The sequence below is a fragment of the Sphingomonas sp. AC449 genome, assembly GCF_979253475.1.
The window spans coordinates 1-55887 of sequence record NZ_CEEDCZ010000005.1 but is presented as its reverse complement, the minus strand read 5'-3'; the positions used below and the strand labels follow the sequence as shown (position 1 = coordinate 55887).

Below are 55887 nucleotides of genomic sequence, written 5' to 3'. Positions count from 1 at the left end.
GAGCGCGACATGCACCTGCCCCGCGGTGTCGCGCACTGCCGACACGCTCACCGCGGGAATCGCGACCTCGTCCTTGTGATACCAGGGCGAGGTCAGTTCGACCGGCAGGGCGGTCGCGCCCTGCCACGGCTTGTACAGGTCGAACACCCAATAGGTCGGCGTCTTCACCATCCGCGGCCCGTCGGTCAGCAGCATCGCCTGGAGCACGTTCACCATCTGCGCGATCGCCGCCATCCGCACGCGGTCGGCATGACGCGCGAAGATGTTGATGTTGAGCGCGGCGACGACCGCATCGCGCAACGAGTTCTGCTGTTCGAGGAAACCGGGGTTGCTGCCGGGCGTGGGATCGTACCACGTCCCCCATTCGTCGACCGCGAGCATCACGCGCTTGGCGGGGTCGTGCTTGTCCATGATCGCCGAATGCTTGGTGAGGAACTCCTCCATCCGCAGCGTGTGCGCCATCGTCGTCGCCCATTCGCGTTCGGGAAAGCCCAGTGCCGGGCCCTTGTCGTTCCAGTCGCCCTCGCGCGGCCGCGTGTAGTAATGCAGCGCGAGCCCGTCGATGTTCTTGCCCGCGATGCGCATCATCGCCTCGGTCCACTCATAGTTCGAGTCGCTCGGCCCGCTCGCGATCTTGAGCATCGGACCGTTGCCGGACTTGGCGAACAGCGCGTAGCGGTTGGTCAGGTCGGCGGCATATTCGGCGCGCATGTTGCCGCCACAGCCCCAGAGTTCGTTGCCGATGCCAAGATACCGGACCTTCCAGGGTGCCGCGCGGCCGTTGCGCGCGCGTTCCTTGGCGAGCGCGGTGCTGTCGGTCGCGCTGGTCATGTAGTCGACCCATTGCGCGGTTTCGGCGGGCGGCGCGCTGCCGACATTGGCCGAGACATAGGTGCTCGCGCCAAGCCGCTCCATCAGCCCGAAATATTCGTGCGTCCCGAAACTGTTGTCCTCGTTGACGCCGCCCCAGTTGGTGTTGATCTTGCCGGGGCGCGCCTTGGCGGGGCCGATGCCGTCGCGCCAGTGATATTCGTCCGCGAAACAGCCGCCCGGCCAGCGCACCATCGGCACGTCGATCGCCTTCATCGCCGCCAGCACGTCGCGACGATAGCCGGCGTCATTGGGGATCTTCGAATTCCGCCCGACCCAGATCCCGCCATAGATGCCGTGACCGAGATGTTCGGCGAACTGGCCGAACACGTCGCGGTGGATCCGGGGCCCGGGCGTATCGGTGCGCACCGTGGCGGTGGCGTGCTCCCCCGCCGGTACGGTCTGCGCCGCCAGCGATGTGCCGCCCATCCCCGCCGCGATCAGTGGCAGGATCGCGCCACGGACATAGCGGCGCATCTGCTGCCGCACTGTTGCGACCGGGGTGAATCTTGGACGCATGACGGGGGTATCTGCCAAGGCTTCGCTCTCCATGTCGCACCCGTCCGGCGATGCGGCGGTGTATGTTATCGTTACCATGAGCGTATGGATCCGGTATCGATCCGTCAACGCCGCGCGCGACCGGCACGCGCCCGAACCGCCGTCGCAACCGCCTGGCGGTGTTCTGCTTGATCACGGTTCGATCAAGTTCATCGCTCCGTTTGTTGGGATCAACGTCTTTCCCTCAAGTACTAACTTTGATCCAGGTTATAGTTAAAGGTCAACTTTGCGGTCGGCGTTGCCGATTTCATGCTGGACCGCCTTGCAAGCTATTTACAAAGCACAGTCTTTTCGCCGATCTCCGACGCCCGGCGTGCCTTTGCATCTTGTCTCGATCGGGCTTAGGCCTATTGCGGATAGGTTGATTTGCAGCGTTGAATACGCCGCAACGTGCGCGTACGGGGCCTTCGTAGAATGGAGCACATCATGGCGGAAGACACGACCGATCTCAGCGCAGTTGAACTCGCGACCGAGTTGACGATTGCTTGGCTGGGAAACCCCAATACCCGGACCGCGGCCGAAGACGTTCCGGCATTCCTCGGCAAGATACACGAGACCGTGACCTTGCTGCTTGGCACGCCCGCCGAAACCGCACCGGTCGAAGCGGTCGCTGAATACACGCCCGCGGTGACCGCACGGAAGTCGCTGGCGTCGAAGGATCACATCATTTCGATGATCGACGGCAAGTCGTACAAGACTTTGCGCCGACATCTCGCGACGCATGGCATGACGCCGGCGGAATATCGCGAGCGCTATGGTCTTAAGGCCGATTATCCGATGGTCGCCGAGAACTATTCGGAAAGCCGTCGCGCGATGGCCAAGAAGATCGGTCTGGGTCGCAAGCCCGGTGCGCGCAAGACCGACGAACCGGCCCCCGCCGCTGCTGGAGCCGCCCCGGCGCCACGCAAGCGCAAGACCGAGACCCAGACCGTCGCGGAATAAGCGTCCCCGCGAATGCCGCGCCTCCACGTCGGGGCGCCAACGCCAAGACGCCAACGCCGCGACGATGATGCCCGAAGGGGGTGGCCGGTCGTCCGCCCCCGTATCCGGACCTACCGGCCGAACTGCCCGCGGCGGTAGAGCAGGGTGATCGCCACGCGGCGGTTGCGCGGGTCGCTGGGCGTCTTCGCGATCAGCGGCTCGCGATCGGCGACGCCCTCGATCCGTTCGAACCGCGCCTCGGGCGTTCCCCCCGCCAGCAACCGGCGGCGCGTCGCCTCGGCGCGCCCCGACGACAGCATCCAGTTGTTCATCGCGCGCGGATCGCCATAGGGCACGCTGTCGGTATGGCCGCGGATCATGATCGCATTGCTCGATCCCGCGATCGATCCCGCGATCATCCCGATCAGGTCCGCCGCCTTGCTGTCGAGCGCGGTCGTGCCGAGCGCGAACATCGAATAATCGGCGTCGTCGACCAGGTCGATCCGCATCCCATCCTGCGTCGGCACGAACCGGACATGGCTGGCAAGCCGCGACAGGCTTTTCGACCGCTGGATCTGGCTCAGCACCTTGCGCCGCATCTCGGCGAAGTTCTTGCGGTCCTCGGCGTTGAGCGTGTCGAGCCCCTTCATGTTGCCCTTCGGCCCGGTCCCGGTGTTCGCACCGCCCTCGCCCGCATTCGGGATCGCGATCTGCGGCAGGCTGGTCTGCCCCGCCTGCGGGCCGATCTTGTTCTTCGACAGGATCGACTCGCCGCCGAGCAGCGCACCGCCGCCGATCCCGAGCGTCCGCGTGTCGATCAGCGTCGGCGCGAAATAGTCGGCGATACCCTTGCGCTGCTTCTCGGTCGTCGCGCCGAGGATCCACAGCAACAGGAAGAACGCCATCATCGCGGTCACGAAATCGGCATAGGCGACCTTCCACGCGCCGCCATGATGCCCGCCATGCCCCTCGATATAGACCTTCTTGACGATGATCTTGGGCGGCTGGTTCGCCCCGTGTGGCGCGCGTGCCACCTTACTTGCCTCGCAGTCCGTCGAAGACTTCGGCGAAGCCCGGCTGGTTCCTGTGCGCGATCCCCGAGCGCGCCGCCTCGATCACCAGCGGCTGCGGATGGCCGTGGAGCGAGGCGATGATGATCTGCTTCACGACGCCGTAGATCGAGGCATCCGCGTCGAGCACCTGCTTCAGCCGGTTCGCCAGCGGCGCAACCATGCCGTACGCCAGCAGCACGCCCATGAACGTGCCGACGAGCGCCGACCCGATCATCGAGCCGAGCACCGACGGCGGCTTGTCGATCGATCCCATCGTCTTCACCACGCCGAGCACCGCCGCGACGATACCGAGCGCGGGCAGCGCGTCGGCGAGGCTGGTCAGCGTGCCGTGCGCGCTCTCCTCCTCGTGATGATGCGTCTTGATCGACTGGTCCATCACCTCCTCGACCGCGTGCACGTCGAGCGTGCCCGACGAGACGACGACGAGCCGCAACGTGTCGGCGATCAGGTTGATCAGCGCGTGATCCTTCAGAAGCTTTGGATATTCGGCGAAGACCGCGGAGGAATTGGGATCCTCGACATGTGGCTCGAGCGCGATCGGCCCGTCGACGCGCAGCATCTTCATCAGCTTGCTGACGAGGAAGATGACGTCGAGATAATCCTGCTTCTTGTATTTCGGGCCCTTGAAGACCTTCATCAGCCCGCCGCCGAGCCCTTTGAGCTCCTTGCCCGAATTGCCGATGATCAGCGCGCCGGCGGCCGCGCCGCCGATGATGAGCATCTCGTGCGGGATCGCCTCGAGCACGGGGCCGAGCGCGCCGCCGGTGAACGCGAATCCGCCGAACACCATGACGAGCAGGACGACGATGCCGATAATCGGAAACATGGTGCTGGAAATTCCCCCAAAGGCCGGAGAGCCGGCCCTGTCACCGAAGGATTAACCGGATTTCGTAGCCATCCGGTTACCAACCCCGCCCGATCCGTCCTATAAATGCGCTCAGCGCAGATAATCGAACAGCGACAGCGCACTGAGCTTGGAGAAGCTCGCCTGCGTCGCCGACAGGATCGTCATCGTCTTCTGCAATTCGGTGATCGACGTCGTGATGTCGGTACCCTCGATCGACTGGCGGGTATCCTCGCGGTCGACCGCGACGTCCTTCAGCCGTGCCGTTTCGAGATCGACGCGCGACGCACGCGCGCCAAGCGATGCCTGGATCGTCGACACCTGCTCGGTCGCCGCATTCAGGTCGTCGAGCGCGGTGTCGAGCGATGCGGGATCGTAGCTGTCCGACTGGAGCGCGGCCGCGATGGCGCCAAGCACCGCAAGCGTATCCTTGCCGCCCGCGGACAGCACGCGCGATGCCGATTCGTTCGCCTGAACGGTCTGGCCGTCGCCGATCGGCACCGGCGACACGCTCGTCGTCGCCAGCGCATAGCCGCCGCCCGGCTGCTTGACCGCCGCCGGGCCGCCATCCGCGCCACCGAAGATCGGCTGGCCCCGCAGGTCCTTGACGTTGGCCAGGCTCGCGATCGAATCGACGATGCTCGCGATCTCGACGCCGATCGCCTTGCGCGCGGCATCGTTCAGCGTGCCGTTGCGCGCCTGCACCGTGAGTTCGGACGCGCGCTGCAGCTGATCGGTGATCGCGCTGAGCGTCGTGTCCGACTGCTTCAGCACCGATGCCGCCGTCGTCAGGTTCGCGGCATAGGCCTTGTCGTCGGCGGTATCGCGCGCGATCCCGGCAAGCCGTTGATAGGCGGCGCTGTCGGACGAGGGCGCGGCGAATTTCTTGCCGGTCGAGATCTGCGTCTGCAACGCATCCGCCTGCTTCGACAGCGCGTTCATCGCCTTGGCCGAGCGGTCGTAGAAGAGGCTGGTCGCGATCTGCATAAGGCCTACCGGATCTCGAGGATGGTCTGGAGGATGTCGCGCGCGGTCTGGATGACACGGCTCGACGCCTGATACGCCTGCTGGAAGCGGAGCAGGTCGACCGCCTCGCTGTCGAGGTCGACGCCGCTGCCCGAATCGCGTGCGGTCACCGCGCCGTCGCGGATTGCGCCCTGCGCATCGCCGACCAGCCTGCGCTGTTCGAGCGACGCCGCATTGCTCGTGATCATGTTGGTCAGCCGCTGTTCGCTGCCCGTGGTCGGGTCGCGCGTCGCGAGCAGCGCGGTGAGGTTCGACGCATCGCGCACGCCACCGGTGTCGCTCGCCGCGGCGATGCCGCGCGGGTCGGTCAGCACCACGGTGATGCTGGTCGGCGTGGCACCGGTCGCGAACAGCGGCGCACCGGGCTTGCCGTCGAGATCGCGCCCCTGCGCCTGGATGTCGTTGACCTGCTTGGTGAAGTCGGTCGCGATGCCATTGAGCGTGTCGCGCGCCGCGACGATCTTCTGTGCGCCCTCGGCATAGCCCGCCAGTGCACCGCCCGACGGCGTCACCGCCGATGTCGTGCCGGTCCGCTGCACGACGAACCCGACCGCGCCCTCGTCATTCTTCAGATAGCTGACATTGCCCGAATCGGGGCCCGCCACGAATACCGGGCCGCTCGCCCCGCCGAGCCGCACGGTCGCACGGCCGAGATCGTCGAACTCCGTACTGATATCGGTGATCGTGCTCATCTGCTCGAGCAGCTGGTCGCGCTGGTCGGCGAGCTGCGCGGCGTTGGTCGATCCCTTCTGACTGCGCGCGATGCCGTCATTGACCTTGGCGAGCGCGGTGCCGAACGAATTGAGCGTCTGCGTCGCCTGACGCGTCGCGGTGTCGAGGTCGGCGGCCGCGGTATCGAGCGCCTTGCCGGTGGCGGTGAACGCCGCCGCGGCGCTGGCCGCGGATTCGAGCATCACCGACCGCGCCGGTACCGATGTCGGGTCCGCCGACAGAGTCTGTGCCGCGGAGAAGAAACTGGTCAGCCGGTCGCCGAGCTTGTTGTCGGTCAGCGACGTCTCGATCCGCCCGAGCCAGGCCGCCGCGGTCTCCGTCTTGGCGAGGTCGGACCCCGCGTTGCGGACCGCGAGCGAGCGGAACGTGTCGGCCGAGCGCGAGATGCCGGTGACGGTGACGCCGTTGCTGCCCGTCGCGACGCTTGCATTGATGCCACTGCCGATCGAGGTCACCTGGCCGAGCGCCGTCGTCCGCCGGGTATAGCCCGCGGTGCCGGTGTTCGCGATGTTCTCGGACACGGTGTTCAGCGCGGTCTGGTACGCCCGCACACCCGACGCGCCGATCGACAGGAGGTCGCTCATGGTGACGGCTCTGCCGCGCCCGGGTTAAGATCGGATTGCGATTTGGCGAGAAAATCGGTCATCGCCTTGCCGATGCCGAGCGGCGTGTGCTCCGCCATCGTCTGTGCGACGCGCGCGTCCTGCATTTCGGTAAAGGTGTCGAGCGCCTTTGATTCGAACAGCGAATCGCTGAGCTTTGCCTGGCGCATGCTTTTCAGCATCATGCCGGTGAAGACCGCCTCGAACTTCTTGCCCGCCTTGTCGAGATTGTCGTTCGACTTGAGCCGGCTCGTGTCGGTCGAGATGCCGCCGGCATTGACCGGGCCGGGGGCTGCGATCGGGCTCACAGGACGATCAACTCGGCCTTGAGCGCGCCGGCTTCCTTCAGGGCCTCGAGGATTGCGACGAGGTCGGCGGGCGACGCGCCGATCGCGTTCACCGCCTTGACGATGTCGGCGAGCTTGGGCCCCGGGTTGAGCAGGAACATCGGGCGACGTTCCTCCTCGACCGCGACCGCGCTGTTCGGCGTGACGACGGTCTGGCCCTGGCTGAACGGCGCGGGCTGGCTCACCTGTGGCTTCTCGTCGATCCGCACCGTCAGCTTCCCATGCGTCACCGCGGCAGGCCCCACGCGCACCGCAGAGTTTATAACGACCGTTCCGGTGCGCGCATTTACGATTACTTTTGCCGAGGGCTCCGCCGACACCACGTCGAGATTCTCGATCGTCGACATCAGCGTCGCGCGAACGTCCGCGCCGACGGGCGCGCGGACCGCGACCGAGACCGCGTCGATCGCCTGCGCACTGCCGAAGCCGAGCTTCGAATTGATCGCGCCCGCGACGTTCTGCGCGGTGGTGAAATCGGCGCGCGCGAGGTTGAAGGTCAGCATCGGCGCGCTGTCGAACCCGGTCGCGACCGCGCGCTCGACGGTCGCGCCTTCGGGGATGCGCCCGGTCGAGGGGACGTTGACGACGATTTTCGACCCGTCGGCGCCCTCCGCGCCGAGCCCGCCGACCGCGAGATTGCCCTGCGCCATCGCATAGATCTGGTTATCCGCGCCGAGCAGCGGCGTCATGATCAGGCTGCCGCCGCGCAGGCTCTTGGCCTTGCCCATCGACGCGACGGTGATGTCGAGCCGCTGGCCGGGCTTGGCGAAGGGCGGCAGCTCGGCGGTGATCATCACGACCGCCGCGTTCTTCATCCCCGGATTGGCGTTGGGCGGCAGCTGCAGCCCGAAGCGTGACGCGACGGCTTTGAGCGACTGGACGGTATATTCGAGATTGTCGTCGCCCGTGCCGGGCAACCCGACGACGATGCCATAGCCGGTCAGCTGGTTCGACCGGATCCCCTGGAACCCGCCCAGATCCTTGATCCGGTCGGCGGACGCGGGTGCAGCGATCAGGAGCGAGGCCAGCGCAAGGACAACCCACCCTGCCGCTCGTGTCGAGTAGAGACCGAGCTTGTCGAGGGCTCGTATCGAGACACATGTCCCTCGATACGCCATCTCGACAAGCTCGATGGCTACTCGGGACGAACGGAAATTGGGGCGGCGTTGGTATGTGCGCATGGGCGTGACCATCAAAACGGGCTGACGACGGAGAAGAAGCGGCTGAGCCACCCCTGGCGGCCGGCGCGGGCGACGTCGCCCTTGCCGGTGTACGAGATCTGCGCATCGGCCACGCGCGTCGACAGCACGCGGTTGTCGCGGTCGACATCGGCGGTGCGCACCAGCCCCTTGATCTTGAGGAACTCGTCGCCGCGGTTGAGTGTCACGCGCTTCTGCCCCTGCACGAGCATCGTGCCGTTGGGATAGACTTCGGCGACCGTCACGCTGACCTCGCCCGACAGCGAGTTCGCCTGATCGGCGGCACCCGCACCGTTGAAGTTGCGCCCGCCGCTGATCGTCGCGTCGGCGCGGCTGAACAGGTTGAGCGCGCCCGTCGTCGGCGGCGTGATGCTGCCCGACCCGCTGCTGTCGAGCTTCGAGCCCGAGGATTTCGACGCCGCGGTGCGCTCGACCAGCACGATCGTCAGCGGGTCGCCGACTTTCCGGGCCCGCCAGCCCTCGTACAGCGCGGCATAGCCGTCCTGCGCCTGGAAGATCGATCCGGTCGCGGGCGACGCCACCGGCACGGGCAGCGGCCGTGCGACGGTGAAGTCCTCGGGCGGCGCCTTCTTGCCGAACAGCCTGGCCTGCGCCGACAGCGGCGCGAGCGTGCCGGCGACAATCGCGAGGAGCGCGATCGGCGCGCGCGTGGGGATCGGAAATGCCATGATGCGCCCTGCGATCAGATGTTCTGGTTGACGTATTTCAGCATGTCGTCGGTCGCCGAGATCATCTTGGAATTGACCTCGTACGCGCGCTGCGTCTCGATCATGTCGACGAGTTCCTCGACGACGTTGACGTTCGACGCCTCGAGCATCCCCTGCCGGACGCGGCCACGACCGTCCTGCCCTGCCATGCCCAGATTGGCGGCGCCCGACGCGGCGGTCTCGACGAGGTAATTGTCGCCGGTCGCCTGCAGCCCGGCACCATTGGCGAAGCTCGCGACCTGGATCTGGCCGATCTGCTGCGCTTCCGACTGGCCGGGAATCGTCGCCGACACGGTACCGTCCTGGCCGATCGTGATGTTGGTCGTCCCCTCGGGCACGGTGATGCCGGGCATCACCTGATAACCCTCGCTGGTCACCATCAGCCCCTCGGGGCTGCGCGAGAAATTGCCCGCGCGGGTGTAGCCGAGCGTGCCGCCGGGCATCTGCACCTGAAAATAGCCGTCGCCATCGAGCGCGAGGTCGAGGCTGTTGCCCGTCGTCTGCATCGACCCCTGCGTATCGATCCGCGCGGTGCCCTGGATCCGGACGCCGGTGCCGAGGTTGAGCCCGGTCGCGTATTTGGTCTCCGACGTCGACTGCGCGCCCGGCGCGGTCACGACCTGGTACGCCAGCGTCTCGAACGCGGCGCGATCCTTCTTGAAGCCCGTCGTGTTGACGTTGGCGAGGTTGTTCGAAATGACCCGCATGCGCGTATCCTGGGCGTCGAGCCCGGTACGCGCGATATGCATGGCGGAACTGCTCATGGCCTAATCCTTTCTTAGCTCGGCAGGCGCATCAGCGATGCACCGCTTTCATCCATGTCCTTGGCGGACTTCAGCATGTTGGCCTGGACCTCGTAGCTGCGCTGGTTCTCGATCATGTCGACCAGCGCCTGCGTCATGTTGACGTTCGATCCCTCGATCGCCCCGCCCTGCACCTTCGCATCGAGATCCTCGGGCAGCGCGCCGCCGCCGCGCACGCGCAGCAGGTTGTCGAGCCCCTTGACCGTGTCCGACCCCTTGGTGTCCGCAAGCTTCAGCTTGTCGATCACCTGCGGGTTCTTCGCGTCGCCGCCCTGCGGCACGATCGAGATCGTCCCGTCGCCGGCGATCGAGAGCGTGTCATAGGGCGGGATCGTGATCGGCCCGCCCGATCCCATCACCGGGAAACCGTCACCCGTCTGAAGCACGCCCGACGGTGCGATCTCGAGGTCGCCGCGCCGCGTATAGGCTTCGGAGCCATCCGCGGCCTGGACCGCGAGCCACGCAGTCGCACCGGTCACCGCGACGTCGAGCGGGCGACCGGTGGTCTGAATCGCGCCCGGCGCGCGGTCGGCGTCGGTCACTTCCTCCGACGTCGGCGCGCGTGCCTCGAACTGCTGGCCGCCACCCTTCAGGTCGATCCGGTCGAACACCACGCGGTCGGCGCGGAATCCGGTGGTGGACGCGTTCGCCATGTTGTTGGCGATCGCCGACTGCGCCGCCATGTGCGCACGCAGTCCCGTCGCCGCGGTGTAGACCAGCTTGTCCATTCAGGGTTCTCCGTCCGCGCCCTGGATCAGCTGCGGATGTTGAAGATGGTCTGCGAGATCTGGCTCGCGGTATCCAAGGCCTTCGAGTTCGCCTGGAAGTTGCGCTGTGCCGCGATCAGCGAGACGAGTTCCTCGGTGATGTCGACGTTCGACCGTTCGATCGTCCCCGACATCAGCTTGCCGAAGCCGTTGACGTCGGCGATGCCGAGCTTGGCCTCGCCCGAGATGCCCGTCGCCGACCAGTAGCTGCTGCCGAGCTGGCGCAGACCCTCGGGGTTCGAGAAGTTGGCGAGCATCACCTGGCCGAGCGCCTGCGTGTCGCCGTTCGAGAAGCTCGCCTTGACGATCCCCGACTCGTCGATCGTCACGCCCTGGATCTGGCCGACCGCCTTGCCGTCCTGCGCGCGCCCGGCAACGTTGAACGCCGAGGCCAGCTGCGTGCTGTCGAGCCCGAAGGTGAAGCCGAACTGCTGCGTCGTGCTGCTGCCTGCGGTGGTGAACGGGTCGAACGCGATCGCAGTGGTCGGCGCGGTCAGCTTGCCGTCGCCGTTGAAGTCCAGCTTGACGCTTGGCGCACCGTTCGTCGTCATCGGCTTGTCGCCGACATAGCTGAACACTTCCCAGCTGCTGGTCTGGCCGTTGCCGGCATCGGGCGTGGTCGTGCGCTTGAAATAGTTGGTCAGCGTCTGAGCGTTACCGCTCGCGTCATAGATCGTCGTCTGCGCCGACTGGTTGTAGCTGGTCGGGTCGAACCGGTCGAACGTCGTCGTCGCCGGGATCGCGGCATTGGCGCTGAGGTTCAGCGACATCGACACGTTCGCGGTCGGAACCGCCTTGCCGCTGGTCGCGGGAAGCTGAAGGCTGACGGCGGAATCGAGCCCCGACGCGACGACCTTGCCCGAACCGTCGACCGGATAGACCTGCAGGTGGCTGCCGTTCGAATCCACCACATAGCGGTCGGCATCGACCAGGAAGCCGCCATTCCGCGTGTAGTTGACGTTCAGCGCGGTCGTGCTCGGCTTGACCACGAAGAAGCCGTCGCCCGACACCGCCAGATCGAGCGCATTGGCCGACTGGATCAGGTTGCCCTGGCTGAACTGCTGGCGATTGCCCTGGACGACCGTACCCGAGCCGATCTGCTGCGCGGGGTTGAGCGATACGCTCGACGCGATCACGTCGGCGAATTCGGTGCGGCTCTTCTTGAAGCCGTTGGTCGAGACGTTCGCGAGATTGTGCGAGATCGTCGACATTTCGGTCTGCGAGGCCTGGAGGCCGGACAGCGAGGTATAGAAGGACATCGGGTTACTCCTGGAATTCTGACAATCGGCGGGCGATCAGCCGATCTGGCGAACCGCGGTGACGGGGACCTCACCGAGGCCCGGTAGCGTGAGGATGGCGGCACCGGTCGTCGTCGAAACCGACTGGACCGGCGCCCAGACAAGGTTCTGTGATGCAACGGTCGTGCCATTATTCTGGGCGTTGACGATGACCTTGAACGGCCCCGTCCCGGCATCCTCGCCGGTCGCGGTCTTGCCGTCCCAGTCGTAGTTCACCGTGCCCTTGTCGGCGCTGCCGAGCGACATCGTCTTCAGCACGCCGCCATTGGCATCGGTGATCGTGACGTTGACGTTGCTCGCGGCCGCCGCCAGCTCGATCCCGCCGGCAAGCCCGCCGCTGGTCCGCCCATAGGCGGTGTCGCCCGCGGTCAGCACGGTCTTGCCGACATAGCCCATCGCGTCGCTCGCGCTGGTCGCATTCAGCTTTTCGGCGATCGACTTCATCGTGCTGCTCATCTCGGAGATACCGGCGAGGCTCGAGAACTGCGCCATCTGCGCGACCATCTGCGTGTTGTCGACCGGGTTGAACGGGTCCTGGTTCTGCATCTGCGCGGTCATCAGCTTTAGGAAATCGGACTGGTTGAGCGTCGTCGAATTGGACGCCGTCGTGGTCGTCGCCGCGGTGCTCGCGCGCGTGATACCGAGGTTCGAAAGCGTGGAATCGAAGGAACTTGCCATGATCAGCGGCCTAGCTTGAGGGTATCGATGATCAGCGACTTCGCGGTCTGCATCACCTCGACATTGTTCTGGTAGCTGCGCGCGGTCTCCATCATGTCGACCAGCTCGCGCGTTTCATCGACCGCCGCCTCGAAGATGTTGCCATCCTTGTCGGCCATCGGGTTGTTCGGATCGTAGCGCTTGGCGGGTGCCTCGCCCGCGGTGACGACCTTCTCGACATCGACCGTCGACATCCCGCTGGCGGCGTCGAAGCTGGTGCGGAACACCGGCTTCATCGTCTTGTACGCGGCGTCCGCCGACCCCGCGACGCCGCCCGCATTGGCGAGGTTCGACGCGGTGGTGTTCATCCGCAGCAGCTGCGCGGACATCGCGCGGCCCGCGACCTGGAAAATCGTCATCGGCGCGTTGGCCATCGCTTAATCCCCCTTCAAGGCGCGCGTGACCTGGCTGATCCGCCCGTTCAGGAACGACAGCGTGGTCTGGTACTGCACGGCGTTTTCCGCGAACGCGGTCTGTTCCTGGTTCAGCTCGACGGTGTTGCCGTCCATCGAGGTCTGCGTCGGCACGCGGTATCTGGTCGCGCCGTCGATACCGCCCGCGCCCTCGGTTTCCAGTGACGCCAGCGCCGACTTGAAGTCGATGTCGCGCGCCTTGAAGCCGGGGGTCGAGGCATTGGCGATGTTCGACGCGAGCACCCCCATGCGCTGCGATCGCACCTCGAGGGCCGCACCATGAACGCCGAACAGCGAGTCACCTGACACTGGACCGAACTCCCGCGCTGAATTGCGCAAGTGTTCCAAAGCAATGCCCGTGCCAGTTCGCTCCCGCCGACCGGATGATGCCGCCCTGCCGCCCGGCGGCAAGCGTGCGGCAACCGCACCGGCAACGCCTTGCCGCCCCGGAAGCCGCGGCGGCAAGCATGCCGGCAGCCATTCGTCCGACCGGCGCGCTGAAAGCAGATAACGAGGAAGACGCGCTATCGTCCTGTGCCATGGCGCACGTGAACTGGGCGCACGCGAACTGGCCCGGGCCTTGCAGAGATTCGCGGGACATGAACACGCTTGCCCATCTGATCGACCCAGCCGCGATCGCCATCGTCGGCGGTGGCACGATCCTCGCGGTCGCCTTGCGGACACCGCTGCGCGACCTCGTCCGTGCGCTCGCGGCGTTGAAGACGCTCGGTCGCGCCCGGCTCGAGGGCGACGCGCTGCTCCAGCAGATCGCGGCGCTCGGCCGTATCGCGCAGCGCCACGGCGCGATGGCGCTCGACCGCACGGTCATCGCCGATCCCGACATCGCCGCCGGCATCGCGGCGATCGTCGACGGCGCGACCTCCAGCGACATGGCGACGCTGCTCCAGCATCGCCGCCATGCGCGGATCGAGCGGCACGTCGCCGCCGCCGAGGTGTGGGCCGGCGCCGCCGAGGTCGCGCCGGCGATGGGCATGGTCGGCACGCTGATCGGGCTCGCGCGGATGTTCGCGACGATGAGCGATCCGACCGCGATCGGCGGCGCGATGGCGATCGCGCTGCTTGCGACACTTTATGGTGCGTTGCTCGCCAACCTCGTCTTCATGCCGATCGCCAACCGGCTGCGCGCACAGGGACGCAACGAGGCGTTCGAACGCGCACGGATCGAGGCGCCGCTGGTCGCGCTCGCCGCGCGCGAGGCGCCGCGCGCGCCGCTGATGAGTGTCGCGTGATGGTCGGCGAATATCCCGACCGCCAGCCGGGGCGGCCGCTCTGGCTGATCACGCTCGCGGACCTCGCGCTGCTGCTGGTCGGATTCTTCGTGCTGTTGCAGGCGACGCAGACCGCAGGGGATCGCCCCCTCGCGCCGCGCGCGCTCGCGGCCGGGTTGCGCGAGGGGTTCGGCGCGCCCGCCACCGCAACGGCGGCCACCGCAGCGGCTGAGGCCGTGCGACCAAGATCGCCAGTGCCGCCCGCGGCCCTGCCCGTTGCGGCGGCCGGCATGCTCGACTTCGCGGTCGGCTCGGCGGCTCTGCCGACATCGCCCGCAGCGCTGGCGGGGTGGGCGCGCGACGCGGTCCGCGATCCGCGCGTCCAGTTGACCGTGACCGGGTCGGTCGACGGCACGCCCGGCGATGTCGACCCCGTCACGCGCAGCGCGGCGATCCTCGCCTCCGACCGTGCGCGCGCCGTCGCCGCCGCGATCGCGCGCGTCGCCCCCGGACGCGTGACGCTCGCGACGTCGCCGACCACCGGCCGCCGCGCCGCCATCGTAACCCAAGCCTTTGTCGGCGAACCGCCAAGGACCCCCTCATGATGCTCGCCTTGTTGATGATCGCTGCCGGAGCACCGTCCGCCGGCTTCCAGGATATCGCCGCGCTCGATCGCTCGGTCTCGGCCTTTACCGGCCGCCCCACCGGCGCCGAGGGCGGTGCACGGACGTCGGTCGATTCGCGCTTGCGGCTTGCGACGTGCCCGACCGTCTCGATGTCGTGGCGGACCGAGGCGCATGATGCGGTCGTGGTCGCCTGTGCCGGACCCGCGTGGCGCATTTTCGTCCCCGTCATCCGGCCGGCAAATGCCCCCGCGCCGCAGCCGGGGGCCGCACCCGCCGGCGGATCGAGCGTCGCGTTCGTCGCCAAGGCGCCGCCCGTCATCCGTCGCGGCGATCCGATCGTGATCGAGGCCGGCACCGAGGGCTTCTCGATAAGCCGCGAGGGGGTCGCGATGGCCGATGCCGCGCCCGGCGCGCGCTTCATGGTCAAGGTCGACGACACGCGCACCCCCGTCCAGGCGATCGCCGTCGCGAGCGGCCGCGCGACGCTGCCCGGCTGGGCGAATTAATTTTGTTAAAGCTTTTGCGCATCCGGCCGTTTCCTCCTCTGTCAGCGAGAACCAGAGGGTGCAGACATGGTGGAATCGATCGGTGCGAAGCCGTTAACGGGCGGAGAGCGCAGCGTCGCGCGGATCGCCGCGACGATGCCAGCCGTGCAGACTGCAGTGCAGACTGGCGTACAGACGTCGGCGCAGATCGGGGCGCAGATCGGGGCACAGCCCGCGGCCCGGCAGGTCGACGCCAAGCCCTCCGCCACCTCGTCGATCGCGCTCGCGCAGACGATGGCCGCCGCCGCACCGATCAACGAGGCGCGCGTCGCCGCGGTCAAGAAGGCGGTCGCCAACGGCACCTTCCCAATCCTGCCCGCGACCATCGCCGACCGTCTTCTCGCCTTCAAACTGGAATGGGCCCCGCATGACAAGGCGTGACGCACTCGTCCGCGTGATCGACGCGCTGCACGCCGAGATCGCCGCGCTCAAATCGAACGACGTCAGCGCGCTCGAGCGTGCGACCGCGGCCAAGCTCGACGGCATCAGTGCGGTGGCGACGCTGGGGACCGGTCCCGCCGGCCCCGAGCTGCGCGAGCTCGCGGACGAGGCGAACCGCCTCAACGAGACCTGCCGCATCTATACCAACCTGATGGCGGCAAATGTTCGCCGCCGCCTGCAAACCTTGACCGGCGAGGGCGGCATTGCCGGCTATCGCCCGCGCATGGGCGCCGCCTACGCCTGATCGCGACGGTCGTGCGCGAACTGGCACGCCCCTTGCTGAGTAACGTCCTGAAACAGGGACATTACACGCGGGATGACCGTCAATCCTATCACTACCGGCCGGATCCAGTCCGCGATCGCGCTTGCGAGCAGCAAGACGGGCGTGGATTTCGGCTATCTGCTGGGCCAGGCAAAGCTCGAAAGCGGGCTTAACGCCAATGCCAAGGCGGGCACGTCGAGCGCGTCGGGCCTGTACCAGTTCATCGAACAGAGCTGGCTCGCGGTCGTCAAGAAGCACGGCGCCGAGCATGGTCTCGGCTGGGCGGCGGACAGCATCGGTCAGTCGTCGGGCGGGCATCTCGGCGTCGCGGATGCCGGCACGCGCCAGGCGATCCTCGCGCTGCGCAACGATCCCGCCGCCGCCTCGATGATGGCGGCCGAGCATGCGTCGGACAACAAGGACGCGCTCGAGGGCAAGCTCGGCCGCGCGGCGACCGGCACCGACCTCTACATGGCGCATTTCCTGGGGCTCGGCGGCGCGTCGAAGTTCCTGACGACGATGCAGTCCAATCCGGATGCGACCGGCGCCGCGCTGTTCCCCTCCGCCGCGCGCGCCAATCGCGGCGTCTTCTACGAACCCAACGGCAACCCGCGCTCGCTGTCGCAGATCTATGCGCGTTTCGCCGACAAGCTCGGCAGCGCCGCCGCAGGCGCGACCGGTTCGGCGACGACCGGCTCGGTCCGGTTCGCTGCGCAGGCGCTCGACATGGACGGCAGCACGGTCGTCACCGGCAACAACGAAAGCGCCGAGGACGCGCTCGCCTGGGCGACGTCGACGATGGGCCGGTTCGGCACCCGGAACGCGAGCTTCAATGCGGGCCAGAATTCGGCGAGCCTGCTCCGCCCGACGCCCGACACCGCGCGGCTCGCCTATCTGATGCTCGCAAAGATGGGGGGCTGAACCCATGAACCGCCTGCTCTCCAACGCGCGCGCGTCGGTCCTGCCGCTCGCGATCCTGATGCTCGTGCTCGTCATGGTCGTGCCGATCCCGGCGTTCATGCTCGACATCTTCTTCGTCGCGAACATCGCGATCAGCCTCGCGGTGCTGATGGTCGCCCTGAACGCGCAGAAGCCGCTCGATTTCTCCGCCTTCCCGACCGTGCTGCTGTTCGCCACGCTCTTCCGCCTCGGCCTCAACGTCGCCTCGACGCGTATCGTGCTCGTCCACGGCCATGAGGGCGAGAGCGCCGCGGGTCACGTCATCGAGGCGTTCGGGACGTTCCTGATCGGCGGCGATTACGTCGTCGGGATCTTCGTCTTCGCGATCCTGATGATCATCAACATGATCGTCGTCACCAAGGGCGCAGGGCGCGTCTCCGAGGTCAGCGCGCGCTTCACGCTCGACGCGCTGCCCGGCAAGCAGATGGCGATCGACGCCGATCTCAACGCCGGCCTCATCACCCCCGACGAGGCGAAGGCGCGCCGTATCGAGGTGTCCACCGAGGCCGATTTCTACGGCTCGATGGATGGCTCGTCGAAGTTCGTGAAGGGCGACGCGGTCGCGGCCATGCTGATCCTCGCCGCCAACATCATCGGCGGGCTGATCCTCGGGCCCGTCAGCCACGGCATGACGATCGCCGATGCCGCGCACAACTACATCCTGCTAGCGATCGGCGACGCGCTTGTCGCGCAGCTCCCCTCGCTGATGCTGTCGATCGCCGCTGCGTCGATCGTCACGCGCGTCACCTCGGACAAGGATCTCGCCGGCCAGATCGGCGGCCAGTTCGGTAGCCCCCGCACCTGGACGCCCGTCGCGGTGATCCTCGCGCTGCTCGGCGTCCTGCCCGGGATGCCGCACATGGTGATCCTGCCCGCCGCGGCGATCGCGGGGTTCGCGGCCTGGAAGCTGCGCCAGATCGAGCGTCGCCCCGCCCCCGTCGTCATCGCCCCCGTCGAGGCGATCGACCAGTCGAAGATCGGCTGGGACGAGGTCACCGACGGCATGCAGGTCAATCTCGACATCGGCTACGGCCTCGTCCCGCTGGTCGACGACCGCCGCGGATCGCCGCTGATGGGGCGCATCACCGGCGTCCGCCGCCAGCTGTCGAAGGAACTGGGCTTCGTCATCCCGCAGGTCCGCGTCCGCGACGACATCAACCTTGCGCCCTATGTCTACCGCATCATCGTCAACGGCGTCGTCGTCGGCGAGGACACCGTGTCGCCCGACGACATGCTCGCGCTCGACACCGGCCAGGCGTTCGGCTCGCTGATCGGCAAGACCACCAAGGATCCGACCTTCGGGCTCGACGCGACCTGGATCTCGACTGCGGACGCCGATGCGGCGACCGGGGCTGGCTATCTCGTCGTCGATCCCGGCACCGTGGTCGCGACGCATCTCAACCACATGCTCGGCCAGAACGCGTCCGAGCTGCTCGGCCCCGACGAGGTCCAGGCGCTGCTCGACGGGCTGAAGGAGCGCGCGACCCAGCTCGTCACCGCGCTCGCGCCGATCCCGATCACCACGCTGACGCAGGTCCTCAAGGGCCTGCTCGCCGAGAACATTCCGCTCAAGGAATTCCGCAGCATCGCCGCCGCGATCGCAGTCGCCGCCCAGCGCAGCCAGGATGCCGAGGAGATCATCGAACTGATCCGCCCGCGTCTCGGCGCGCTGATCATCCAGAAGCTGTGCGGGATGCGCGAGCCGCTCCGCGTGATGACGCTCGAGGGGCATCTCGAAGGGCTGCTCGGCCAGGCGATGCGCGCCGACCAGTCGCGCCGCCACGTCATCGAACCCGATCTGGGCCGCCGCATCGTCGAGGCGCTGCAGAGCGCCGCGCAGCCGCTGATCGCCGAGGCCAAGCCGTTCGCGCTGGTCGTCCAGCCCGCGATCCGCCTTGCGATCCGCAAGCTGGTCCGCACCTGCCTGCCCGACACGCCGGTCATGTCGTTCTTCGAAGTGCCCGAGGACAAGGCGGTCGAGGTCGTCGCGGTCATCGGCGCACCGCAGCAGGCGCTGGCCGCATGAGCGCCGAACCGATGACGGCCGCGTTCGACAACGCCCGCCCCGCGCGCGCCGGCGAAATCCCGGCGGGGCCGCTCACCTATCGCCCCCAGCAACGCCCCGGCGGCGACCCCGACCAGCTCGTCAAACAGCATCTCGCGATGGTTCGCAGGATCGCGTGGCACGTGCATGGCAGCATGAGCAGCATCGTCGAGGTCGAGGACCTCGTGCAGGTCGGCCTCGTCGCGCTGGTCGAGGCGGCGGCCGGCTTCGAGGAGCGCGGCACGCCCTTCAAGGCCTATGTCGCGACCCGCCTGCGCGGCGCGATGATCGACGAACTGCGGCGCCAGGCGACGACGACGCGCGGTGCGATGCGCCGCCGCCGCCAATATGCCGACGCCATTTCCACGCTCACCGCCCAGACGGGCAAGGCCCCGGGAGAAAACATGATCGCCCAGCATATCGGCGTCAGCATCGACAAGCTGCGCAGCGACTATGTGACCGCGGACGCGATCCGGTTCGATTCGATCGACGAGGTCTATGCCGACGACATGCCGTGGTTCGCCGACGATACGCCCGACGCGTTCGAACAGCTCGCCGACAGCGACCTGCGCGACGCGTTGATCGCCGCGATCACCGCGCTGCCCGAACGCGAGGCGCAGGTGATCCAGCTTTATTATGTCGAGGAGATGAACCTCGAGGAGATCGGCGCGGTCTTCGACATCGGCGCCGCGCGCGTCTGCCAGATCAAGGCATCCGCGCACGCCAAACTGAAACGCGCGCTGGCGCGGAAAGTCTGAGCCACGGCAATCGGCGGCCCCGTATCTGTATCGGCAGGGCCGAGGCCCGCACCGGTTCCTTCGCTGCATTGTGAGACTTGACGGGTCGAGCGACCGCTCCCCGTCGTCATCCTGACCCTCATCCTCATCCTCATCCTCATCCTCATCCTGACCAAGGCCGGGCTATTGCACCGTGCCCGGGGCGACGAAGGGATCGCAGAGCCATCGCTATCCCAGTCCACGGTCGCCCCGACGTTGCCCCCGGTATTCGGCGGGGCGCCCGGCGGTCTGCATCGGCGAGCGTTTCGCGTGCGCCGAGCCGGCTACCCCGAAAACCGTCCGTCATCCTGACGAAAGTCAGGACCCAGAGCCAAGACCGGCACCGCGTGTAATCCTGGGTCCTGACTTTCGTCAGGATGACGAGGACGGATAGGTGGTCATGAATAGGTAGCCACGGAGAGACGGCGGCGGATAAGCGACTACAGACAAATGCCCCGCCCGCCCCTCGCCCCGACGCACAAAAACCCCGGTGGCCAAAAGCCACCGGGGTCTGCGCATCCCGTTGCCGGGACGGTCCGACTGGCGCCGACACCCACATGGGGGGCGGTGCCGGCGCCGGGATCGGATTACTGAAGCAGCTTCAGCACGCCCTGCTGGCTCTGGTTCGCCTGTGCGAGCATCGCGGTCGACGCCTGGCTCAGGATCTGCGCCTTGGCGAGCGCCTGCGTTTCGGCCGAGAAATCGGCGTCCTCGATGCGGCTCTTCGCATCCGACAGATTGGTGATGTTCGTCGTCAGGTTGTTTACCACCGATTCGAGGCGGCTCTGACCAGCACCCAGCGAAGCTCGTGTCGTATTGACGGCAGTCAAAGCGGCATCAAGCGTGGCCAATGCGTCTTTGGCGGTGACGGCGGAACCTACCGAGATACCATTCGCGATGCCATCAGGACCGGCTGGGACATAGAAGGTGTCGTCAGCCTCAAGAGTCTTTTCGGTTCCGATATCTTCCTTCGTTACAAGAACGCCGGCAATCGTAGCTTCGTAGGCTACATCCTCTGCCGTCACCGTACGCTTTGTGCCAATGAGCGGATCGTTCGCGCCCAGCGGATCGCTCAAGCCAGCGTCAACAGTGCCTGCGGTTACGGTACCGCTCACCGGCACCAGATTGAGCTGGCTCACGGTCAGGCTTACCTGATCCGTAGAATTGGCACCCGTCTGGATCTGAACGCTATTTGCCCGCGTGGCATTGAATACGGAAACGCCGTTGAATTGCGTCTGCGAGATGTTGACGAGCTGCTTCTGAAGTTCGGCAACCTCGGTCTGCATGTTGGTGCGATCGGCATTCTGATACGTACCGGAAGCCGACTGAACGGCGAGTTCGCGCATACGTTGCAGGATGTTGGTAGCCTCGCCGAGAGCGCCATCGGCAGTCTGTGCCAAAGCGATGCCATCGTTAGCATTGCGAACGGCCTGGCTCATCCCCTTGATCTGTGCATTCATCGACGACGAAATGGCGAGGCCGGCGGCGTCGTCCTTGGCCGAATTGATACGCTTGCCGGTCGACAGACGCTCCATCGCAGTCGACAGCTGCGAATTCGCGCTCATCGACGCATTGGCGGCGCGCAGCGACGAGATGTTGGTCCCGATAACAGTCATGAGTGATCTCCTTCATGCCGGCTATCCCGCCGCCCCCATGGCGAAGGACCGAGCCGTCAGGATGGGTAACGGCCGCCCCGCGCTGGGCTTTAGGAAAAAAATCTGCGCCTCGCGCACCGGCGTGGCGCGCTCCCGTACACGCGCGCGCGAACGCGCCCGGAAATAGTTTGCCGCGATGCGGCACGATTTAACCGGGAATTTACCAGCAAGGCCGCATTCCCCGAATCGTCACAGGGGGACTTCATGCGTTCGATCTTTCCATCTGCCGCCGTCACGGCGCGCAAATACGCGCTGGTCTCGTCGCTGCGCGCGCAGGGCTTCGGGATCGGATCGCTCGAGACCGCCCAGCCGGGTGCGAACGACCTGTTCCTGGTCGCCGAGGGCGAGGCGGTCGCCTACCCCGCGCGCACCGTGGTGATCGGTTCCGAAGGCCGCCACGTGACCCCGTCGCGCAACGGTACGCCCGCGCGGATCAGCTTCGCCCCCGAGGACACCGCGGTCGGCAACGGCTTTGCCCGCGCGCTGATCGGCGGGCCCGACATGCCGACCGCCGCCGACCCCGAATCGCTCGCGCTGCTGGCCCTTGCCGAGCGCGTCGCCGCCGCTGACATCACCGTGCTGATCAACGGCCCGACCGGCACTGGCAAGGAAGTGCTCGCCCGCGGGATCCACAATGGCTCGCCGCGCAAGGACGGCCCGTTCATCGCGATCAACTGCGCCGCCCTCCCCGAATCGATGCTCGAGGCGATGCTGTTCGGTCATCAGAAGGGCGCGTTCACCGGCGCGTCGTCGGGCGGCGAAGGCTTTTTCCGCGCCGCGAACGGCGGCACGATCCTGCTCGACGAGATCGCCGAGATGCCGCTGACGCTCCAGGCCAAGCTGCTCCGCGTGCTGCAGGAGCGCGAGGTCGTGCCGCTCGGCGCGACCGTGCCGCAGCCGATCGACGTCCGCGTCGTCGCGTGCGCCAACCGCGATCTGCAGGGCGAAGTCGCCGCCGGCCGGTTCCGCGCCGATCTCTATTACCGGCTCGCGGTCTTCCCGCTGTCGACCAAGTCGCTCGCCGAGCGGCCGCAGGATATCCCCGCGCTCGCCGCGACGATGATCCTGCGCCACGCCGGCAACCGCAACGTCATCCCCTGGCCCTCGCGCGAGGCGATCGAGCAGCTGATGCTGCACGACTGGCCGGGCAATGTCCGCGAGCTCGAAAACGTGATCCAGCGCGCGCTGCTGTTCTGCGGCGGCGACACGATCGAGGCGAGCCACATCCTGTTCGACCGTCCCGTCACGATGACCTTCGCGCCGCGCACCGCCCCGGTCGCGCTGACGGTCGCGCCGCCGGTCGCGGTCGCCGCCGACACGCCCATCGACACGCCGACCGATACGCTCGGCAACATCGTCCAGATGAGCGAGTTCGCCGCGATCCGCGAGACGCTGAAGGCGTGCGGCGGCAGCCGGATCGAGACCGCGCGCCGCCTCGGCATCTCGGAGCGCACGCTGCGCTACCGTCTCGCCAAGGCGCGCGAGCAGGGTGAGGACTTCGCCCGCGTGATGTCGGCATGAGCGGCGTCAGCGGGATCAGCGGCGGCGCGATGAGCGTCGACCGCGTCATGGCGCTGCGCTCGCAGATCCTCGAGCGCAACCAGGCGCTCGCGCGTGCCAGCCAGACCGGCCCGACCGTCGCGCCGACCGAGGCCAAACCCGTCAGCTTCGGCGACACGATGGAAACCGCGCTGAAGAGCGTGAACGAGGGCCAGACGCAGGCCGCCAAGCTCAGCGAAAGCTATGAGCGCGGCGAGACCGTCGACATCGCCAAAGTGATGCTCGCGCGCCAGCAGGCCTCGGTCGGGTTCGAGGCGACGCTTCAGGTCCGCAACAAACTCCTGTCCGCCTACAAGGACATCATGAGCATGCCGGTGTAATGATATGAGCACTGCCCTCATCCCCGCTTCGCCGGCCAATGGCTCGGGTCTTCCCGAGAAATTCGCCAACCCGCTCAACCAGATCAAGACCGCGTTTGCGCAGCCGGCCGTGCGCCGCTCGCTGCCGATGGTGCTGATGATCGGCCTGATCGCCGCCGCCGCGCTCGCGTGGATGACGCTGTCGTCGCCGACGCAGAAGACGCTGTTCACCAACCTGCCCGATGCCGACAAGGCTGCGGTCACGTCCGCGCTGTCGACCGCGAACATCAAGAGCCGGATCGACGATTCGACGGGTTCGCTGACGGTCGCCGAGGAGGATTATTCGCGCGCCCGGATGCTGCTCGCGGGTCAGGGCCTGCCCAAGGCGGCACCCGGCGGCTACGCGATCCTCGACCAGCTGCCGATGGGCGTCAGCCGCGCGGTCGAGGGCGAACGCCTGCGCCAGGCGCGCGAATCCGAACTCGCGCGCTCGATCCAGGAGATCGACGCGGTCGCCGAGGCGCGCGTCCATCTCGCCACGCCCGAAGCGTCGGTGTTCGTCCGCGACAACGCCGCCCCCTCGGCGTCGGTGATCCTCAAGCTGCAGGGCGGCCGGTCGCTGAGCGACGCGCAGGTCGCCTCGATCATCAACCTCGTCGCCTCGTCGGTGCCCGGCATGAAGCCCGATTCGGTGACGATCGTCGACCAGATGGGCGCACTGCTTACCAAGCCCGACGGCAGCGACGGCGTCGGTGCGGCAGGCGACAAGCGGATCGAGATCCAGCGCCGCGTCGAGGACAAATATCGCGCGCAGCTGACCCAGTTGCTCACGCCGCTGGTCGGTGCGGGCAACTTCACCGCCGAGGTCCAGGCCGACGTCAATCTCGACGAGACTCAGGCGACGCGCGAAAGCTATGACAAGCAGGGCGTCCTGCGCGCCGAGACGGGCAACTGGACGGGCAACCAGAAGGACGGCGCCGCGACGCCGGGCGGGATTCCGGGGGCGCTGAGCAACACGCCGCCTCCTGCCAGCACGCTGCAGCAGCCACAGCCCGCGACCGGCAACCCCGGCACGCCGCAGCCCGTCGCCGGGGGCCCCGCGCCCGACGCGATGAAGCAGTCCGACCAGTATCAGCGCGCCTATGACCTGGGTCGCGAAGTGTCGGTGACGCGCGCGACGCCGGGCAGCGTGAAGCGCCTGTCGGTCGCGGTGCTGCTGCGCGATCCCGACAAGACGCGCCGCACCGCGATGGAGATCAACCAGATCACCGATCTCGTGAAAAGCGCGGTCGGCTTCGACCAGGGTCGCAACGACAACGTCACCGTCATCAGCCGCAAGTTCGCCGGCGCGGATGCGACGGCGGATGCCGGCCCCGCCTGGTACGACAATGCCTGGCTGCCGGTGCTGGCGCGCAACGGGACCGCGATCGTCATCGCGCTGCTCGTCCTGCTGCTCGGCGTGCGGCCGATCGCCAAGGCGCTGATGAAGAAGCGCGAGGATGCCGCCCCGCGTCCCGCCTTCGGCCAGGCGATCGAGGGCGCCGACGGCGAGGCCGCCGAGGGGCTGGGCGGTCCGGTCGTCGCCGCGCCGGTCAGCCTCGACCAGCTCGAGAGCACGCGCGGCTATGACCAGCGGATCGGCGCGGTGCGCGGCTTCACGCGCGACAACCCGACGCGCGCCGCGCTCGCCGTGCGCGACATGATCAAGGCGGACGCACGCTGATGGAAGGCTTGCGCACCTATACCGGCGTCGAACGCGCCGCCGTGCTGATGATGCTGGTCGGCGAGGAGGAAGCCGCGGCGATCCTCCAGAAGCTCGAACCCGAGGAGGTCCGCCAGCTCGGCGCGGCGATGTTCAAGGTCGCCGACGTGTCCGAGCAGGAGGTCGAGACCGTGCTCGACGATTTTGTCGACCGCGCGCGCGAGCGCACCGCGATCGGGTTCGACCCGCGCCCCAAGATCGAGGCGGTGATGAACCGCGCGCTCGGCCCCGAAAAGGCCGAGAGCGTGCTCGCGCGGATCACGCCGGCCGAGGCGGCGTGCGAGCTCGAACTGCTCGACTGGCTCGACGCGAGCGAGATCGCGGCGATGATCGAGAAGGAGCATCCGCAGATCGCCGCGGTGCTGATCGCCAATCTCGATGCGTCGGTCGGCGGCCAGGTGCTCGAGCTGATGCCCGACGCGGTCCAGCCCGACATCCTCCACCGCATCGCGCGGCTCGGGCCGATCACCCCCGAGGCGGTCGACACGCTGCGCACGCTGCTCGCCAACCGCACCGGCACCGGGTCGAGCGGCCAGGGCGTGACGCTGGGCGGCACGCGCGAGGCGGCGAAGATCCTGTCGGGCGCACGCAAGGCGACCGAACAGCGCGTCATGCCCAAATTGTTCAAGATCGACCGCGACGTCGCCAAGGCGATCGAGGAGGCGATGTTCGTGTTCGACAACCTGCTCGAGCTCGACGACAAGAATCTGGGCACGCTGATCCGCAACGTCGATGGCGAGATCCTGACCAAGTCGCTCAAGGGCGTCGACGAGGCGGTGCGCAACCGTTTCCTCGGCTGCATGTCGGCGCGCGCCGCCGACGGCATCCGCGACGAGATGGAGGCGCGCGGGCCGATGAAGCTCGCCGAGGTGCTCGAGGCGCAGAAGGCGATGATCGCGATCGCGCGCGGGCTCGCCAAGGACGGCACGATCATGATGGGTGGAGGCGAGGACGACTATGTCTAGTTTCGTCGCCGGCTTTGCCGCCCGTCATGACAATGCGGCCCAGCTGCTCGCGAGCGCGTTTGCGCCGCCGATGGGGTTCGCCCCCGCCGACATCCGCGACCGGGCCGCGCCCTCGCCGCGCCGCGCGAGCGGTTTCGCGCCACAGGCCGCCACCCCGTCCGCACCTGTGCCCCCCCCCACCGGCCCGAAGCATTTCAGCCCGGCCGACAAGGACAGCAACCCGACCGAGGGCTGGGATCCGCTCGATCCGGCCAGCGAGACCGAGAGCTTTCTCGATCCGCTCGCGGCGGCGCATGCCGCGGGCTATGCCGAGGGTCTCGCCGCCGCCGCGGCCGTGACGCAGGGCAATGCCGCGCGCGATCAGGCGCTGCTCGCCGGCCTCGCCGCCGCGCTCAACACCGACCGGGTCGATCGCGATCGCGTCGCGATGCAGCTGCGCCAGACCGTGCTGCTGCTCGTCGGCAAGCTGGTCGGCGAGATCGGCATTGCGCCCGACCTGCTCGCGGGCCGGATCGAGGCCGCGACCGATCTTCTCGCCGATTCGGCCGAGGCGGCGTTGCTGCGCGTCAATCCCGAGGATGTCGCGCTGATCGACGGCAAGCTCCCCAAGTCGATCTTCGCGGCGGGCGATGCGAGCGTCGCGCGCGGCAGTTTCGTGCTCGAAAGCGCGTCGACGATCGTCGAGGACGGCCCCGCCATGTGGCTCGACCAGCTGGCCAGCGCGATCGACCGCGTCGCCGTTCCCAAAAAGGCCGCCTGAGTGCTGAACCGCTTTACTGCCGACTATCTCGAAACGCTCGGCAACGCCGATTTCGTCGCCGCGCCCAAGGTCTCGGGCCGGCTCGCCTCGTTCGACGGGCTGTTGATGGAAGCGGTCGGCCTGACACTTCCCGTCGGGACGGTGTGCACGGTGGGCGAGGGATCCGCCAGCGTCGAGGCCGAGGTGATCGGCTTTCGCAACGGCCGCACGCTGTTGATGAACCTCGGCGGCCCCGCCGCGCTGCTGCCGCGTGCGCCGGTCAAGCCGATCGGTGCGCCGGGCGAGGCCGAGGTCGGCGCAGCGCTGCTCGGTCGCGTCGTCGACGGCGCGGGCAAGCCGATCGACGGGCTCGGCCCGATCCGCGGCGCCGGACGCTGGCCGATCGCGGGCAAGCTGCAATCGCCGCTCGACCGCGGCCGCGTGCGCACGCCGATGGACGTCGGCGTGCGCGCGATCAACGGGCTGCTGACGATCGGCCAGGGCCAGCGCGTCGGCATCATGGCGGGCTCGGGCGTCGGCAAGTCGGTGCTGCTCGGCATGATCGTCCGCGCCGCGCAGGCCGACGTGATCGTCATCGGCCTGATCGGCGAGCGCAGCCGCGAGGTCGCCGACTTTCTCGAGACCAAGGTCGCGGGCGCCGCGCGCGCGCGCTCGGTCGTCGTCGCGGTGCCCGCCAATCACTCGCCCGTGCTGCGCATCCGCGGCGCACTGCGCGCCACCGCGATCGCGGAAGGCTTTCGCGCCGAGGGCAAGCAGGTCCTGCTCATCATGGATTCGCTGACCCGCGTCGCGCATGCCGGCCGCGAGATCGGCCTCGCGCTCGGCGAACCCGCTTCCGCGCGCGGCTATCCGCCGTCGGCGATCGCGATGCTGCCCAACCTGATCGAGCGTGCGGGCGTCGACGTTCACACCGGCGGGTCGATCACCGCGATCTACACCGTGCTCGCGGACGGCGACGACGGCAACGACCCGGTCGTCGATTCGGCGCGCTCGATCCTCGACGGGCATATCGTGCTGAGCCGCCAGCTCGCCGAGCGCGGCGTCTATCCCGCGATCGACATCGGCCCCTCGGTCAGCCGCGTGATGACCGACATCGCCGACGGCGCGCATGTCCGCGCCGCGCGCGTGCTGCGTCGCAATCTGGCGACCTACGAGGAGAATCGCGACCTCGTGCTGATGGGCGCCTATCGCGCGGGCGCCGACCCGGCGATCGACAATGCGATCGCGTGTCACGGCGCGATCATGGAATATATCCGCCAGGATGCGGACGAAAAGGTGTCGCTCGACGATGCCGTCGCCGAGCTGATCGGCGTGTTCGGCAATGGCTGATGCGCGCGCGAAGACGCTCGCCCGGATCCACCGCGTCCGGACGCTCCAGCTCGGGCTGATCCGCGCCGACGAGGCGCGCGCGCACGACAAGTTCGCGAGCGAATCGGCCTTGTCCGCGCGCATCTCGAGCCTCGCCGCCGCGGTCGCCCCCACCCCCGAGGTCGCGGTCGCGGTTTCGCTCGGCGCGTCGGCGCACTACCGCGAACGCCTCCAGCAATCCGCCGATGCGGCGATCGAACGCGTCCGCTCCGCCGAATATCAGGTCGAGCGCGCGAGCGACGCGACGCGGTCCGCCAAGCGCGACCAGAGCGCGGTCGAAAAGCTCATCGTCCGCGCGCAGGCCGATGCCGCACTCCGCGAACTCCGCGCGCTCGAAGACGCGCCCTCGGTCCGAAAGATCCGGCACGATCCTTGCTGAGCACGGTGCGAGACGTCCGCATCCGAGAGACCGCATGATCCAGCCCGCGCTAGTGTCCCTGCCGAGCATTGCCCCCGCCGCCACGCCACGCACGGCGGGCAGCGACGGCGCGGGCGATTTCGGCGGGACGCTTGCGACGCTGCTGGGGTCGGGAACGGTGGACACCGCCATTCCCGGCATTGCCGTCCCGAGCAGCGCCGCCCCGAGCAGCCCCGTCCCGAGCAGCCCCGTCCCGGCCAGCACAATCACTTCGCCGATGATCGACGGCCTCATCCGGCAGCCCCCCGCCGTAACCGGCAAGGCCTTGCCGGTCACGGGGCCCGTGGTCGCGACGCGGGCGCTGCCGATGTTGCCCGAGCACGCCGCGATCGCACCGATCGGCGTCACGTCCCCGACAGCCGCTATTATCCTCGCAACTCCGCTGCCTGCAACGCCGCTGCCTGCGGGCCCACTGCGTGCGAGATCGCTATCCGCCCCGGATCTCCTGCCCCAGGAGCCGTCGGCGGTCGACGACGCCAGCGATACGCTGCTGACCCCGCGTCCCGCCCCACAGCCCGCCCCGAACCTGGCACCAACTCCGACCGGACAGGTGATGCTTCCACGTCGGGCTGCACGGCTCAGCGTGCCAGGCGATGATCGTCCGGACGTGCCGGCAGAGGCGGAGGATGCGGACGACGCCGGGACACCCGCCCCGCCGCTCGCCATGCAGGAGGTCATCCCGGCGGCTCCGCTGGTCCCCGCGGTCCTTATCCCGGTCCCCGTCGCGGTCGCGGACAATGACGCGATGCCGCGCGCCGGCGACGGACCGGGCAACATCCCGCGCGCGGTGGCTGGCGCCTCTGTGGCCATTGCCGCACCTGTTCCGCTTGCGAACCGCGACCCAAGCATTGCGCAGTCTCCGATGGGCGACACCCGGCCGCCCGATGCCGTCATCCCGACGGCGACCTCGAACGCAGTCCCCTCGCCCCTGCCCACCTCGACACCAGCCGCGACGCCGGAGCGATACGGCTTCGCGCACCTCCATGGTCTCGTCGAATCGCGCATCGATGTTGGCGGCGGTTCAGCGCGAGCGGCCCCCGCCCCCGACCTTCCGCCGCGATGGTCGACGCAGGACACGGCCCCGTCGAGAACCATCGTCGCGCAGCAGCCGCTTACGCTGGCCGTACAGCCCCCACCCGGCACCGTCGCATCGGCGGCGCATGTGTTCGGCGCGGCGATCCAGGCGGCGGCGCACGGTCGCGACGAGCCGGCGGATACGCCAGCGATCGGCCCCCTCGCCGCACCGGTGGCAACGCCCGCCATCGCGTCGATCGCGCATGCCGATCCGCAGGCGCCGCTCGACATGCGCCACGAGCGTTGGCCGACCGCGATGATCGAGCGAATCGAGGTGCTGCGCGATGCGGCGAATGCGACCGATACGCGGATCCGGCTGATCCCCGACGCGCTGGGCGCGATCGACGTATCGGTGCGCAAGGACGGCGACACGCTCCACGTCCACTTCAACGCCGAGCAGGCCGTGACGCGGACCCTGTTGCAGGATGCGCAGCCGCGACTCGCCGACCTCGCGGACGCGCGCGGGCTGAAGCTTTCGCAGAGCGCCGTCGAGACCGGCGCGGGCACCGGCCAGCACCAGCAGCGCGCCGCGACTCCGCAGCCGCAGCAGCAGCCCTCCGCGCCCGCGCGACGGCCGCGCGCCGATGGCGGCGCCGACATCGATTCCACCGACACACGCCTCGCGTGAACTGAAGGACCCCGCTGATGAGCGACACGACTGACACCCCCGCCGCGGCCGACGCGAAGGGCAAGAAGAAAGGCAAGCTGGGCAAGATGCTGATCGGGGGCGTCGCGCTGCTGGTGCTCGTCGGCGGCGGCGTCGGCGCGGGCGTCTATGCGTCCAGCGCCGGGCTGATCGGTGGCGGGCACGGCGCTGCGGCCGACGACGGCAAGCCCAAGCTGGTTCCGAAAAGCGAGCAGAAGCCCGCGTCCGCCGAGGGCGAAGGCGGCGGTCATGGCGGCGGCGAGGACGAGGCCCCGGCGGACGATCACGGCATGGCCACGCCCAAGGGCGGCGGCGGCGATCGTTATGCGTCGACCTATTTCGCGATGGAGAAGGAGTTCACCTCCAACCTCCAGGATTCGTCGCATTTCGTCCAGGTCGGCGTCGCGGTGTCGACGCCGTACGACAAGACCGTCATCGAGCACCTCAAGACCAACGAGATAGCGGTGCGTTCGGCGATCCTGATGACGCTCGGCGAGGCGACCGAGGAACAGGTCTTCACCGCCGACGGCAAACGCCGTTTGCAGAAGCAGCTGGCCAAATCGATCAACGACACGCTCACGCAGAAGGAAGGATTCGGAGGGATCGGTAACGTTTACTTTACCAGTTTTGTTGTTCAGTGACTCATGGTTAACGCCCCACCACCAACGAAGCGCGAGCGGCGCGAGCGGGATCGACCCGAGGTCGCGCATCACGGTGTGCTGGGGTCGACCAAGCTCAACCCGTTCGGCGATCTGCACACGCTCCAGCACCTGTCGGCGCGGTTCGCGCGCGCGATCCGCGGCGTGTTCGAGCCGCTGTTGCGTCAGGAAGTGCGCAGCTGGGCCGAACCGCTCGTCGTGCAGCGCTTTGCCGATTACCGCGCCGAACGCGCCGAGGGACTGGTCGCCTGGCTGCCGCTGGTGATGACCCCGGGCGCCGCGCAGGCGCTGTGCGTGATGGACGGCCGGTTCGTACTCGAACTGCTCGACCTGTTCTTCGGTGGCACCGGGTCGGTCGCGCCCGTTCTGCCGGCGGAGTTCTCGCCCGCGGGCGAGGCGATGATCGCGCGTATCGGCCAGATGATCGCGACCCCGCTCAAGACCGCCTGGGAGCCGATGGCGCGGTTTGACTTCACGCCGATGCGCGTCGAGACGAACCCGGCGATGATCGCCGATCTCGACGGCGAGGACGCGATGATCGTCACGCGCTTCGGGATCGCGGCGGGGGCAGGCAAGCCCGTGTTCCTCGACCTCGTCTATCCGGTCACCGCGCTCAAGCCGCACGCCCCGTCGCTCACCACCAAGGTGCTCGGCAAGACCGCCGAACCCGATCCGGCGTGGCGCAACGAACTGACGCGCGCGGCGATGAACATCCGCTTTCCGATCCGCTCGGTGCTCGCCGAGCCCGTCGTGTCGCTCCAGATGCTGATGGACCTCAAACCCGGCGACGTGATCCCGATCACGATCTCGGGCGACGTTCCCGTGATGGTCGGCAACGACCGGCTCGGCTGCGGCACGGTCGGCACGTCCAACGGCTTCGCGGCCATCCAGCTTACCTCCATTACCCGTATCGACGAAGGATTCGCAGCATGACCGACATGGCCGGTACTTTTCCGGTCGACGCCGCCGTGGCCGCCAATTTCAGGCTGCTGCAGGACGTCGATGTGAAGCTGACCGTCGAGATCGGCTCGACCAGCCTGACGCTGCGCGAACTGCTCGCGCTTAGCGAGAGCAGCGTGATCGAGCTCGATCGCCAGGCCAACGAGCTGCTCGACGTGTTCGTCAACGGCACGCTGATCGGGCGCGGCGAAGTCGTCACCGTCGGCGAACGCTTCGGCGTGCGGATGACCGAGCTGGTCAACCCCGACAAGTCGCTCGCGGCGCGCGGCTGATCCGATGCTCTGGTCCTATATCCTGAAACTCGTCATCCTCCTGCCGCTCGTCTGCGGGCTGATGGTCGGCTGCCTGCTGCTGTGGCGCAAGTTCGAGAGCCGGATGCCCGGCAAGCCGACGTCGCGGCTGATCGGCGTCAAGGAAACGATGATGATCTCGCCGGGCCTTCGGCTCGCGGTGATCGATTTCGAAGGCCGCCGGCTGCTCGTCTCGGTCGGCCGCGGCGGCGTGCACCTGATCGACAAGGTCGACGCATGAGCCTGACCGTCACGCGCAAGGGGTCGGGCCCGGCGCTGTTCACGCCGTTGCAGGCCAGGACGCGGTCGCGTGGCGCCGCGTGGCTGTGGGTCGGCCTCGCGCTGCTGGTCGCGCTGTTCCTCGCGATGCCGGCCTTCGCGCAGACGGTTCCCGCCCCCGCCAGCCCCGCGGTCGGCGACGCGGTCGACCGCGCACTCGGCCAGCTCGGCGGACAGGCGGCGGGCAATAGCGGGCAGAGCGGCTCGCTGTCGCTGTCGCTGCAGGTCCTCATCATCATGGGGCTGCTCACGGTCCTGCCGGGCATCCTGCTGATGATGACCAGCTTCACGCGGATCATCATCGTGCTGGCGATCCTGCGCCAGGCGCTCGGGCTGCAGCAGACGCCGCCCAACCAGGTGCTGCTCGGCCTGTCGCTGTTCCTCAGCTTCTTCATCATGGCGCCGACGATCACCCAGATCAACACGACCGCGATCCAGCCCTATGCCGCGGGCCAGCTCGCGGGGACGCAGATGATCACGACAGCAGGCGTCCCGCTCCACGCGTTCATGGTCAAGCAGACGCGGATCAAGGACGTCACGATGTTCGCCGAGATGGCGAAGTCGGGCCCCTATGCGTCGCCGCGCGACATTCCCTTCTCGGTTTTGCTGCCGGCCTTCGTCACCAGCGAGCTCAAGACCGCGTTCCAGATCGGCTTCCTGATCTTCCTGCCGTTCATCGTCATCGACCTCGTCGTCGCGACCGTGCTGATGTCGCTCGGCATGGCGATGCTGTCGCCGACGATCATCTCGATGCCGTTCAAGCTGCTGCTGTTCGTGCTCGTCGACGGCTGGGCGCTGACGATGGGCAGCCTCGCCAACTCGTTCGCGACCTGACCCGGTGGACGCGCAATATTTCCTGACCATCGCCAACCAGACGATGTGGGTGCTCGCGCTCGCCAGCGCGCCGATCCTGATCCCGGCGCTGCTCGCGGGGCTGATCCTCGGCATGATTCAGGCGGCGACGTCGATCAACGAGCAGACGCTGTCGTTCGTCCCCAAGCTGATCGTCGTCGCGGTGTCGATCATGATCTTCGGCAGCCTCATTCTCGGGCTGCTGAGCGACTTCACCGTCAGCATCTTCGAACGCATCCCCGATCTGGTGAAATAGGCAGATGTTGGGCTTCGGCCTCTCGATCGAGCCGCAGCTCTGGGCGCTGATCTTCGTGATGGTGCGAATCGGCGCGACGTTCATCGCCGCGCCGGTGTTCGGCAACGTGTCGGTGCCCGTCACGGTGCGCGTCACGCTGTCGGGCGCGATCGGCTTTCTCGTGCTCGCCGCGCACCCGATCCAGCCACCCGCGCAGATCTTCGCGACATCAACCGTGCTCGCGGTCGCGGCGGAAGCGCTGGTCGGGCTCGCGCTCGGCTTCGTGCTGCAGATCGCGTTCGCCGCGCCGGTGATCGCCGCCGAGATCATCGGCGGGTCGATGGGTCTGGGTTTCGCCTCGTCGGTCGATCCGCAGAACGGTCGGTCGAGCCCCGCGCTCGGCCAGTTCTTCTCGATCATGCTGACCCTGCTGTTCCTGTCGATGGACGGCCACCTCGTGCTCGTCGAGATGCTCGTCAAAAGCTATGACGTGATGCCCCCCGGCGCGGCGTGGCTCGGCGTCGACCGGTTGCGCGGCATCGCGTTCTTCGGCGGCTATGCGTTTCTCGCCGGGCTGCTGCTCGCGCTGCCGGTCGGCTTCCTGCTGCTGTGCCTCAACATCGTCGTCGGGATGATCAGCCGCGCAGCGCCCGCGCTCAACCTGTTCTCGGTCGGCCTCCCCGCGAGCCTCGCGGTCGGTGTCGTCGCGCTCGCGATCGGCTTCCCGGCGATGGGCGACTATATGGTCGTTATCATCCGCGAAGGCCTCGAAGCCACGCAGAGCCTGGTGCTCGGCTGATGGCGGACGAATTCGGCGAAAAGACAGAAAGCCCGACCGAAAAGCGCAAGAAGGATGCGGTCGAGAAGGGCGACATCCTCCGATCGCGCGACTTCGCCACCGCGCTCAGCATGCTCGCGGGCGTCGCCTGGCTGATCTATGCCGGCCCCTCGCTGATCGCCGCGTGCAAGGCGGTGATGGCGTCGAGCTTCCAGTTCGGACGTGCCGACGTCGAGGATTTCTCGCCCTGGCGCCCGCTTCAGGAGGCGGGGTGGAAGCTTGCGCCCTCGCTCGTCACGCTGTTCGTGGTCAGCCTCGTCGCCGCGGTGCTCAGCCAGGCGGGGCTCGGCTCGCTCGGCTTCAACGGCAAGCTGCTCGCGCCCAAGTTCACGCGCATCAACCCCGCCTCCGGCCTCAAGCGGATCTTCGGTCCGACCGGCTGGATCGAGCTCGGCAAGTCGCTGCTGAAGGTCGGCCTGCTCGGCACGATCGGCGGCTGGATGCTGTGGCAGGCGTCGCACACGACGATGGGGCTCGCCTCGTCCGCCGATCTCAACCAGGCACTGACGACGCTCGGCGGGACCTTCTCGTCGATCCTGATCGCGATGGCGTTCGGGCTCGTCGCGATCGCCGGGATCGACGTGCCGATCCAGATCATCCGCCGCCTCGGCAAGATGCGCATGTCGAAACAGGAGGTGAAGGACGAGCACAAGGAGAGCGAGGGCAATCCCGAGGCCAAGGGCCAGCAGCGCGCGAAGATGCGCGCGATGGCGAGCGGCAACATGCGCAAGGCGGTCGGCGAGGCGCATGTCATCCTGACCAACCCGACGCATTTCGCGGTCGCGCTGCGTTATGATCGCGGCAAGGACCAGGTGCCCGTCGTCGTCGCCAAGGGGCGCGGCGCGACCGCGCTGGCGATCCGCGAACTCGCCGCGGAAAGCCGCGTACCCGTGCTCGAATATCCGCTCCTCGCGCGTGCGGTCTATTACACGAGCAAGGAGAACCAGGAGGTTCGCGACGACCTGTACATGGCGATCGCCACCGTCCTCGCCTTCGTGTTCGGGCTGAACGCCGCGGCAGGCGGCACGCCGATGCCGCAGCCCGCGATCACCGTGCCGCTCGATGCGCGCTTCGACGAAAACGGCGTGAAACTTCCCTAAAGATCCGGCGCCCGCGGTCGTTACCTCTTTCGAGCGCGCGAGAATTACGGGTGCAAGGATTACCGGCATGGCCATTTCGACGACGAGCAGCACCGCGACGCCGACCCCGGCGGTAACGCCGACGCCGACCGCGGCGAGCGTTACGAAGAACGCGGCGCAGTCGCTGCTGACCTCGCTCAACGCCGGCTCGGGGATCGACACCGCCAGCCTGGTACCCTCGCTGGTCGAGGCGCAGTTCGCGGCCAAGACCGCGCAGCTGACCGCCAAGTCGAACACCATCACCACGCAGATCTCGGGCCTGAGCGCGCTCAAAAGCGCGATCTCGGGCTTCGCGTCGGCCTATTCGGCGCTGGTCAAGGGCGGCACGCTCACGAGCCAGCCGACCAGTTCGAACGCCGCGCTCGGCGTGAGTGCGCTGGCCGGCGCCAAGGTCGCGGGGCTGTCGTCGACGATCTCGGTCAACCAGCTCGCGGGCGCGCAGACGATCCGCACGACCGCGCCCATTACCGACCGGACCGCTGTGATCGGATCCGGAAGCTTCACGTTGACCTTCGGCGCCGCGACCTACGACGCCGCGGGCACGGCGATGACCGGCTTTACGGCGGGCAGCGGCACGCCCGTAACGTTCAGCGTCACCGATGCGAGCCTCGACGGGATTGCCGCTGCGATAAACGCGCAGGGCGCAGGCATCACCGCCTCCGTCGTGACCGACTCGGACGGCAGCGCCTATTTGTCGATGAAGGGCGCGACAGGTGCGTCACAGGCGTTCACGCTTGAGGCGACCGATAAGAGCAGCAAGCTCGCGGACTTCAACGTCGGTCCCGGCGCAACGAACACCAGCGTCACCGCGACCGCGCAGAATGCCAGGCTAACCGTCGACGGGATCGCCGTCGAGCGCGCGAGCAACACGATCAACAACCTCGTCCCCGGCGTGAAGCTCCAGCTCAACACGGTGTCGGACAAACCCATCACGCTCGGCAGCACGACCCCGACCGCGGCGTTGTCGCAGGCGATGTCGGACATCGTCGAAACGTATAACGAGGTGCTGTCGACGCTCACCGAACAGACCAACCCGATGACCGGCGTCCTGCGCGGCGACACCGCCGCGCAGTCGTTGCTGCGATCGCTCAAGACGCTGACGCTGACGCCGTTGTCGACCGGCGCGACCGCTGGCGCGCCGACGACGCTTGCCCAGATCGGCGTGGCGACCAACCGCGACGGCACGCTGCGGCTCGACTCGGCAGCGCTGTCGAGCGCGTTGCTGACCAATGCGGGTGCGATCGAGACGATGCTGAACGGTTCGGCAGACGGCAAGGCGGGGCTTGGCGCGGTGCTCGCGTCGTTCGCCGCCGCCGCGACCAGCACGACGACGGGGCTCGGCGCCTCGCAGACGCGCTACACCGCGGCCCAGAGCGCGATCCTCGATGCCAAGGCCAAGATCGCGGATCAGTCGGATGCGATGACGACCCGCCTGACGCAGCAATTCTCGAGCATGAATTCGCGCGTCTCGTCGTACAAGTCGATCCAGACCTTCCTCACCAACCAGATCGCGGCGTGGAACAAGAGCGACTCGTGATGTACGCGACGACCCTCACGCGCGATCCGTTCGCCACCTATCGCCAGATCGACGCGGTCGGCCGTACGACGACCGACGGACCGGGGTTGGTCCAGCTGCTCTACAAGGAACTCGTCGCGGCCCTGCGCGCGGCCGCCTGGGCATCCGACAACCGGCAATATGCGACCAAGAGCGACCGTGTGACGCGCGCGACCGCGATCCTGTTCGCGCTCGAGGCGGGGCTCGACTTCGAACGCGGCGGCGCGGTGTCGGAAACGCTCGCGCGCCTCTATGCCGGCGCGCGCAGGACGATCGTCGATGCCTCGCTCGGACAGGACGGCACGGTCTTCCGCACGACCGCGGACACGCTCGACGAGATCGCGCAGGCCTGGCGGACCGCCAGCGCCGCCTGACCGCTACCGATCGAACCAGTGCCGCTGGACGAAGTACAATACGATTCCCACCGCGATCAGCGTCGAGGCCCCAGCGATTGCATCGAACGCCCAGGGCTCCTCGGCAAAGGGCAGCCCCTTCACGTTCATCCCGTACAACCCGGTCAGGAACGTCAGCGGCAGGAACACCATCGCTGCGACCGAGATGATCAGCGAGCGATTGTCGATCTGCTCCGCGCGCAGGTCGGTCAGCGCCTCGTGCGTCAGCGCCGAGCGTTCACGGATCGATTCGAGTTCCTCCGCCATCCGCGCCGCACGGTCCGCCGCCGCCGCGAGATGCAGCCGGTCGTCGTCGCGCAGCCAGTCGCCCGGCAGCGCGGCCAGCTTCTCGAGCGCGGCGCGCTGCGGGTTGAGGAACCGGCGATAGCCGATCGCGGCGACGCGGACCTGGCTCACCGTCCGGCGAAGCGCGAACACGTGCTTGGCATCCAGCCGCTCCTCGCAATCGTCGAGTTCGTCGCCGAGCGCGGCGACCTCGGGGTCGAGATCGGTGGTGATCGCGGTCGCGAACGCGGTGATCAGGTCGCCCGGATCGCGCACGCGTCCCGCCTCGACTTCCTGCTCGACCAAGGGAATTGCGACCAGCGGCTTGCGCGTCAGCGAATAGACGCGGCCCTTGACCACCCAGATGCGCAGCGACGCGAGCAGATCGGACGAATCCATCTCCTCGCGCGTCCGCCCGCGAAGGTTGAGGAATGCGCCTTCACCGACCGCCTCGCACCGTGGCCGCGTCTCGGTCGCGGTCAGCGCGTCGATGACGTACGTCTCGAGCTTGGCCTCGTCGCGCAGCCATGCCTGCGCCTCCTCCTCGTTGGTCGACAGATGCACCCAGACCAGATCACCGCTCGCATCCGGCGCCTCTTCGACGGGAATCCGCGACGCGACGCCGTTGCTGACCTTGAACCCGAAACCGCTCAACCACCCATCTCCACATCGACGACCAGCCCTGGTCCCGTCCCGCTCGGCGCCGCATCGCACGCGATCCGCGCAGCATCGGCACGCGCGCGGTCGAGGATCGCGGGCGGCACGTCGGCGCGGTGATAGACGCGGTCCGCACTCGCGAGCGCGCGCGCCTGGCGCAGCGTCAGGTCGTCGGGATCGGGCGACGCGAGCGACATCCGCACCAGCGTTCCGTCCTGCACCGCCCCGCCGTCGAGCCAGCCGGCGACGTCGCGCGATGGCCCGAGCGGATCGAGCACGCCGCCGGGGGCCAACGCGTCGGCCAGCGCACGTCGCCGTGCGCCGCCGTCGGGAAACCGCGCGCGCATCGCGCCCCGCGCCTTTTGCAGCGCGCTGGCCAGCCCGCCCAGATCCGCCGGCACCAGCGCCTCGAGCCGCTGCCGGAGCGCCGCCGCCAGCCCGGCCGATGCACCGCCCGTGCCGATCGCGATCAGCACGGGCTCACGGTCGACGATCGCGGGCAGCGTGAAGTCGCAATGCTCCGACCGGTCGACCGCGTTCACCAGCACGCCGCGCGCCTTCAGCCGCACGACCGCCGCCAGCGCCTCCGCCTCGTCGTCGATCGCGACGATCGCGAGCGCCGCGACCGCGGCTTCGTCGGTGACGACCTGCGCGCCGGCGCGGTCGAGCAGCCGGCGTTTGGCATCCGCCGCCTCGCCTTCGCCGAGCAATATGACCGGGCGGCCCGCCAGCCGCACGAACAGCGGCAGGCTGTGCAGGCTCACCGCTTGAGCCATTCGGGCACGCGCTCGGCGGCCAGGATCGTCTCGGGCTCGATCCGGTCGGCGACGACCGCGAACCGGTCGCCATCGACCAGAACCTCGGGCACCAGCGCGCGGCTGTTATAGGTCGACGCCATCGTCGCGCCGTACGCGCCCGCGGTGCGGAACACGCCCAGATCGCCCGACTGCACGACGTCGATGTCGCGCCCCATCGCGAAGGTGTCGCCCGTCTCGCACACCGGCCCGGCGATGTTCGCGGTCATCCGCTCGCCACCGGGCTCGACCGCGACGAAGTCGTGATAGGCATCGTACATCGCGACGCGCGCGAGGTCGTTCATCGCCGCATCGACGATCACATAGGGGTTGGTGACGCCCGGCTTCACCCAGATGACCTTGGTCAGCAGTACACCCGCATTGCCCGCGATCACGCGCCCCGGCTCGAACATCAATTCGACGTCCCAGCCCGCGGTCGCGCGCGCGACCATCGCGCCATAGTCGGCCGGGCTCGGCAGCACGTCGTCAGGCCTGTACGGCACGCCGAGCCCACCGCCGAGATCGACCCGGCTGATCACATGCCCTGCCGCGCGCAGTTCGGCGACGAGTTCGCCGATCCGCGCATAGGCCGCCTCGAGCGGGGCGAGATCGGCAAGCTGGCTGCCGATATGGATCGCCACCCCGCGCAGGTCGAGCCCGTCATGCCTCGCCAGCCGGTCGAACATCGCCGGCGCCTGGTCGATCGGCACGCCGAACTTGTTCTCCTTGCGCCCGGTCGAGATCTTGGCGTGCGTGCCGGCATCGACGTCGGGGTTCACGCGCAGCACCGCCGGCGCGCGGATCCCGCGATCGCGCGCGAGTGCGGCGAGCACCTCGCCCTCCTCCTCGAGCTCGAGGTTGAACTGGCCGATCCCGGCATCGAGCGCGCGGGCGAGCTCGTCGCGGGTCTTGCCGACGCCCGAAAACACGATGTCCGACGCGGGGATGCCCGCGGCCAGCGCGCGCGCCATCTCGCCCGCCGACACCACGTCCGCGCCGTAACCCTCGTCGGCGAGCACGCGCAGCACCGCGACGTTCGGATTGGCCTTGATCGCATAGGCCAGATGGACGCGCCCCGCGCCTTTCAGCGCGTCGCGGAACACCTGTGCATGACGGCGGAACGTCGCGGTCGAATAGACATAGACGGGGGTCCCGACCGCCTCGGCGATCGCCGGCAGCGCGACGTCCTCGACATGGAGAACGCCGTCGCGATAGTGGAAATGGTCCATGCTTGCTTACAATCAGTTTGGCGGCGGCAGGTTGAATTCGTCGCTGCGCCGTTCGCGCGAATTCGTCAGCAACTCGTCGCTGCGCTCGGGGCGCTGCTGCGTCGTCGGCGTCAGCAATGCAGCGGGCGTCGGCGTGGTCTTGGCGCCATAGGGCGCCACGGGGAGCGATTTGCCGGGCTGGGGCTCAAGCCCGTCGGCGGCACCGCAGCCCGACAGCGTCAGACCGGCGAACGACAGCGCGAGGGTCAGGCGGGCGGTGAGGGTCAGGCGCGTCATTCGCTCGTCTCCCGTGCGGCGCGGATCGCGGCGCGTACATTGGCGGGCGCGGTGCCGCCGAAGCTCGTCCGGCTCGCGACGGACGCGTCGACCGACAACACGCCATAGACGCGATCGTCGATCCGCGCGTCGATCGCCTTCAGATCCTCGATCGACAGCGCATCGAGCGCGATCCCCAGATCCTCCGCGCGTTTCACCGCACGCCCGGTCACATGGTGCGCCTCGCGGAACGGCAGCCCCGCCTCGCGCACCAGCCAGTCGGCGAGATCGGTCGCGGTCGCAAAGCCCGCCTCGGCCACCGCGCGCATCCGCTCGGTCCGGAACGTGGCGCTCTCGACCATCCCGGTCATCGCCGCGATCGACAGCGCGAGCAGGTCGTGCGCCTCGAACACCGGCGGCTTGTCGTCCTGCATGTCCTTCGAATAGGCGAGCGGCAGCCCCTTCATCGTCACCATCAGCGCGGTCATGCACCCCATGATCCGCCCCGAATGCCCGCGCACGAGCTCGGCGGCATCGGGATTGCGCTTCTGCGGCATGATCGAGCTGCCCGTCGACCATTGGTCGCTGAGCGCGACGAAGCCGAAGGGCTGCGACGCCCAGAGCACGAACTCCTCCGCCAGGCGCGACAGGTGCAGCGCGCACTGCGTGGCGGCGACCAGATAGTCGAGCGCGAAGTCGCGGTCGCTCACCCCGTCGAGCGAATTGGTCATCGGACCGTCGAACCCGAGCGCGCGCGCGGTCATCTCGCGGTCGATCGGGAACCCCGTCCCCGCCAAGGCCGCGGAGCCGAGCGGCGAGCGGTTCATCCGCACGCGCGCATCGGCAAAGCGGCTGACATCGCGCGCGATCATCGCGTGATACGCCATCAGGTGATGCCCGAGCGTCACCGGCTGCGCCGATTGCAGATGCGTGAACCCCGGCATGACGCTCGCGGCATGCTCCTCGGCGCGCACGAGCAACGCCGCCTGGAACCCGCCGAGCGCCGCGAGCACCTGATCGATCGCATCGCGGACCCAGAGCCGGAAATCGGTCGCGACCTGGTCGTTGCGCGACCGAGCGGTGTGCAGACGCCCCGCGACCGGACCGATCGCCTCGGCCAGCCGCGCCTCGGTCTGCATGTGGATATCCTCGAGCACGAGATCCTCGACGACGCCGTTGGCGGCATAGTCCGCCGCGACGCGGTCGAGTCCCGCAGCGATCGTCGCGGCGTCCTCAGCCGACACGATACCGCGTGCGCCGAGCATCGCGACATGCGCCTTGGAGCCGGCGATATCCTGCTTCCACAGTCGCTTGTCGAAGGGGATCGAGGCGTTTATCTCCCGCATGACCGCGGCCGGACCCTCGGCGAAGCGTCCACCCCACATCGCATTGGAGCCGTCCATGTCCTCCCCTTCTCTGCTCTCAAGGGCGTCGATCGTCTGTCTCCTGGGTAGCGCAATGCTGGTCGCGGGCTGCGATAGGAAATCGCCGGCTCCGGAGCAAGCAAACGCGGCAGGTCCCGCCGCCGGCCCTGCTGCTGGCAACACCGCGACATCGGACGAAGTCGCCCCCTCGCCCGACGAAGCGACCGGCACCCCCGCCGCCCCGGTCGAGAAGATCGACCGCAGCCACAAGGGCGAGACGGGGCCGGCGATCAGCTTCACCGCCCCCGATGGCAAGGCCGTTACGCTCGCCAGCTTCAAGGGCAAGCCGCTGCTGCTCAACCTCTGGGCAACCTGGTGCGCACCCTGCGTCGCCGAGATGCCGACGCTCGACGCGGTCGCGGGCAGCCTGAAGGGCAAGGTGCAGGTTGTCGCGGTCAGCCAGGATCTGCAGGGTGCGGACAAGGTCACGCCGTTCTTCGCGCAAAAGGCGTTCACGACGCTCCAGCCCTATCTCGATACCAAGGCTGCGCTCAGCATCGCATATCAGGCGAACCTGCCGACCACGATCCTGTACGATTCGGACGGACGCGAAGTCTGGCGGATGCTCGGCGGTTATGAATGGAACACCCCCGCCGCCGCAAAGCTGATCGCCGAGGCGCGCTGAACGCGCTGAACGCCCCGCACGACGACGCACCGCTTCAGAGCGAACGCTGGAGCGGCGCGGCGTCGGCGGCGTGATCCTGCCCTGTCTTCCTGCGGGGTCCTTCGGGATCACGGATCTGGTACTTCCGATCTGCTGTACCGCTCCTTCACCTTGGTCTCGACCGCGATATCGGTGCGGTAGCGCGGCAACGTCTCGGCATCGGCGAGATCGGGAAAGATCACGACGCGCGCCCGCTGGCGGTGGCGGCTTTCGCGCAGAGCGGCACGAGACACAGCAGCGCGGTGAGCAGCCAGAAGGCGGCGGGCAGGCCGATGCCCTGCGCGACAAAGCCGATCGCGGCGGGACCCGCGAGGATCCCGGCGTAACCGATCGTCGTGACCGCGGCGATCGCGAGACCCGCGGGCATGACGGTCTGCTTGCCGGCGTGGCGGAACAGGATGGGCACGACGTTCGACGCGCCAAGACCGATCAGCAGCATCCCGAACAGCGCAACCGCTGCGACCGGCGCGAGCAGCATGACACCATAGCCGAGAAGCAAGAGCAGCCCGCCCCACAGCATCGTCCGCCGATCCCCGAGCCTGCCGACGATCGCGTCGCCGGTCAGGCGGCCTGCGGTCATCGCCACCGCAAAGACGCTGTAGCCGAGCCCCGCCTGCGTGACCGGCAGCAGCCCCTTGCCGCTCAGCAGCAACGCCCCCCAGTCGAGCATGGCGCCTTCTGTCAGGAAAGTGATCGCGGCGAGCGCCGCGAGCAGCACCACGATCCCGCGCGGGACGACGATCAGCGGGGTCTCCTCGGTCCTGGGTGTCGCGATCAGCCGGGGCGCGGCCAATGCGAGCGTCGCGATCATCAGGACCGATGCCGTGACGACCCCGGCGACCGGACTGATCTTCATCGACAGGACAGCGGTCAGCAGCGCGGATCCGACGAAGCCGCCGACGCTGAACAACCCGTGGAACCCGGACATCAAGGGCGTGCCGGCCTGCTTCTCCACCTCGACCGCATGCACGTTCATGCCGACTTCGATCACGCCGAGGAATGCGCCGAACAGCAGCAGCGCGATCGCCATGGTGGGCACCGTCGGTGCGAAGGCGAGAAAGGGCAGCAGGATCGCCTGCCCGATGCCGCCGACGAGAATTGCGGGTCGCGCGCCAAGCTTCGATGTCAGCGGCCCGGCAAGCTGCATCGCGCCGACCGAGCCAAGTCCGAGACACAGCAGCAGCAGCCCGAGCGATCCGTCGCCGATCGCCAGTCTCTGCTTGGCAAGCGGAACGAGCGGCGCCCAGCAGGCAAGCCCGAAGCCCGACACGAGAAAGGCCAGACGAGTCGCAAGGCGCGCGCCGGAAGTGGGGTTTTTCACGGGTCCTATCCTCGGATCAGGGCTGGGCTTGCGGGGCGGCGCGCGCAATCGTCGCGCCCGCCTCCGTCAGATCGCGCACGATGTCGGTATCGGCGTCGTGTTCGACGACAATCTGCTCCAGCGCATCGACGCCACACACGCGGTGCGGGGCGTGTCGACCGAGCTTGTCGTTCGTCGCAAGGACGATCGTCCTGCGGCTCCGCGCGACCAGCGCGCGTTTGAAAACGGCGTCGGCGGGGTCGTACGCACTGACGCCCCCCTCGGCGGATACCGCGCACGCACCAAGCACGCACAGGTCGATGTTGAGGCGCGCGATCGCCTCGAGCGCCGTTCCATCGACCGCGCCGCCGACCAGCCGGTCGATCATCCCGCCGATCACCAGCAGATCGATGGCATCACGATGCTGGACCGCGGCGGCGATCGTGACCGAGCTCGTGGCAATGGCAAGATCGAGTTGTGGCGGCAGCCTCTCGACAAGCGCGAGATTGGAACTGCCATTGTCGACGAAAACGAAACTGCCCGGTTCCAAGAACCGAAGCGCGGCGTCGGCCAGCATTTGCTTGCGCTGCACGTCCTCGCCGACGCGTGTGGCCATCGGGGTCGCCCCCTCGACGATCGGCAAGGCGCCGCCATAGACGCGGCGACACAGGCCCTCCGCCGCCAGACTGCGCAGATCGCGCCGGATAGCATCCTCGGAAACGCCGAACTCCCTGGCCAGCGCGCCTGCACGAACCGGTTGGCCCGAGGCGAGGCGGGCTAGGATCGTGTCAATACGGCTCGAGGGAAGGTCGCTTGACATCCACCGTCCCTACCACTGCAAACGTGCACAAACAAGAAGACCCCAACGGTCATCATGCAACATCGGGTATCGCCTGTCCCCAAACGGGCTTGGACGGCCGTCTCTCGATCGCTGGCAAACGCCGCCGCCAGATCGCATCGGCGACAACTGAAAGCGTGTCATTACGCTTGCGCCGTCATCTATCACGCTGGAGCTGTCATCGCTTCGATTGATTATTGGCCAGCGCTATGGTCCATAGCGATATCAGCCCTTGGACAAGAGTACTTCGATGAAGATCGGTCCCGCTGCCATTATGTGCACGACAGTCCTGATGACAAGCGCGTCAGCTAGCTTGAATGCTAGTCCCTCTAAGTACCGCGCGCCGATTCATCACAGGGCGCGGGAATGTCGCATGCCTTTGGGTTGGGACACCGTAGCAGCCCGCAAACCGCAATTCGTCATCTTCGGTGAAGTACATGGAACACGGCAAGCACCTGCCTTTGTTGGTGATGTCGCATGTGCGCTGGCTGCACGTGGCGAACGCGTCCTTGTTGCCATTGAACATTCGGCAACCGAGAATGCCATTTTGCAAAAAGCTTGGAATCTGTCGGATGCGCATTTTTTTGGCGCATTGAAGAGGTCAGGATGGTCTGACCCGAACGACGGCACCAGCAGCGAAGCAATGTCGACCCTCCTCGTCCGGCTACATCGCCTGGCAAATCGGGGTCAGTCGATCGACATGGTTGCGTTCAATGGCGCGCGAGACGAGGCGCAGAGTCGCCAGTTTTCAAATCTTCCCGGCCAGGGACCGCATGAGGCGGCACAGGCCGACAATATTCTGATCGCCGCGAAGGCGCGCTCATACGACCGGGTCCTTGTTCTGGTTGGCAATGCCCATGCGCGTAAACGTCCGATCGCGCGTGCTGGTGCGTCGTATGAGCCCATGGCAATGCGGCTAGGTTCGCCGTCAGATACTGTCACCCTCAATATGCTGACCGCGGGTGGAACAGCCTGGAATTGCGTTTTGAAGCCGGGTGTAACGCCCGACCCTGGCGTGGCGATTACGCCGAAAGATATCGCATGCGGCAGCTACCCCTTCCGGGGGCTCGCGGATCTGCATCGCCCCGCGTTTATCAAACTCGGCGCGTTACCCGGCGCTGAGACAGATCCTGACTACGACGGAATTTTCTGGCTCGGTAAAGTCAGCAGCTCGCCGCCATCAAACTAAGCGAGCCAACCGGTGTCTGAGGTATCGTCCGCCAAGTGAAAATACCTCGAGGTGCAGCTTTCTCGCTATCTACCGAGCCCGGAACATTCCCGAAATTCGATCCTTTTTGGGAAAAGCGGCAGCCGCGCAATGTCGACTATTGCCACTCGCCTTCCTGAAGGCGAACCGGACGCTTTCCTCTGATCACGACGTTCAAGACGGACTGAGCCGACAGGAGGTATCTACAGGCAAGGCGCGCCGCAACGGCGTCGAATTTGCGATCGAGGGCAGGGGCGGATCGGGCGTTTCGATACGCTTTACGGCGCGCGTCGTTTGGAATGCCAGCCGACCGAACTATTCGGCGCTGCGGATCGATCGAACCTCGTTTTCCCAGCCATCCGCGTGAAGGCATCGCCACCCGGCGCCTATAGCTAATGACCGACTATAAGTTGCTCAAACTGGCGAGCGCCGTCGACCGGTTCAGCAACAGCGACGTTCGGGACGAAACCGGGCGCGCCGGACGCCATGCGAGGCAGCAGGTTCAGGCTCAGGCCGAATACGACCTTATTCCCAAGGTCGTCGCGCTGGACATCGGTCATGCCAGGACGTTCAAGGGGCACTTCTTCCGCGATGCGCCGAACGCCCCCGACCCTCGGGATATCAACGACGGTTTCGTCGTAATGATGTTCTCATTCTGAAGGGCTTCGTCCGGCAGATTGGCACCCGGATCACCCCTCGCTCTCATCCACGGTCAACGCGTAGCCGCCACCTCGCAAACCTCATCGCTGGCACCGATCTTTCGCAACAAGTCACTTGAAGGCCCCGTTCGAGCACCCCACGAAAGTAATGGTGAAGCACCACGCGCCGCTGCCCCGCAGCGGTCTGCAAAGCATCCAGCGGCTTCATTCAGGCCAACGCGCGGCAACTATCGAAGGCGGTCGCTACGACAAACGACCACCGAGGCCCGGCCTTCGTTGCCCATGCCTCCGACGCCGCGGCAGCATCCGCCTCTTTGCTGCGTGCCCATCTCGACGCCGTAAGGCAGCAAGTCGCCTTCGGCACCCTCTCCGGATAGCGAGACCAGCGGCCCCGCGTCATGATCCTTGAACGCTACGATCGCCATCGGCCAGTCGACATCAAATGGTGGCAGCATGACTTCGCGAAAGCGTTCGATCTCGAATTTCGGACAGTCCAAGCCGCCAGGGCCTCGAGGTGGACTACGTCATGCTGGTCAACGTCACTGAAGCCCTGATGGGGTTCCCGCGCCGGAAGACCGACGATAGCGTGCTGGATCTCGCGATGGCTGAGCCAGGCCCGTTCCCGATGTCCGAGCGGAGACGCCTTCGTCGATAGCGAAATCGAAGATCCTCCGAGCCAGGGTGGAAGGATCAAACTGCCCATGATGCCGGAAGATGATTGCCCGTTATGCGACAACGGCACGCTGATTCTCAGCAAGTCTGGACTGCACGAGCCCTTCTCAGGATGCTCCAGCTATCCGAAATGCCGCGGCATTCCGCTGCCAGACGTCGAATCTGACCACATATAGAAGCCGTCCATATTTACCTTCAAATTACGATCCCGTAAGTCTTGGTGGTATCTATGTCCCCGTTTGCGATCGTAAACCATTTACGGTTATCGCTCCGCATCGTACCTCACTATCTTATCGCTAAAACAAAGGGCGCTTCGGCATGCTTTTAATGACGATCGCGCTGCTGGTTCAGAACCAGACGCCCGAGTCGCGGCCATCTCAGGCGGATCCGCACCAGGCGACGTTCGACGCCGATGCCGCGCGTGCATCGCGGCAAATACGCGGGGACGTGTCGAAGGACAAAGGCGAGCCACTTAAATCCGAAGTGCCAATCCTCGATCCGATCGAACACCCATGGCGTTCCACCACCGACGCCGAGATGCGGGCACGTTCGAGCTATTGGGCCCCGGTCGGGTATCGATACCACAGATCGGCTCGGGCGGACCTGGATCATGACGGCAAGCCCGATCTAGTGGAATTCGTGACCAACGGCGTTCAGAGCGGCCTACGCATCACCTATGCAGCTACAAGGAAACCGCCACGTATCGTCGCGCGAACAAAGGACAACTGGACCGACGAGGCGATCTACCCGGCAGGACCGAACGGGGTGCTGATCAACCAACCGGAGACCAACGTCTACTATGTCTATCAGCGCGGGAACGAGATGCGGGCGAAGTTCTTCGGCGACTAGGCTCGAGCAGCGGAGATGGCGTCGTGATCGGTCAAAGCCTGCCGGTTGTTCCACGACGAACCGCAGCCGCTCGGCGTCGGCACTACACTAATGCCCGTACGGCACCGCCGGGCCGGTAAGCGGCCGCGGTGCCTGTATCGACTGAGAAATCTGGCCACCCCAGAACGCCTGTTGGCAAACTTCGGGGCGCGACGCCTAGCTGCTGACGGTGATGAAGCGACCATTGGACCTCAGGCGTGCCGGTCAAAGCATGCCGGAGGTCCATCGATCAAAGTCGGCATGACCGACGGTGGCGGGTATCAGATCACCCGCGCTCGGCAGTGTGAATAATCACATTCTGAGGACGGACGGCAAGAAGAGACCATACCATCGCCCCGACCCAGCCGATCACCGACCAGCCAAGCAGAACGTTCAGCGCAGTTATCGCGACCTTGTTATGATGGCCTCTGACCCAGGCGACAATCGATGGTATGAAGTATAGACACAATATGATGATCATGAACGAGGACATTTGGCTTCCTTTTATAACAGCGGTCGTCATCAAATCGTCATTTCATGAATAACACATGAAGACGTCTAATCTTAGGAAGAACCCGATCAATTCCTCCCCAGATCAAGTCATGCGGCCCTCTTCGCCTTCCCGGCATTGGCCATCTGCAAGCCATATGGTTTGTAGTCGCCGCCAGGCGTCCGGCATACGTACTGCGAGGGTAAGGCCGCCTGCACGTTGTTGGTGCCCGCGATGGATCCGCTGATCGAGCGGCAGTCCTGATCCGCGCCGACGAGGACAGGTGATTCCATCTTCGCACCGTCGAGCGACATGTAGCGGACGGGTTGCAGCCGGACGGCGTCGATGTTCTCGCTTGCACCTGCACGCCCTTCGAAGGTCGTCATGCTGGTGCCGTCGTCGGCGGCGAACGTCGTACGATACGGCGCGTCCTGGAAGGTGGCGGACGCCATCTGCGCCGCAATGATCCGGTCAGCCCGCTTGGCATTGGACAGGATCACCGCACAGATCCCCACACCCGCGGCGGCACCGATGGCGGCACCGGTTGCGGCGCCGCCCTTTCCGATCGCCCTGCCCGCGAGAGCGCCCAAAAGCGCGCCACCGAGGACGGAGCCGACACATTTGCCTCGCGCCTTCTCCACCTCGGTCTTCGCGTACTTGATCTTTTCGGCATGGGCCACGCCGATGGCCACGTTGCCGAACGGAAGTGTCATCGCGAGCAGCAGTGTCATCGATCGTCTTGTCATAGTCATCTCATTCCCCCTTTTACGTCTTACGAGCGTTTCATTTGGCCTTGCCGGTGATCGCAATCCCCTGACGCCCCTTGTCGGCGCCGATATACACCCCCTCATCGGTTGCCTCTCCGGTCAATGTCCCGCCAGCGATCTTCAAGGCGAAGTTCCGCATGCCGCCAAACGGCATCTCGTTACCGAACTCCGGCTCTCCGCCCGGCTGCGGGCTCCAAGCCTGCGCGAAACCGCCCCGATCCGATCGGATCTCGCAGTCCTCCCCTGAACAGGCGATGCTGCCCGTCATCGGGATCGCGAACGAGGGGGTACCGAGCAGCGTCAGCCATGAAGCGGTCAGCTTGCCTTTCCCGTCGTCGCCGATCCGAACGTCCGCCAATTCGTCACCGGATGGATACGCCGCCTTGGCCGAGAAGCGCCACATCCGCGCCGGCGCTGGCGAGGCGTTGCCCATCTTCTCCGGTCCGTAGGATAGAAGCCGCCCCCCCTGCGCGAGCCAATAACTCTCGAAGAAATCCCTGCCAGCAGCGCTTCTGCCCGCCGGAAGCACAACGTGGACATCGACCTGGGGCAGATCCGCTGCGGCCTTGCGGCCGGCCTCCGCACCGGCCTTGCGCAACGCAGCCGAATCGCCAGCGGGCAGATCCAACTCGCTGAGGTCGGATACCAGCACCAGCCGCTGCACGCGGTCGTCGCCATCGAATATGCCCTTCGAAGCGCGCAGGCCGGCAAGGAACGGCGCCGCATCAACAGGACCGCTCGACGATCCAGGCTTGTCCGCCGCCAGAGCTCCTGCCGCGACCATGCCGCCAATCAGCTGGGTCCGGAAGTTCGACGCCTGGTCATCGAGCTCCCTCGCGGTACCCGATGAGAACATGCTGCCGATTCCCCCTTCCCTCTCCTGGGCGTCCGCCATCTCTTGCGACGACAGGCCAGGGATGCAGCCGACGAACGTCGTCTGCGCCGCCGAACCGTCCGCCGGCACCACGGCGATGGTGATCTGTTCCCGGGCGGCGCTCGTGCCGGCAGGGAGGGCGACAGCCGGGTCGGCGATAGCAAGAATCAGATCCCGGAACGCCTTGTTCTGTTCCGAAAAGCCTACCGCATCAGCGGCTTTCTTGAGCGCCTTGGCATCGACGAAGATCAGCGTCCTGCGAAGCGGCGCCTTTTCGCCCTTCAAATCGCAGGCGGCTTCGGCTCGAATGGTCGGCCCGCCGGACTTCGTCGGTGGGGCACTGGAACCGCCATCGCAGGCGACGAGCAGCAACGAGACGGACGATACGGCACCGACCAGCAAGGTACGGCGTGATCGAGCATGAATCACAGCTGGACACTCCGATACAGGTGGATGGAACGCGCAGCGAAGTCGTTGGGGGTAATCGTCTCCACCATCGCGCCGGCGTGCCTATCCCCCGCAGGACCGGTGAAGCGGAAGTCCGGATCTCGGCTGCAGATCCGGTCCACCAGATGGTTCTGATACGCGCGAAGAAGACCGACCACCTCGGAATCCTTGCCCGTGATCTGCCCCGCATCATGCGAGATGACTACATTGTCGGGCTGAGAACGCATCTGATTCGACTTGCGCCCGAGATCGTCGATACGACGCTTGTGGCTCCGGTCGATGTCGGCAAGTTTCGCGCCGAGCTCCTTTCCGTATAGCCCGTCCATCTCCGATTTCAGGTGGAGATACTTCTCCGCTTTCTTTGCGTATTCCGGGTTTTCATCATGCTGCAAATACGTGAACGCCGCACCGACAGCGTACACGATCAGGTTGCCCGCGAGCAGGCCCGCCGTCTGCGCGATAACGTTCGGCGGCGTCATACCGAGCACCAGCGCCGCCTCGATCTGCGCAAGAACCGTCGAGTAACGGGCATAGCCGACGGCGGTCATCGATATCACGAGCAGCGCCATGGCGATCGCCATGAGGCGCATACCCTTCGATCTCTGTTCGTCGTCGTCAGGCCGCATGTAGAACTGGTAGGCCTTCAGGAATACGCCCGTCATGTATGAGGACACCGCTACGGCCAAGGCGACGACAAGCGAAAGACCGGCCGCGATCGCGGGCACCCCCGACAGCTTGAAGAAGCTGCTGTAGTTCATGAAGAACTCGGGGATCATGATGACTGCCGGTACGCCGTAGACCAACAGCTTCGAGGGCACCTGCGCGTCCCGGCCCCCGAGATCGCTGCGCAGCCTCAGATATTCCGTCTCCGCCACCTCAAGACGATCAAGCCTTCCTCGTTGCTTCTCGTAGAAGGTGTTCGTTTCTTGCGCCTTGCGCACCGCCCGCTCTCGACCGATCATGTCGCGTTCGAAATCTTCGACGAAACCTTCCGCCCCGCCCTGGAGGCGCACACGCTTCGCGGCGCCGAGCACCTCGTTGAGCGCGTTGGCACGAGGCCGTGCCACATGCGTTGACAACCAGGCATTCATCTCCGGCGTGAGATTTGCACTCATAGCACCCGATTGACCGTCACCGGTCAGACTGATGCTGCGACCATTGCTCTCTCGGTCGGCTCGCGCGAACAGGTCGGCAGCCAATGGCCCCGACGGTGCCAGGTCCATGTCGAGATACGTCTTTATCGGCACTGCTTCCCCCACTTCATATTGTTCGCCCCTAGTAAATTTACAGATCAACGCGGACGGGCGTCGCACGACGCGACACCGGATCGATCCTGATCCTTCTGGATGCCGTCGGGACGACGCTGACGGAGCCTCCGCCGTCCGGCCTCACCGCCGCGACGACCGACCCCGACGGGGTCGCTCGCTTGCGTCGCGTACTATTCGGGGCAACTCCGTCCGTGCGAGGACGGCCCGGATCAACCCGGACCGGCGGGCGCCGCACGATCTCGACGGCCTCGTAGTCCCGCTTCAGGTTCAGTTGCGCCTTGCAGCGGTCGGCCTCGGCCTTGGTCCGCGCACGGCACAACTCGGCCAACTGCTGGTCCGCCATCCAGACCCCTACGGCCTCCGGCTTCGATGCGAACAGGAACTCGATGCGCCGGTTCTGATCGAACGCCTCTTCATCGTCCCCGGGCACCAGCGGCATGTCTTCCCCGAAACCAATCCGCCAGATGGAACTGTAGGCCACGCCCTCTTCGAAAATTGCTTCAGCCAGAGTGTTCGCGCGATCAATCGACAACGCTTCGTTGGGCTTAGCGTCGCCCCGCTTGTCCGCGTGACCGGCTACGAAAAGCGCAACATCGGGCGGTTCTCGTCTCAGACTCTCAGCGACGATCGTAACCAGTGGCATCGCCTCCGGCCGCAGCGTGCTCTTTGCGGTGTCGAAGAAGACATGGTCGGGAAACACGACCCGCAGCACGGGCACATCCACGCCGAAATCGTTCGGAAGACGATCCGCAGGAATCACCCCCTCGAAGAACATAGGCTGGCGGCTGGGTGGCAGCGCGGCGGACAGGCGAACGAGGCGCTTGATTCGATCGCAGTGCTCCATCCGAACGAACGCCTGCCAGGACTGCATGCCACCTCGGCTCGTCGGACCTTTCAGGTCTCGACAGTCGACTGGCACCGATCGGACCTGCGTCATCGCCTGTGCCGAGGCGACGGACGGCGCCAAGGCGCATGCCGGAACCATCGCAAGCGCCATCGCCCACGCAACAGGGCCGCGCCGGGTTCCACCCCGGACGTTCGATTTGTCAGCCCCCACGATTCCCCCTTTTTCGCCCGACGAGATGCTTCGCACTCGACAATTTGCCCAGCGCAACACACGCATGATTTGACCGACCTAAGCCCCTAATTATGAACATTCGTTCAAGAGATTTGGAACAACGGTCCGCGCAGAGCCAGATAATCCGCCCTATCATCCCTACTTCGTGCTTCCCCTTATCCGATCTTCCTCAGTCTTAGGACCGGCGATGTCCTGCCGTTCCGAAGGTGGGGCCGGCGGAAATCGAACCGCGGCATGGTGCGTATCCTCGCAGTTTGGCGATCTGCCATGTGATGGTCGCCACTCGGAATTTGCTGGTTCGACTGCGATACTGGCGTACCCACCGCTGCGACTGAACGATGCCTTGGTTTATCATGATGAATAACCATGTCATCGCGACGCAGGGCGGCTCGCTTCGCGATGGGTCAAACATTCATGACCGAAGCGATAGCGGATGCTATTTCTTCCCCAGTCATGATCCGTCGTACCATTATTTCGACTTGATCGCCGTTCGGCACAGGCACGATGTCGTTAGTTTTGGCATAATCCCATAACGCACGCTTCGCGGCATCGCGCTTCAATTTGACGGGTTTGGTAGCATCGGACACGTCAAGCTTATCTTCCAGGAAGGATTGGAAGCTCGGCGCGACAGACGACCAGTCGTACGCGAAGACCCTTACCCGCTGCTCGAGCGGATCATACGTGTCGGAATACGCTTTTCCGACCTCGCCGGTGCTAGTGTTCACGATCAGACACGAGAGGTCGGGATGGCACGTCTCATCCGTAAACGTCCGCAGGATGGACAAGCGGCGCGAAACACTCCGAGGGATCAGGGTTTTGATCAATGGATCATCGGGGTGGCGCGCCTTGGCCTCGTTGGCCAGTTCCAGATAAGTCATCAGCGCACGGCGCCCCGCAAGTTCGATCAGAATCGGGTAGAACGCCGCGACGATCCTCAGGTCCTTCTTCGTCATATCGGTACGGGTCCGCTAATCGAAATCAGATGGAAACTTGAAAGTTCAGGAGACGCTTGGCCGTGGCAGCGAACTCTGCGGCTTGATTGGCGTGGAATTTCGACCTTTTGAGTGAAACGGCAAGCCGAAGCTCATCCTCAGCTTGCGCTTCGTAGAACGCCTGATCCCTAACCGTCATAAATGCCCCCCGCCCTGCGGGATTTTTGATAAGGCCATTCCCGCCAACAATCTGTCCGGGAAAAACCCGGGTAGCGGCAAACGTGAAAGCAGGGATAGCCAACCGCGCAGAGCTAATCGCTCGACGCGCCCTTATCGTAGCGTCGAAACCTTTCGGATGCTGACGCCTCGAAAATCGCGATCGCGGAAACGGTGCGTATGTCATCGAGAAGCGGGTAGCTAATAGCTGGTATGAATATCGCGCAGCGCGCCCTGTTCTTTGTTGCTGCATCTCGGGCAAGCGAGGTCTCGTCCTGACCTTCGTCAGCAAACGTACGGGTCCGACCGGCGCTAAGATATTAAGAAAATAGAACGGTGCATAGAGAGTCTACAAGCCATTACAGGATCTGATTAACCACCAGCCAATACTTCAAACGGTGCATAATGGTCGCGCAGCGGTCGCCGCCCGTTCCCAGGGGCACGCATCCGCCAATGCCTCACCGTCGCTTGAAAGCAGACAGGGGGTTTTCTTTCCAATCGAGACCTTCGCGAGCGGATCGCCGGCCATCAAAATCGGTCGTTGGCAAAGAGGAATCCGCGTCCGAAGTTGGGAGGCAAGGTAAAGGGCGTGAGCGTCCGATTGCGGGCCTTAGGGACCGCTGCGGCCAACCGTTCGCGTACCATTCTTGGCAGCATACAAGGCTAAACAGCCCCTTGATCAGGCAGGATATGGTCGCGCCCGTACCTTTATAAGGCGGGAAGCGCCCACCTCGTCCCAGCGGCGTTACCCCTAACCAGGCCGCCCAACCCCACCTCGCCATACGACGATCTGCCGCCGCCAAGGTGAAGCACACCCAAGGCATGCTCCCGCCACGGAGGTCCGGTTTCGCTGTCAAAGGATGAAGCGTGTCCTTTGACACATAAACCTGACCGCTCACGTCAGAACAGAACATGATCTGTCAAAACCAGCTGACAGAATTGTTGACCGATCACGCAATTTTTTGACAAGATTTTGTCCTAGACGATCACCCAAGCCCCTGCCCCTCCGGCATCTCGCGTGGCGGATTGGCGAATTATGGGGTCGAAGCAGTAGCAAGCAGCGCCTGGTACGAGCGGCGTGGTGGCAATTGACTACCCGGCGGCTTCGCGCCCCGATGTACTCTCGCTCACCAACAAATAACATGGCCGCGATTTATCGCTGACCGAGGTTGAAGCCCGTAGCTAACGCACGGCACCTGATCGCGCTTGCCATTCCGATCTTCCGCCAGAGCATGCTGAGACATGACACGGCCCCGTATCATCCTGATGATCGTGCGATGGCCGAGTCGGGTGCCGCCCTTACCATTTTTGGCAAGACGCTCACCTAGGCACGCCCGATGCGGGCCAAAGCTGTCGCCGCCTCTCTTAACTCCGCTATGAAGGGCGAGGCTTCGGCTACGCTGAGTAGCCCCTAGATTTCTGGACGCCTCGGGTCCTAATTTTGAGGACAGGAGGCGACGATGGGGAAACCCAATTT

General features: G+C 66.5%; 60 protein-coding genes (1 of these 60 only partly in view). 31 read left to right on the top strand and 29 right to left on the bottom strand.

The genetic code is table 11. The annotated features are described in order from the left end of the window. Positions 1-1299, bottom strand: the 5' portion of a protein-coding gene (locus tag AC0CH3_RS10430) for an alpha-N-arabinofuranosidase (protein ID WP_465237905.1). Its footprint begins 228 nt before the window's first position; 1299 of the gene's 1527 nt are visible here — the first part of the coding sequence; its start codon is at positions 1297-1299; its stop codon lies off the left edge, out of view. Positions 1300-1854: 555 nt separating this feature from the next. Between AC0CH3_RS10430 and AC0CH3_RS10425 the strand changes: the two genes are divergently transcribed. After that, positions 1855-2370, top strand: a complete 516-nt coding sequence (locus AC0CH3_RS10425; protein ID WP_465237853.1) for a Ros/MucR family transcriptional regulator — start codon at positions 1855-1857, stop codon at positions 2368-2370. Positions 2371-2480: 110 nt separating this feature from the next. Here the strand turns inward: AC0CH3_RS10425 and AC0CH3_RS10420 are convergent, their stop codons facing one another. The 13 genes from AC0CH3_RS10420 to AC0CH3_RS10360 form a co-directional block, all read right to left on the bottom strand. Then, complete coding sequence (locus AC0CH3_RS10420) at positions 2481-3383, bottom strand: flagellar motor protein MotB (protein ID WP_056018129.1); 903 nt, start codon at positions 3381-3383, stop codon at positions 2481-2483. Position 3384: 1 nt separating this feature from the next. Further along, complete coding sequence (motA, locus tag AC0CH3_RS10415) at positions 3385-4248, bottom strand: flagellar motor stator protein MotA (protein WP_031394196.1); 864 nt, start codon at positions 4246-4248, stop codon at positions 3385-3387. A gap of 111 nt (positions 4249-4359) precedes the next feature. Then, complete coding sequence (locus AC0CH3_RS10410; RefSeq protein WP_056018131.1) at positions 4360-5253, bottom strand: flagellin N-terminal helical domain-containing protein; 894 nt, start codon at positions 5251-5253, stop codon at positions 4360-4362. A 5-nt stretch (positions 5254-5258) separates the two neighbouring features. Next, positions 5259-6608 (bottom strand): flagellar hook-associated protein FlgK, encoded by a 1350-nt coding sequence (gene flgK / locus AC0CH3_RS10405; RefSeq protein WP_056018134.1) that lies wholly within the window; start codon positions 6606-6608, stop codon positions 5259-5261. Further along, complete coding sequence (locus AC0CH3_RS10400) at positions 6605-6934, bottom strand: rod-binding protein (protein WP_354300761.1); 330 nt, start codon at positions 6932-6934, stop codon at positions 6605-6607. Before AC0CH3_RS10400 ends, flgK begins: the two co-directional genes overlap by 4 nt. Next, positions 6931-8154, bottom strand: coding sequence for a flagellar basal body P-ring protein FlgI (locus tag AC0CH3_RS10395; RefSeq protein WP_465237852.1), 1224 nt, complete (start codon positions 8152-8154; stop codon positions 6931-6933). Before AC0CH3_RS10395 ends, AC0CH3_RS10400 begins: the two co-directional genes overlap by 4 nt. An 11-nt stretch (positions 8155-8165) precedes the next feature. Next, entirely contained in the window at positions 8166-8861 is a 696-nt protein-coding gene (locus tag AC0CH3_RS10390) for a flagellar basal body L-ring protein FlgH (protein WP_465237851.1), read from the bottom strand. Positions 8862-8875: 14 nt separating this feature from the next. After that, positions 8876-9664, bottom strand: coding sequence for a flagellar basal-body rod protein FlgG (flgG, locus tag AC0CH3_RS10385; protein WP_465237850.1), 789 nt, complete (start codon positions 9662-9664; stop codon positions 8876-8878). A gap of 14 nt (positions 9665-9678) precedes the next feature. Then, the gene (gene flgF, locus AC0CH3_RS10380; protein WP_056018142.1) at positions 9679-10431 is read right to left on the bottom strand and encodes a flagellar basal-body rod protein FlgF; all 753 of its coding nucleotides are present in this window, start codon (positions 10429-10431) and stop codon (positions 9679-9681) included. A gap of 26 nt (positions 10432-10457) precedes the next feature. Further along, complete coding sequence (locus tag AC0CH3_RS10375; protein WP_465237849.1) at positions 10458-11729, bottom strand: flagellar hook protein FlgE; 1272 nt, start codon at positions 11727-11729, stop codon at positions 10458-10460. 36 nt (positions 11730-11765) lie between these two features. After that, the gene (locus AC0CH3_RS10370; RefSeq protein ID WP_056018146.1) at positions 11766-12446 is read right to left on the bottom strand and encodes a flagellar hook assembly protein FlgD; all 681 of its coding nucleotides are present in this window, start codon (positions 12444-12446) and stop codon (positions 11766-11768) included. A gap of 2 nt (positions 12447-12448) precedes the next feature. Then, positions 12449-12859 (bottom strand): flagellar basal body rod protein FlgC, encoded by a 411-nt coding sequence (gene flgC / locus AC0CH3_RS10365; RefSeq protein WP_056018148.1) that lies wholly within the window; start codon positions 12857-12859, stop codon positions 12449-12451. 3 nt (positions 12860-12862) lie between these two features. After that, positions 12863-13207: a flagellar basal body rod protein FlgB gene (locus AC0CH3_RS10360; RefSeq protein ID WP_056019132.1), complete on the bottom strand. Its 345-nt coding sequence runs from the start codon at positions 13205-13207 to the stop codon at positions 12863-12865. 290 nt (positions 13208-13497) lie between these two features. On the opposite strand from AC0CH3_RS10360, the gene AC0CH3_RS10355 reads away from it, so the two are divergent. The 8 genes from AC0CH3_RS10355 (at position 13498) to AC0CH3_RS10320 (ending at position 19763) form a co-directional block, all read left to right on the top strand. Continuing rightward, a complete protein-coding gene (locus AC0CH3_RS10355) occupies positions 13498-14148 on the top strand; it encodes a motility protein A (RefSeq protein ID WP_333995667.1) in 651 nt (216 codons plus the stop codon). Continuing rightward, positions 14148-14732: a hypothetical protein gene (locus tag AC0CH3_RS10350; protein ID WP_465237904.1), complete on the top strand. Its 585-nt coding sequence runs from the start codon at positions 14148-14150 to the stop codon at positions 14730-14732. The genes AC0CH3_RS10355 and AC0CH3_RS10350 overlap by 1 nt, the downstream gene beginning before the upstream one ends. Further along, positions 14732-15259, top strand: a complete 528-nt coding sequence (locus tag AC0CH3_RS10345; RefSeq protein WP_443019369.1) for a flagella basal body P-ring formation protein FlgA — start codon at positions 14732-14734, stop codon at positions 15257-15259. The genes AC0CH3_RS10350 and AC0CH3_RS10345 overlap by 1 nt, the downstream gene beginning before the upstream one ends. A 66-nt stretch (positions 15260-15325) precedes the next feature. Next, a complete protein-coding gene (gene flgM / locus AC0CH3_RS10340; RefSeq protein ID WP_465237848.1) occupies positions 15326-15679 on the top strand; it encodes a flagellar biosynthesis anti-sigma factor FlgM in 354 nt (117 codons plus the stop codon). Beyond that, positions 15666-15983, top strand: coding sequence for a flagellar protein FlgN (locus AC0CH3_RS10335; protein ID WP_056018157.1), 318 nt, complete (start codon positions 15666-15668; stop codon positions 15981-15983). Before flgM ends, AC0CH3_RS10335 begins: the two co-directional genes overlap by 14 nt. Positions 15984-16055: 72 nt before the next feature. Then, positions 16056-16922, top strand: a complete 867-nt coding sequence (locus tag AC0CH3_RS10330; protein WP_056018159.1) for a hypothetical protein — start codon at positions 16056-16058, stop codon at positions 16920-16922. A gap of 4 nt (positions 16923-16926) precedes the next feature. Further along, entirely contained in the window at positions 16927-18987 is a 2061-nt protein-coding gene (flhA, locus tag AC0CH3_RS10325) for a flagellar biosynthesis protein FlhA (protein WP_056018161.1), read from the top strand. Then, positions 18984-19763, top strand: a complete 780-nt coding sequence (locus tag AC0CH3_RS10320) for a FliA/WhiG family RNA polymerase sigma factor (protein ID WP_465237847.1) — start codon at positions 18984-18986, stop codon at positions 19761-19763. The genes flhA and AC0CH3_RS10320 overlap by 4 nt, the downstream gene beginning before the upstream one ends. 605 nt (positions 19764-20368) lie before the next feature. On the opposite strand, the gene AC0CH3_RS10315 is transcribed toward AC0CH3_RS10320, so the two are convergent. Beyond that, positions 20369-21397, bottom strand: coding sequence for a flagellin N-terminal helical domain-containing protein (locus AC0CH3_RS10315; RefSeq protein ID WP_465237846.1), 1029 nt, complete (start codon positions 21395-21397; stop codon positions 20369-20371). A 243-nt stretch (positions 21398-21640) separates the two neighbouring features. Between AC0CH3_RS10315 and AC0CH3_RS10310 the strand changes: the two genes are divergently transcribed. The 18 genes from AC0CH3_RS10310 to AC0CH3_RS10225 all read left to right on the top strand — a co-directional run bounded on the left by AC0CH3_RS10310 (position 21641) and on the right by AC0CH3_RS10225 (position 37469). Beyond that, positions 21641-22957, top strand: coding sequence for a sigma-54 interaction domain-containing protein (locus AC0CH3_RS10310; RefSeq protein ID WP_465237845.1), 1317 nt, complete (start codon positions 21641-21643; stop codon positions 22955-22957). Beyond that, positions 22954-23316: a flagellar hook-basal body complex protein FliE gene (fliE, locus tag AC0CH3_RS10305; RefSeq protein ID WP_465237844.1), complete on the top strand. Its 363-nt coding sequence runs from the start codon at positions 22954-22956 to the stop codon at positions 23314-23316. The genes AC0CH3_RS10310 and fliE overlap by 4 nt, the downstream gene beginning before the upstream one ends. A 4-nt stretch (positions 23317-23320) precedes the next feature. Further along, positions 23321-25018, top strand: a complete 1698-nt coding sequence (fliF, locus tag AC0CH3_RS10300; protein ID WP_465237843.1) for a flagellar basal-body MS-ring/collar protein FliF — start codon at positions 23321-23323, stop codon at positions 25016-25018. After that, positions 25018-26022, top strand: a complete 1005-nt coding sequence (fliG, locus tag AC0CH3_RS10295) for a flagellar motor switch protein FliG (RefSeq protein WP_465237842.1) — start codon at positions 25018-25020, stop codon at positions 26020-26022. Before fliF ends, fliG begins: the two co-directional genes overlap by 1 nt. After that, positions 26015-26782 (top strand): FliH/SctL family protein, encoded by a 768-nt coding sequence (locus AC0CH3_RS10290; RefSeq protein ID WP_465237841.1) that lies wholly within the window; start codon positions 26015-26017, stop codon positions 26780-26782. Before fliG ends, AC0CH3_RS10290 begins: the two co-directional genes overlap by 8 nt. Next, entirely contained in the window at positions 26783-28111 is a 1329-nt protein-coding gene (locus AC0CH3_RS10285; RefSeq protein ID WP_056018175.1) for a FliI/YscN family ATPase, read from the top strand. Next, entirely contained in the window at positions 28104-28529 is a 426-nt protein-coding gene (locus tag AC0CH3_RS10280; protein ID WP_056018178.1) for a hypothetical protein, read from the top strand. The genes AC0CH3_RS10285 and AC0CH3_RS10280 overlap by 8 nt, the downstream gene beginning before the upstream one ends. A gap of 34 nt (positions 28530-28563) precedes the next feature. Continuing rightward, entirely contained in the window at positions 28564-30270 is a 1707-nt protein-coding gene (locus tag AC0CH3_RS10275) for a flagellar hook-length control protein FliK (protein WP_465237840.1), read from the top strand. Positions 30271-30287: 17 nt separating this feature from the next. Next, the gene (locus AC0CH3_RS10270) at positions 30288-30929 is read left to right on the top strand and encodes a flagellar basal body-associated FliL family protein (RefSeq protein WP_465237839.1); all 642 of its coding nucleotides are present in this window, start codon (positions 30288-30290) and stop codon (positions 30927-30929) included. A 3-nt stretch (positions 30930-30932) separates the two neighbouring features. After that, positions 30933-31880, top strand: a complete 948-nt coding sequence (locus AC0CH3_RS10265) for a flagellar motor switch protein FliM (RefSeq protein WP_056018184.1) — start codon at positions 30933-30935, stop codon at positions 31878-31880. Continuing rightward, entirely contained in the window at positions 31877-32179 is a 303-nt protein-coding gene (fliN, locus tag AC0CH3_RS10260; RefSeq protein ID WP_056018186.1) for a flagellar motor switch protein FliN, read from the top strand. The genes AC0CH3_RS10265 and fliN overlap by 4 nt, the downstream gene beginning before the upstream one ends. Before the next feature lie 4 nt (positions 32180-32183). After that, positions 32184-32438 (top strand): flagellar biosynthetic protein FliO, encoded by a 255-nt coding sequence (locus AC0CH3_RS10255; RefSeq protein ID WP_031394023.1) that lies wholly within the window; start codon positions 32184-32186, stop codon positions 32436-32438. Beyond that, positions 32435-33310, top strand: a complete 876-nt coding sequence (fliP, locus tag AC0CH3_RS10250; RefSeq protein WP_465237838.1) for a flagellar type III secretion system pore protein FliP — start codon at positions 32435-32437, stop codon at positions 33308-33310. Before AC0CH3_RS10255 ends, fliP begins: the two co-directional genes overlap by 4 nt. A 4-nt stretch (positions 33311-33314) precedes the next feature. Next, complete coding sequence (gene fliQ / locus AC0CH3_RS10245; protein WP_056018190.1) at positions 33315-33584, top strand: flagellar biosynthesis protein FliQ; 270 nt, start codon at positions 33315-33317, stop codon at positions 33582-33584. Between the two features lie 4 nt (positions 33585-33588). Then, the gene (gene fliR / locus AC0CH3_RS10240) at positions 33589-34362 is read left to right on the top strand and encodes a flagellar biosynthetic protein FliR (RefSeq protein WP_465237837.1); all 774 of its coding nucleotides are present in this window, start codon (positions 33589-33591) and stop codon (positions 34360-34362) included. Beyond that, the gene (gene flhB, locus AC0CH3_RS10235) at positions 34362-35501 is read left to right on the top strand and encodes a flagellar type III secretion system protein FlhB (protein ID WP_465237836.1); all 1140 of its coding nucleotides are present in this window, start codon (positions 34362-34364) and stop codon (positions 35499-35501) included. Before fliR ends, flhB begins: the two co-directional genes overlap by 1 nt. Positions 35502-35568: 67 nt before the next feature. Further along, positions 35569-37077: a flagellar filament capping protein FliD gene (gene fliD / locus AC0CH3_RS10230; protein ID WP_465237835.1), complete on the top strand. Its 1509-nt coding sequence runs from the start codon at positions 35569-35571 to the stop codon at positions 37075-37077. Next, the gene (locus tag AC0CH3_RS10225) at positions 37077-37469 is read left to right on the top strand and encodes a flagellar export chaperone FliS (protein ID WP_056018200.1); all 393 of its coding nucleotides are present in this window, start codon (positions 37077-37079) and stop codon (positions 37467-37469) included. Before fliD ends, AC0CH3_RS10225 begins: the two co-directional genes overlap by 1 nt. 3 nt (positions 37470-37472) lie before the next feature. Here AC0CH3_RS10225 and AC0CH3_RS10220 read toward each other — a convergent pair whose 3' ends face one another. The 5 genes from AC0CH3_RS10220 to argH are packed head-to-tail and all read right to left on the bottom strand — an operon-like array spanning position 37473 to position 42092. Further along, positions 37473-38426, bottom strand: coding sequence for a CorA family divalent cation transporter (locus AC0CH3_RS10220; RefSeq protein ID WP_465237834.1), 954 nt, complete (start codon positions 38424-38426; stop codon positions 37473-37475). Next, positions 38423-39193, bottom strand: a complete 771-nt coding sequence (locus AC0CH3_RS10215; protein WP_465237833.1) for a precorrin-2 dehydrogenase/sirohydrochlorin ferrochelatase family protein — start codon at positions 39191-39193, stop codon at positions 38423-38425. Before AC0CH3_RS10215 ends, AC0CH3_RS10220 begins: the two co-directional genes overlap by 4 nt. Further along, the gene (lysA, locus tag AC0CH3_RS10210; protein ID WP_465237832.1) at positions 39190-40452 is read right to left on the bottom strand and encodes a diaminopimelate decarboxylase; all 1263 of its coding nucleotides are present in this window, start codon (positions 40450-40452) and stop codon (positions 39190-39192) included. The genes AC0CH3_RS10215 and lysA overlap by 4 nt, the downstream gene beginning before the upstream one ends. Positions 40453-40464: 12 nt before the next feature. Next, positions 40465-40728, bottom strand: coding sequence for a hypothetical protein (locus AC0CH3_RS10205; protein ID WP_465237831.1), 264 nt, complete (start codon positions 40726-40728; stop codon positions 40465-40467). Further along, positions 40725-42092: an argininosuccinate lyase gene (gene argH, locus AC0CH3_RS10200; RefSeq protein ID WP_465237903.1), complete on the bottom strand. Its 1368-nt coding sequence runs from the start codon at positions 42090-42092 to the stop codon at positions 40725-40727. The genes AC0CH3_RS10205 and argH overlap by 4 nt, the downstream gene beginning before the upstream one ends. Positions 42093-42165: 73 nt before the next feature. On the opposite strand from argH, the gene AC0CH3_RS10195 reads away from it, so the two are divergent. Beyond that, positions 42166-42756 (top strand): TlpA family protein disulfide reductase, encoded by a 591-nt coding sequence (locus AC0CH3_RS10195; RefSeq protein ID WP_465237830.1) that lies wholly within the window; start codon positions 42166-42168, stop codon positions 42754-42756. A gap of 217 nt (positions 42757-42973) precedes the next feature. Here the strand turns inward: AC0CH3_RS10195 and AC0CH3_RS10190 are convergent, their stop codons facing one another. Together AC0CH3_RS10190 and AC0CH3_RS10185 are read right to left on the bottom strand one after the other, a co-directional pair. Beyond that, positions 42974-44116: an MFS transporter gene (locus AC0CH3_RS10190; protein WP_465237829.1), complete on the bottom strand. Its 1143-nt coding sequence runs from the start codon at positions 44114-44116 to the stop codon at positions 42974-42976. A 16-nt stretch (positions 44117-44132) separates the two neighbouring features. Further along, a complete protein-coding gene (locus AC0CH3_RS10185; RefSeq protein WP_465237828.1) occupies positions 44133-44915 on the bottom strand; it encodes a DeoR/GlpR family DNA-binding transcription regulator in 783 nt (260 codons plus the stop codon). Between the two features lie 268 nt (positions 44916-45183). Here AC0CH3_RS10185 and AC0CH3_RS10180 point away from each other — a divergent pair, with 268 nt between their 5' ends. Then, positions 45184-46122, top strand: a complete 939-nt coding sequence (locus AC0CH3_RS10180) for a hypothetical protein (protein ID WP_465237827.1) — start codon at positions 45184-45186, stop codon at positions 46120-46122. Positions 46123-46550: 428 nt separating this feature from the next. Then, positions 46551-46799, top strand: a complete 249-nt coding sequence (locus AC0CH3_RS10175; protein ID WP_465237826.1) for a hypothetical protein — start codon at positions 46551-46553, stop codon at positions 46797-46799. Positions 46800-47026: 227 nt separating this feature from the next. Here AC0CH3_RS10175 and AC0CH3_RS10170 read toward each other — a convergent pair whose 3' ends face one another. Further along, positions 47027-47296: a hypothetical protein gene (locus AC0CH3_RS10170; RefSeq protein WP_465237825.1), complete on the bottom strand. Its 270-nt coding sequence runs from the start codon at positions 47294-47296 to the stop codon at positions 47027-47029. A 502-nt stretch (positions 47297-47798) separates the two neighbouring features. Here AC0CH3_RS10170 and AC0CH3_RS10165 point away from each other — a divergent pair. Beyond that, positions 47799-48320 carry a hypothetical protein gene (locus tag AC0CH3_RS10165; RefSeq protein ID WP_465237824.1) on the top strand — a complete coding sequence of 174 codons (522 nt, stop codon included), beginning with the start codon at positions 47799-47801 and terminating at the stop codon, positions 48318-48320. Positions 48321-48624: 304 nt separating this feature from the next. Here AC0CH3_RS10165 and AC0CH3_RS10160 read toward each other — a convergent pair whose 3' ends face one another. The 6 genes from AC0CH3_RS10160 to AC0CH3_RS10135 all read right to left on the bottom strand — a co-directional run bounded on the left by AC0CH3_RS10160 (position 48625) and on the right by AC0CH3_RS10135 (position 54215). Next, positions 48625-48819, bottom strand: a complete 195-nt coding sequence (locus AC0CH3_RS10160; RefSeq protein WP_465237902.1) for a superinfection immunity protein — start codon at positions 48817-48819, stop codon at positions 48625-48627. A 119-nt stretch (positions 48820-48938) separates the two neighbouring features. Next, the gene (locus tag AC0CH3_RS10155; RefSeq protein ID WP_465237823.1) at positions 48939-49559 is read right to left on the bottom strand and encodes a hypothetical protein; all 621 of its coding nucleotides are present in this window, start codon (positions 49557-49559) and stop codon (positions 48939-48941) included. Positions 49560-49611: 52 nt separating this feature from the next. Then, positions 49612-50871, bottom strand: a complete 1260-nt coding sequence (locus AC0CH3_RS10150) for a hypothetical protein (protein WP_465237822.1) — start codon at positions 50869-50871, stop codon at positions 49612-49614. Between the two features lie 23 nt (positions 50872-50894). Next, positions 50895-52163: a hypothetical protein gene (locus tag AC0CH3_RS10145; protein ID WP_465237821.1), complete on the bottom strand. Its 1269-nt coding sequence runs from the start codon at positions 52161-52163 to the stop codon at positions 50895-50897. Between the two features lie 37 nt (positions 52164-52200). Then, complete coding sequence (locus AC0CH3_RS10140) at positions 52201-53055, bottom strand: OmpA family protein (RefSeq protein ID WP_465237820.1); 855 nt, start codon at positions 53053-53055, stop codon at positions 52201-52203. 611 nt (positions 53056-53666) lie between these two features. Further along, a complete protein-coding gene (locus AC0CH3_RS10135) occupies positions 53667-54215 on the bottom strand; it encodes a hypothetical protein (protein WP_465237819.1) in 549 nt (182 codons plus the stop codon). Positions 54216-55887: the final 1672 nt, after the last annotated feature.

Coding starts and splice junctions, on each gene's coding strand:
- AC0CH3_RS10335 (WP_056018157.1), top strand. CDS start 15,666: ATGACAAGGCGTGACGCACTCGTCCGCGTGATCGACGCGCTGCACGCC.
- AC0CH3_RS10160 (WP_465237902.1), bottom strand. CDS start 48,819: ATGATCATCATATTGTGTCTATACTTCATACCATCGATTGTCGCCTGG.
- AC0CH3_RS10375 (WP_465237849.1), bottom strand. CDS start 11,729: ATGTCCTTCTATACCTCGCTGTCCGGCCTCCAGGCCTCGCAGACCGAA.
- fliP (WP_465237838.1), top strand. CDS start 32,435: ATGAGCCTGACCGTCACGCGCAAGGGGTCGGGCCCGGCGCTGTTCACG.
- fliR (WP_465237837.1), top strand. CDS start 33,589: ATGTTGGGCTTCGGCCTCTCGATCGAGCCGCAGCTCTGGGCGCTGATC.
- AC0CH3_RS10330 (WP_056018159.1), top strand. CDS start 16,056: ATGACCGTCAATCCTATCACTACCGGCCGGATCCAGTCCGCGATCGCG.
- fliN (WP_056018186.1), top strand. CDS start 31,877: ATGACCGACATGGCCGGTACTTTTCCGGTCGACGCCGCCGTGGCCGCC.
- flgM (WP_465237848.1), top strand. CDS start 15,326: ATGGTGGAATCGATCGGTGCGAAGCCGTTAACGGGCGGAGAGCGCAGC.
- flgG (WP_465237850.1), bottom strand. CDS start 9,664: ATGAGCAGTTCCGCCATGCATATCGCGCGTACCGGGCTCGACGCCCAG.
- AC0CH3_RS10270 (WP_465237839.1), top strand. CDS start 30,288: ATGAGCGACACGACTGACACCCCCGCCGCGGCCGACGCGAAGGGCAAG.
- AC0CH3_RS10355 (WP_333995667.1), top strand. CDS start 13,498: ATGAACACGCTTGCCCATCTGATCGACCCAGCCGCGATCGCCATCGTC.
- AC0CH3_RS10345 (WP_443019369.1), top strand. CDS start 14,732: ATGCTCGCCTTGTTGATGATCGCTGCCGGAGCACCGTCCGCCGGCTTC.
- AC0CH3_RS10140 (WP_465237820.1), bottom strand. CDS start 53,055: ATGCAGTCCTGGCAGGCGTTCGTTCGGATGGAGCACTGCGATCGAATC.
- AC0CH3_RS10180 (WP_465237827.1), top strand. CDS start 45,184: ATGAAGATCGGTCCCGCTGCCATTATGTGCACGACAGTCCTGATGACA.
- flhB (WP_465237836.1), top strand. CDS start 34,362: ATGGCGGACGAATTCGGCGAAAAGACAGAAAGCCCGACCGAAAAGCGC.
- fliG (WP_465237842.1), top strand. CDS start 25,018: ATGGAAGGCTTGCGCACCTATACCGGCGTCGAACGCGCCGCCGTGCTG.
- AC0CH3_RS10425 (WP_465237853.1), top strand. CDS start 1,855: ATGGCGGAAGACACGACCGATCTCAGCGCAGTTGAACTCGCGACCGAG.
- flgK (WP_056018134.1), bottom strand. CDS start 6,608: ATGAGCGACCTCCTGTCGATCGGCGCGTCGGGTGTGCGGGCGTACCAG.
- AC0CH3_RS10350 (WP_465237904.1), top strand. CDS start 14,148: ATGGTCGGCGAATATCCCGACCGCCAGCCGGGGCGGCCGCTCTGGCTG.
- AC0CH3_RS10280 (WP_056018178.1), top strand. CDS start 28,104: ATGGCTGATGCGCGCGCGAAGACGCTCGCCCGGATCCACCGCGTCCGG.
- argH (WP_465237903.1), bottom strand. CDS start 42,092: ATGTGGGGTGGACGCTTCGCCGAGGGTCCGGCCGCGGTCATGCGGGAG.
- AC0CH3_RS10320 (WP_465237847.1), top strand. CDS start 18,984: ATGAGCGCCGAACCGATGACGGCCGCGTTCGACAACGCCCGCCCCGCG.
- AC0CH3_RS10395 (WP_465237852.1), bottom strand. CDS start 8,154: ATGCGCACATACCAACGCCGCCCCAATTTCCGTTCGTCCCGAGTAGCC.
- AC0CH3_RS10390 (WP_465237851.1), bottom strand. CDS start 8,861: ATGGCATTTCCGATCCCCACGCGCGCGCCGATCGCGCTCCTCGCGATT.
- AC0CH3_RS10290 (WP_465237841.1), top strand. CDS start 26,015: ATGTCTAGTTTCGTCGCCGGCTTTGCCGCCCGTCATGACAATGCGGCC.
- flhA (WP_056018161.1), top strand. CDS start 16,927: ATGAACCGCCTGCTCTCCAACGCGCGCGCGTCGGTCCTGCCGCTCGCG.
- AC0CH3_RS10185 (WP_465237828.1), bottom strand. CDS start 44,915: ATGTCAAGCGACCTTCCCTCGAGCCGTATTGACACGATCCTAGCCCGC.
- AC0CH3_RS10225 (WP_056018200.1), top strand. CDS start 37,077: ATGTACGCGACGACCCTCACGCGCGATCCGTTCGCCACCTATCGCCAG.
- AC0CH3_RS10195 (WP_465237830.1), top strand. CDS start 42,166: ATGCTGGTCGCGGGCTGCGATAGGAAATCGCCGGCTCCGGAGCAAGCA.
- AC0CH3_RS10155 (WP_465237823.1), bottom strand. CDS start 49,559: ATGACACTGCTGCTCGCGATGACACTTCCGTTCGGCAACGTGGCCATC.
- lysA (WP_465237832.1), bottom strand. CDS start 40,452: ATGGACCATTTCCACTATCGCGACGGCGTTCTCCATGTCGAGGACGTC.
- motA (WP_031394196.1), bottom strand. CDS start 4,248: ATGTTTCCGATTATCGGCATCGTCGTCCTGCTCGTCATGGTGTTCGGC.
- AC0CH3_RS10370 (WP_056018146.1), bottom strand. CDS start 12,446: ATGGCAAGTTCCTTCGATTCCACGCTTTCGAACCTCGGTATCACGCGC.
- AC0CH3_RS10275 (WP_465237840.1), top strand. CDS start 28,564: ATGATCCAGCCCGCGCTAGTGTCCCTGCCGAGCATTGCCCCCGCCGCC.
- AC0CH3_RS10410 (WP_056018131.1), bottom strand. CDS start 5,253: ATGCAGATCGCGACCAGCCTCTTCTACGACCGCTCGGCCAAGGCGATG.
- AC0CH3_RS10255 (WP_031394023.1), top strand. CDS start 32,184: ATGCTCTGGTCCTATATCCTGAAACTCGTCATCCTCCTGCCGCTCGTC.
- AC0CH3_RS10315 (WP_465237846.1), bottom strand. CDS start 21,397: ATGACTGTTATCGGGACCAACATCTCGTCGCTGCGCGCCGCCAATGCG.
- fliF (WP_465237843.1), top strand. CDS start 23,321: ATGAGCACTGCCCTCATCCCCGCTTCGCCGGCCAATGGCTCGGGTCTT.
- fliE (WP_465237844.1), top strand. CDS start 22,954: ATGAGCGGCGTCAGCGGGATCAGCGGCGGCGCGATGAGCGTCGACCGC.
- flgF (WP_056018142.1), bottom strand. CDS start 10,431: ATGGACAAGCTGGTCTACACCGCGGCGACGGGACTGCGTGCGCACATG.
- AC0CH3_RS10265 (WP_056018184.1), top strand. CDS start 30,933: ATGGTTAACGCCCCACCACCAACGAAGCGCGAGCGGCGCGAGCGGGAT.
- AC0CH3_RS10205 (WP_465237831.1), bottom strand. CDS start 40,728: ATGACGCGCCTGACCCTCACCGCCCGCCTGACCCTCGCGCTGTCGTTC.
- AC0CH3_RS10135 (WP_465237819.1), bottom strand. CDS start 54,215: ATGACGAAGAAGGACCTGAGGATCGTCGCGGCGTTCTACCCGATTCTG.
- fliD (WP_465237835.1), top strand. CDS start 35,569: ATGGCCATTTCGACGACGAGCAGCACCGCGACGCCGACCCCGGCGGTA.
- flgC (WP_056018148.1), bottom strand. CDS start 12,859: ATGGCCAACGCGCCGATGACGATTTTCCAGGTCGCGGGCCGCGCGATG.
- AC0CH3_RS10310 (WP_465237845.1), top strand. CDS start 21,641: ATGCGTTCGATCTTTCCATCTGCCGCCGTCACGGCGCGCAAATACGCG.
- AC0CH3_RS10165 (WP_465237824.1), top strand. CDS start 47,799: ATGACGATCGCGCTGCTGGTTCAGAACCAGACGCCCGAGTCGCGGCCA.